The sequence below is a fragment of the Tenacibaculum geojense genome (assembly GCF_042676005.1).
In the GTDB taxonomy this organism is placed as follows: Bacteria; Bacteroidota; Bacteroidia; order Flavobacteriales; family Flavobacteriaceae; genus Polaribacter; species Polaribacter geojense.
Genome location: NZ_JBHTJR010000054.1, coordinates 1 through 57,671 on the forward strand (window position 1 = coordinate 1; position 57,671 = coordinate 57,671).

General features: G+C 29.7%; 54 protein-coding genes (1 of these 54 running past the window's edge). 20 read left to right on the forward strand and 34 right to left on the reverse strand.

The window, feature by feature from the left end; genetic code table 11:
* From ACFQ1U_RS12480 to rplS, 8 genes are all read right to left on the reverse strand, one after another.
* A partial coding sequence (locus tag ACFQ1U_RS12480; protein WP_386108881.1) for a hypothetical protein occupies positions 1 to 489 on the reverse strand: 489 nt, incomplete at its 3' end.
* 78 nt (positions 490 to 567) lie between these two features.
* Positions 568 to 1,254 carry a hypothetical protein gene (locus ACFQ1U_RS12485; RefSeq protein WP_386108883.1) on the reverse strand — a complete coding sequence of 229 codons (687 nt, stop codon included), beginning with the start codon at positions 1,252 to 1,254 and terminating at the stop codon, positions 568 to 570.
* Between the two features lie 66 nt (positions 1,255 to 1,320).
* The gene (locus tag ACFQ1U_RS12490) at positions 1,321 to 2,265 is read right to left on the reverse strand and encodes a hypothetical protein (RefSeq protein ID WP_386108885.1); all 945 of its coding nucleotides are present in this window, start codon (positions 2,263 to 2,265) and stop codon (positions 1,321 to 1,323) included.
* A gap of 135 nt (positions 2,266 to 2,400) precedes the next feature.
* Positions 2,401 to 3,456, reverse strand: coding sequence for a D-alanine--D-alanine ligase (locus tag ACFQ1U_RS12495; RefSeq protein WP_386108887.1), 1,056 nt, complete (start codon positions 3,454 to 3,456; stop codon positions 2,401 to 2,403).
* Positions 3,457 to 3,459: 3 nt separating this feature from the next.
* Positions 3,460 to 3,696 (reverse strand): DUF6095 family protein, encoded by a 237-nt coding sequence (locus ACFQ1U_RS12500; RefSeq protein WP_386108889.1) that lies wholly within the window; start codon positions 3,694 to 3,696, stop codon positions 3,460 to 3,462.
* Entirely contained in the window at positions 3,696 to 4,508 is an 813-nt protein-coding gene (gene murQ / locus ACFQ1U_RS12505; RefSeq protein ID WP_386108891.1) for an N-acetylmuramic acid 6-phosphate etherase, read from the reverse strand. The genes ACFQ1U_RS12500 and murQ overlap by 1 nt, the downstream gene beginning before the upstream one ends.
* Positions 4,509 to 4,679: 171 nt before the next feature.
* Positions 4,680 to 6,896, reverse strand: coding sequence for an NADP-dependent isocitrate dehydrogenase (locus ACFQ1U_RS12510; RefSeq protein WP_386108893.1), 2,217 nt, complete (start codon positions 6,894 to 6,896; stop codon positions 4,680 to 4,682).
* 563 nt (positions 6,897 to 7,459) lie between these two features.
* A complete protein-coding gene (rplS, locus tag ACFQ1U_RS12515; RefSeq protein WP_386108896.1) occupies positions 7,460 to 7,807 on the reverse strand; it encodes a 50S ribosomal protein L19 in 348 nt (115 codons plus the stop codon).
* A gap of 267 nt (positions 7,808 to 8,074) precedes the next feature.
* On the opposite strand from rplS, the gene ACFQ1U_RS12520 reads away from it, so the two are divergent.
* Positions 8,075 to 8,767, forward strand: a complete 693-nt coding sequence (locus ACFQ1U_RS12520; protein WP_386108898.1) for a phosphatase PAP2 family protein — start codon at positions 8,075 to 8,077, stop codon at positions 8,765 to 8,767.
* A complete protein-coding gene (locus ACFQ1U_RS12525) occupies positions 8,767 to 10,248 on the forward strand; it encodes an ArnT family glycosyltransferase (RefSeq protein WP_386108900.1) in 1,482 nt (493 codons plus the stop codon). Before ACFQ1U_RS12520 ends, ACFQ1U_RS12525 begins: the two co-directional genes overlap by 1 nt.
* A gap of 2 nt (positions 10,249 to 10,250) precedes the next feature.
* On the opposite strand, the gene trmD is transcribed toward ACFQ1U_RS12525, so the two are convergent.
* From trmD to ACFQ1U_RS12575, 10 genes are all read right to left on the reverse strand, one after another.
* Positions 10,251 to 10,928 carry a tRNA (guanosine(37)-N1)-methyltransferase TrmD gene (trmD, locus tag ACFQ1U_RS12530; protein ID WP_386108902.1) on the reverse strand — a complete coding sequence of 226 codons (678 nt, stop codon included), beginning with the start codon at positions 10,926 to 10,928 and terminating at the stop codon, positions 10,251 to 10,253.
* A 34-nt stretch (positions 10,929 to 10,962) separates the two neighbouring features.
* Positions 10,963 to 11,481, reverse strand: coding sequence for a DinB family protein (locus ACFQ1U_RS12535; protein ID WP_386108904.1), 519 nt, complete (start codon positions 11,479 to 11,481; stop codon positions 10,963 to 10,965).
* 27 nt (positions 11,482 to 11,508) lie between these two features.
* The gene (locus ACFQ1U_RS12540) at positions 11,509 to 12,369 is read right to left on the reverse strand and encodes an RluA family pseudouridine synthase (RefSeq protein WP_386108906.1); all 861 of its coding nucleotides are present in this window, start codon (positions 12,367 to 12,369) and stop codon (positions 11,509 to 11,511) included.
* Between the two features lie 2 nt (positions 12,370 to 12,371).
* Positions 12,372 to 14,054, reverse strand: a complete 1,683-nt coding sequence (gene ggt / locus ACFQ1U_RS12545; protein ID WP_386108908.1) for a gamma-glutamyltransferase — start codon at positions 14,052 to 14,054, stop codon at positions 12,372 to 12,374.
* The gene (locus ACFQ1U_RS12550) at positions 14,051 to 14,647 is read right to left on the reverse strand and encodes an acyl carrier protein phosphodiesterase (protein ID WP_449343029.1); all 597 of its coding nucleotides are present in this window, start codon (positions 14,645 to 14,647) and stop codon (positions 14,051 to 14,053) included. Before ACFQ1U_RS12550 ends, ggt begins: the two co-directional genes overlap by 4 nt.
* 52 nt (positions 14,648 to 14,699) lie before the next feature.
* Positions 14,700 to 16,322 (reverse strand): hypothetical protein, encoded by a 1,623-nt coding sequence (locus tag ACFQ1U_RS12555; protein ID WP_386108912.1) that lies wholly within the window; start codon positions 16,320 to 16,322, stop codon positions 14,700 to 14,702.
* 12 nt (positions 16,323 to 16,334) lie between these two features.
* Positions 16,335 to 17,504 carry a DUF4249 domain-containing protein gene (locus tag ACFQ1U_RS12560; protein WP_386108914.1) on the reverse strand — a complete coding sequence of 390 codons (1,170 nt, stop codon included), beginning with the start codon at positions 17,502 to 17,504 and terminating at the stop codon, positions 16,335 to 16,337.
* A 3-nt stretch (positions 17,505 to 17,507) separates the two neighbouring features.
* On the reverse strand, positions 17,508 to 20,222 hold the full coding sequence (locus tag ACFQ1U_RS12565; protein WP_386108916.1) for a TonB-dependent receptor: 2,715 nt from the start codon (positions 20,220 to 20,222) through the stop codon (positions 17,508 to 17,510).
* Between the two features lie 9 nt (positions 20,223 to 20,231).
* Positions 20,232 to 20,921 carry a hypothetical protein gene (locus ACFQ1U_RS12570; protein ID WP_386108918.1) on the reverse strand — a complete coding sequence of 230 codons (690 nt, stop codon included), beginning with the start codon at positions 20,919 to 20,921 and terminating at the stop codon, positions 20,232 to 20,234.
* Positions 20,922 to 21,036: 115 nt separating this feature from the next.
* On the reverse strand, positions 21,037 to 22,500 hold the full coding sequence (locus tag ACFQ1U_RS12575) for an aminoacyl-histidine dipeptidase (RefSeq protein WP_386108920.1): 1,464 nt from the start codon (positions 22,498 to 22,500) through the stop codon (positions 21,037 to 21,039).
* Positions 22,501 to 22,636: 136 nt separating this feature from the next.
* On the opposite strand from ACFQ1U_RS12575, the gene recR reads away from it, so the two are divergent.
* Entirely contained in the window at positions 22,637 to 23,254 is a 618-nt protein-coding gene (gene recR, locus ACFQ1U_RS12580) for a recombination mediator RecR (RefSeq protein WP_386108922.1), read from the forward strand.
* A gap of 33 nt (positions 23,255 to 23,287) precedes the next feature.
* On the opposite strand, the gene ACFQ1U_RS12585 is transcribed toward recR, so the two are convergent.
* The 6 genes from ACFQ1U_RS12585 to ACFQ1U_RS12610 form a co-directional block, all read right to left on the reverse strand.
* Positions 23,288 to 23,686, reverse strand: coding sequence for a lipocalin family protein (locus ACFQ1U_RS12585; protein ID WP_386108924.1), 399 nt, complete (start codon positions 23,684 to 23,686; stop codon positions 23,288 to 23,290).
* A 49-nt stretch (positions 23,687 to 23,735) separates the two neighbouring features.
* Entirely contained in the window at positions 23,736 to 24,953 is a 1,218-nt protein-coding gene (locus ACFQ1U_RS12590; protein WP_386108926.1) for a TCR/Tet family MFS transporter, read from the reverse strand.
* Between the two features lie 42 nt (positions 24,954 to 24,995).
* Positions 24,996 to 25,571 carry a CopD family protein gene (locus ACFQ1U_RS12595; protein WP_386108928.1) on the reverse strand — a complete coding sequence of 192 codons (576 nt, stop codon included), beginning with the start codon at positions 25,569 to 25,571 and terminating at the stop codon, positions 24,996 to 24,998.
* A 133-nt stretch (positions 25,572 to 25,704) separates the two neighbouring features.
* Positions 25,705 to 26,721, reverse strand: a complete 1,017-nt coding sequence (gene hemH / locus ACFQ1U_RS12600; protein WP_386108930.1) for a ferrochelatase — start codon at positions 26,719 to 26,721, stop codon at positions 25,705 to 25,707.
* A gap of 16 nt (positions 26,722 to 26,737) precedes the next feature.
* A complete protein-coding gene (locus ACFQ1U_RS12605; protein ID WP_386108932.1) occupies positions 26,738 to 27,244 on the reverse strand; it encodes a TrmH family RNA methyltransferase in 507 nt (168 codons plus the stop codon).
* Positions 27,245 to 28,129: a helix-turn-helix transcriptional regulator gene (locus tag ACFQ1U_RS12610; protein WP_386108934.1), complete on the reverse strand. Its 885-nt coding sequence runs from the start codon at positions 28,127 to 28,129 to the stop codon at positions 27,245 to 27,247.
* Positions 28,130 to 28,338: 209 nt separating this feature from the next.
* Here ACFQ1U_RS12610 and hemA point away from each other — a divergent pair, with 209 nt between their 5' ends.
* From hemA to hemF, 8 genes are all read left to right on the forward strand, one after another.
* Positions 28,339 to 29,607 (forward strand): glutamyl-tRNA reductase, encoded by a 1,269-nt coding sequence (gene hemA / locus ACFQ1U_RS12615; protein ID WP_386108936.1) that lies wholly within the window; start codon positions 28,339 to 28,341, stop codon positions 29,605 to 29,607.
* Positions 29,591 to 31,180 (forward strand): hydroxymethylbilane synthase, encoded by a 1,590-nt coding sequence (gene hemC / locus ACFQ1U_RS12620; RefSeq protein WP_386108938.1) that lies wholly within the window; start codon positions 29,591 to 29,593, stop codon positions 31,178 to 31,180. Before hemA ends, hemC begins: the two co-directional genes overlap by 17 nt.
* A 72-nt stretch (positions 31,181 to 31,252) precedes the next feature.
* Positions 31,253 to 32,215 (forward strand): porphobilinogen synthase, encoded by a 963-nt coding sequence (hemB, locus tag ACFQ1U_RS12625; RefSeq protein WP_386108940.1) that lies wholly within the window; start codon positions 31,253 to 31,255, stop codon positions 32,213 to 32,215.
* Positions 32,216 to 32,265: 50 nt separating this feature from the next.
* Positions 32,266 to 33,558 carry a glutamate-1-semialdehyde 2,1-aminomutase gene (hemL, locus tag ACFQ1U_RS12630; RefSeq protein ID WP_386108942.1) on the forward strand — a complete coding sequence of 431 codons (1,293 nt, stop codon included), beginning with the start codon at positions 32,266 to 32,268 and terminating at the stop codon, positions 33,556 to 33,558.
* 55 nt (positions 33,559 to 33,613) lie between these two features.
* Complete coding sequence (gene hemE / locus ACFQ1U_RS12635; protein WP_386108944.1) at positions 33,614 to 34,639, forward strand: uroporphyrinogen decarboxylase; 1,026 nt, start codon at positions 33,614 to 33,616, stop codon at positions 34,637 to 34,639.
* Between the two features lie 16 nt (positions 34,640 to 34,655).
* Positions 34,656 to 35,258, forward strand: a complete 603-nt coding sequence (locus ACFQ1U_RS12640) for a TlpA family protein disulfide reductase (RefSeq protein WP_386108946.1) — start codon at positions 34,656 to 34,658, stop codon at positions 35,256 to 35,258.
* A gap of 77 nt (positions 35,259 to 35,335) precedes the next feature.
* Positions 35,336 to 36,085: an EI24 domain-containing protein gene (locus tag ACFQ1U_RS12645; protein ID WP_386108948.1), complete on the forward strand. Its 750-nt coding sequence runs from the start codon at positions 35,336 to 35,338 to the stop codon at positions 36,083 to 36,085.
* Between the two features lie 26 nt (positions 36,086 to 36,111).
* Entirely contained in the window at positions 36,112 to 37,014 is a 903-nt protein-coding gene (gene hemF, locus ACFQ1U_RS12650; RefSeq protein WP_386108950.1) for an oxygen-dependent coproporphyrinogen oxidase, read from the forward strand.
* Here hemF and ACFQ1U_RS12655 read toward each other — a convergent pair whose 3' ends face one another.
* A complete protein-coding gene (locus ACFQ1U_RS12655; protein ID WP_386108952.1) occupies positions 37,015 to 39,669 on the reverse strand; it encodes a DEAD/DEAH box helicase family protein in 2,655 nt (884 codons plus the stop codon).
* Between the two features lie 234 nt (positions 39,670 to 39,903).
* Between ACFQ1U_RS12655 and ACFQ1U_RS12660 the strand changes: the two genes are divergently transcribed.
* Both ACFQ1U_RS12660 and ACFQ1U_RS12665 read left to right on the forward strand, forming a co-directional pair.
* Entirely contained in the window at positions 39,904 to 41,214 is a 1,311-nt protein-coding gene (locus ACFQ1U_RS12660) for a dihydrolipoamide acetyltransferase family protein (protein WP_386108954.1), read from the forward strand.
* A gap of 97 nt (positions 41,215 to 41,311) precedes the next feature.
* On the forward strand, positions 41,312 to 42,043 hold the full coding sequence (locus ACFQ1U_RS12665; protein ID WP_386108956.1) for a DUF6263 family protein: 732 nt from the start codon (positions 41,312 to 41,314) through the stop codon (positions 42,041 to 42,043).
* 51 nt (positions 42,044 to 42,094) lie between these two features.
* Here ACFQ1U_RS12665 and ACFQ1U_RS12670 read toward each other — a convergent pair whose 3' ends face one another.
* Both ACFQ1U_RS12670 and ACFQ1U_RS12675 read right to left on the reverse strand, forming a co-directional pair.
* Positions 42,095 to 42,775, reverse strand: a complete 681-nt coding sequence (locus ACFQ1U_RS12670) for a GNAT family N-acetyltransferase (protein ID WP_386108958.1) — start codon at positions 42,773 to 42,775, stop codon at positions 42,095 to 42,097.
* The gene (locus ACFQ1U_RS12675) at positions 42,775 to 43,662 is read right to left on the reverse strand and encodes a TIGR01777 family oxidoreductase (protein ID WP_386108960.1); all 888 of its coding nucleotides are present in this window, start codon (positions 43,660 to 43,662) and stop codon (positions 42,775 to 42,777) included. The genes ACFQ1U_RS12670 and ACFQ1U_RS12675 overlap by 1 nt, the downstream gene beginning before the upstream one ends.
* Positions 43,663 to 43,833: 171 nt before the next feature.
* Between ACFQ1U_RS12675 and ACFQ1U_RS12680 the strand changes: the two genes are divergently transcribed.
* The 4 genes from ACFQ1U_RS12680 (at position 43,834) to ACFQ1U_RS12695 (ending at position 48,668) form a co-directional block, all read left to right on the forward strand.
* Positions 43,834 to 44,484, forward strand: a complete 651-nt coding sequence (locus tag ACFQ1U_RS12680; RefSeq protein ID WP_386108962.1) for a DUF4331 family protein — start codon at positions 43,834 to 43,836, stop codon at positions 44,482 to 44,484.
* Positions 44,485 to 44,506: 22 nt separating this feature from the next.
* Positions 44,507 to 45,070, forward strand: coding sequence for a DUF4331 family protein (locus ACFQ1U_RS12685; RefSeq protein WP_386108964.1), 564 nt, complete (start codon positions 44,507 to 44,509; stop codon positions 45,068 to 45,070).
* Positions 45,071 to 45,142: 72 nt separating this feature from the next.
* Positions 45,143 to 46,438, forward strand: a complete 1,296-nt coding sequence (locus ACFQ1U_RS12690; protein WP_386108966.1) for a tetratricopeptide repeat protein — start codon at positions 45,143 to 45,145, stop codon at positions 46,436 to 46,438.
* Between the two features lies 1 nt (position 46,439).
* Complete coding sequence (locus ACFQ1U_RS12695) at positions 46,440 to 48,668, forward strand: TonB-dependent receptor (protein ID WP_386108968.1); 2,229 nt, start codon at positions 46,440 to 46,442, stop codon at positions 48,666 to 48,668.
* 96 nt (positions 48,669 to 48,764) lie between these two features.
* On the opposite strand, the gene ACFQ1U_RS12700 is transcribed toward ACFQ1U_RS12695, so the two are convergent.
* The 4 genes from ACFQ1U_RS12700 to ACFQ1U_RS12715 form a co-directional block, all read right to left on the reverse strand.
* The gene (locus ACFQ1U_RS12700) at positions 48,765 to 49,562 is read right to left on the reverse strand and encodes an anti-sigma factor (protein WP_386108970.1); all 798 of its coding nucleotides are present in this window, start codon (positions 49,560 to 49,562) and stop codon (positions 48,765 to 48,767) included.
* On the reverse strand, positions 49,562 to 50,089 hold the full coding sequence (locus ACFQ1U_RS12705) for an RNA polymerase sigma factor (RefSeq protein WP_386108972.1): 528 nt from the start codon (positions 50,087 to 50,089) through the stop codon (positions 49,562 to 49,564). The genes ACFQ1U_RS12700 and ACFQ1U_RS12705 overlap by 1 nt, the downstream gene beginning before the upstream one ends.
* A gap of 62 nt (positions 50,090 to 50,151) precedes the next feature.
* Positions 50,152 to 51,483 carry a M28 family peptidase gene (locus tag ACFQ1U_RS12710; protein WP_386108974.1) on the reverse strand — a complete coding sequence of 444 codons (1,332 nt, stop codon included), beginning with the start codon at positions 51,481 to 51,483 and terminating at the stop codon, positions 50,152 to 50,154.
* Positions 51,484 to 51,575: 92 nt separating this feature from the next.
* The gene (locus ACFQ1U_RS12715; RefSeq protein ID WP_386108976.1) at positions 51,576 to 51,926 is read right to left on the reverse strand and encodes a DUF6249 domain-containing protein; all 351 of its coding nucleotides are present in this window, start codon (positions 51,924 to 51,926) and stop codon (positions 51,576 to 51,578) included.
* A 129-nt stretch (positions 51,927 to 52,055) separates the two neighbouring features.
* Between ACFQ1U_RS12715 and ACFQ1U_RS12720 the strand changes: the two genes are divergently transcribed.
* From ACFQ1U_RS12720 to ACFQ1U_RS12730, 3 genes are all read left to right on the forward strand, one after another.
* A complete protein-coding gene (locus ACFQ1U_RS12720) occupies positions 52,056 to 52,640 on the forward strand; it encodes an RNA polymerase sigma factor (protein WP_386108978.1) in 585 nt (194 codons plus the stop codon).
* A complete protein-coding gene (locus ACFQ1U_RS12725; protein ID WP_386108980.1) occupies positions 52,627 to 53,043 on the forward strand; it encodes a hypothetical protein in 417 nt (138 codons plus the stop codon). The genes ACFQ1U_RS12720 and ACFQ1U_RS12725 overlap by 14 nt, the downstream gene beginning before the upstream one ends.
* An 80-nt stretch (positions 53,044 to 53,123) precedes the next feature.
* A complete protein-coding gene (locus ACFQ1U_RS12730; protein WP_386108982.1) occupies positions 53,124 to 54,056 on the forward strand; it encodes a glycerophosphodiester phosphodiesterase family protein in 933 nt (310 codons plus the stop codon).
* 22 nt (positions 54,057 to 54,078) lie between these two features.
* Here the strand turns inward: ACFQ1U_RS12730 and ACFQ1U_RS12735 are convergent, their stop codons facing one another.
* The 3 genes from ACFQ1U_RS12735 to ACFQ1U_RS12745 form a co-directional block, all read right to left on the reverse strand.
* The gene (locus tag ACFQ1U_RS12735) at positions 54,079 to 55,491 is read right to left on the reverse strand and encodes a T9SS type A sorting domain-containing protein (RefSeq protein ID WP_386108984.1); all 1,413 of its coding nucleotides are present in this window, start codon (positions 55,489 to 55,491) and stop codon (positions 54,079 to 54,081) included.
* Positions 55,492 to 55,603: 112 nt separating this feature from the next.
* Positions 55,604 to 57,391 carry a DUF885 domain-containing protein gene (locus ACFQ1U_RS12740; RefSeq protein WP_386108986.1) on the reverse strand — a complete coding sequence of 596 codons (1,788 nt, stop codon included), beginning with the start codon at positions 57,389 to 57,391 and terminating at the stop codon, positions 55,604 to 55,606.
* Positions 57,392 to 57,405: 14 nt separating this feature from the next.
* A protein-coding gene (locus ACFQ1U_RS12745; RefSeq protein WP_386108988.1) for a hypothetical protein crosses the window boundary here: on the reverse strand, positions 57,406 to 57,671 show its final stretch. 1,060 nt of this gene lie beyond the right edge of the window; only the last 266 of its 1,326 coding nucleotides appear in the window; its start codon lies off the right edge, out of view — the gene reads right to left on this strand; it ends in the stop codon at positions 57,406 to 57,408.

Consider the following 57,671-nt stretch of genomic DNA (forward strand, 5'->3'; position numbering starts at 1 on the left):
GTTATTAGGCACATCAATAGTGAAATTAGGATATGTTCCCCCTACAGTTACATTACCATTACCACCATCAACAATAGTTACAGTTTGATCAGGAGCTGAGTTTGTAACTTGAAAATCTTGCCCAGTTTGTGTTACGGAAATTCCTGTACCAGCGGATACTGTTTCTGAAAGTTCAGAAAGGTTTACAGTTTGGGTATTACCATTTTCAATTGAAATGGTTAATGTATTAGAAGAATCATCATAATTAAATGATGTTATGTTTTGTGAGTCTGTGTTGTCTAAATAGTCTGATAAGTTTAACCAATTAGTTCCATCCCAAAAATTTACAATACTTGGTGTTGTACTAGTGTTAAACCATACATCGCCTTCAACCGGATTGGTTGGAGCTATGTTTGCCTCTGTGACAGAATTATTGTTAACAATACGAAGTGTTCCTTTGTTATCAATAACTCTTACTTCTTGAGCATTGATCTCATTTAATGAGATCAATGCAGAAGTAATTAAGATTACTCTTAAAAGATTTTGTTTGTAAAACTTTCTACTTAACAATTTACTTTAAATAATTTTTTATTTAACGTATTGAACTTCAATAACATCTCCAGCATATACAGACCAGTCATTAGGAACTGTAGTACTTGGAATTAATGTTACGTCTGAACCTGAAACAGTATAATCTAAATTTGCAATAAGCTTAGCTCCGTTTCTGTAAACCCAAACTTTTTCAAAAGTTGGTAATACTATAGGCCCTGTTAAAGTGTAGGTAGTTTGTCCTGCTGTAGCAGTAAAAACTTGATGTCCACTTTGTAACAAGTCAGTAGCTAATAATTTCTTAGTAGCACCTGTAGCTTCATCTCTTACTAATACGGTCCACCCTGTACCTGTACCTGCATCAGATCCTGTTGTTGCATCTGTAGAAGCATTACCTGTTTCTAATTCTATTCCGTTCAAACCAAAAATGTTACCATCAACGTCAATAAAAGTGTCATCTGTTAAAGCTCCACCCAATTGCCAAGTTGTTGTTGTTACATCATTAGTAGTGTTTGATAATAAAGTCAATCCGTTTTTAACTTGTAAATACTTGATTGTACCTTTGTTATCTATAACTCTAATAGCACCACCTGTAGTTGTAGTTCCAGGAAGAGCATCTGCTTCCTTAGTTACGTCTCCAGCTGTTTGTTGTGCGCTTACAGTACCAGCTACTAACATTGCTGCCGTAAAAGCAGCGATCTTTAATCTTTTTGTAATTGAATTCATAATTGATAATTGTGTTAAATGTGATTTAGGGTTGTAATTATTAGTTAATTTTAAATATTGTTATACCTAGTAAAATTGTACTATTCTAATTTGATCTCCGTCAAAACAAATTGCACCAGCTTCAACTTCTATAGTGGTAGTGTTTACAATGGTAAAATCCACCCTGACACCGTTTCTGTAAACATTAACTTTTCTACCATCTGTAATAGGTAGAGGAGCTGTAAATTGAGTTTGACCATTAATTGCTGTAATTTCAGCAACTTCTTCTCTCATTAATGAAGATAAGTTAACCCTTCTTAATTCACCCGTAGTTTGGTTAACAGTTACTATATCATCTTGAGTTACATCACCGTCTTGTAATCCTTGAATTGCAAGTGTGTTAGTTGCATCTGTTGTAATTGTTGTAGGTCGAATTAACACACCACCAAGTTGAATTGTATTATTAGCAGCAACAAAAACACCATTATTTGCATTTACGCTAGTGCTCGAATTCACCCATGAGCTACCGTTGTAAGCATAAATGATACCCGTTGTTTGATCAACATATAAATCACCAGCAATTGGATTTGGTGCGTTTGATGAATCTGGAGCACCATTACCTCGTCTAGGATTTGTATCTATAGGAATCCATTGGCTACCGTCCCAAATACTAACATAATTATTATTAGCATCGTTTATCCAAAAATCACCCATTGAATTGTTGGTTGGAGCCGAACCTGATGTTGTTACAGTAATATTATTGGAAGTTGAATTGCTACATAAACTTACCCAAGTAGTCCCATTGTAAGTATACACACAATCACTATCAGTATTGTATACTAATGCACCACGTAAAGGTTGGATGCTATTCATTTCAGCATCTGTAAGCCTTGTAATTACTAGTACTTTGTCAGAGCTTTCTAATTCAAGGATTGAATTACTATCAATTATTGAAGGGTTATCCCCAATTTTAACTTGAGAATAAATATTAAATGTGGCAAAGTATAGTATAAAGAATAAAAACCTTTTCATTTATTGGGGATAAAATGTTTTGTTTTAGTACTTTATATATTTAGAAACATAAACATTGTTTCAGGTCACAAATATACAATGATTTTTTCTAAATTATTTTAAAGATAATAAAAAATACCTATTTTTCAATTAGTTTTAACTATTTTTCAAAGATTTTAGTTTTTTGGTGTATTCTTTTAACCATAAAATTTCATTAACAAATGTTAATGTTTTTATGTAAGGAACATTTGCTGATTTGTTATTATATACTGCTATGTCATATAACGATTTCCAGTGAGATCTTATTGCCTTTAACGCTTTAAAATAGGTGTAATTATTAGTATCATATATATGTGTAGGTTCTGCAATAATTCCATTTATTTCTAAAATCTTGAAGTTTTTTCCTTTTTCTAATTCCTTAAATGAGTTATACTTTAAGTCGATTCGACCATAATACCAACCATCAATATTATTGCTTAACTTATCAAATGTATATGTTAATTCTTTAGAGATTAAGTGATTACCATTAATAAATTGAGTGCCTTTTGAGTGGTTTCCTATAACGGTTAGCCTAATCTCTTTGTTTTTTGGAGGTATTTCTAAAAGATTATCCTGATGAATTTCTCTGAAAAGATCTATATATAGCTTCGCTCTGTTATCAGCTAATATTAATTCTTGAAGATTATGTATACCGTTTCCGGTAACAGAAATGAATTTTTTTAAGGTAACAGAACTTATGTAGCCTTTAGATTGATTAGGTTTTCTATGATAGAAAACACCACATTCGTTTTTATAATCTAAAAACTCTTGTAAAATAAAGTTTATTGGATAGTTCTGTAAATAGCTTTCTAATTCTGTATCTGAATTTATTTTTTTTACCAATAACCCTCTAAATCCAACATCCGGTTTTGCTATAATAGGGTAGTAGATGTTATTTTTTTCTAAAAGGTCTTTTACTTTTAAAAAATTAGTATTGGGTTTAATTAATACAGATTTAGGTCTAAATTCTTCAGGAACTAATAGTATTGTTTCATATTTACTTTCTGTTCCATTTCCTGAACTTTTAATTCCTGGGTTGGCAGCTGTAAAAAACACACTACTACGAGCTTTTATAGCTAAATAAAAAGCATATGGTAAATTAGGAACATAAAACATTGATGATGGCCAATACTCCCAATTAGTAAGTTTTTCTATGTTGAATTTTTTTTTCAAAATTTATTCATTGAAAAGTACATCTAAAAAAGATTTAAATGTTTTAAATCCAAAATATACAGTAAATAACACTAATGATGCACCAATAAATAATAATAAATAAGCAATATAAATACCAGGACTTGTGTTATAAGCTCTTAAAGCTTTGAAGGCTACACTTAAAACTAACGGCGATAATATTAGTAAACCTAAAAGAGCCATGAGTTTTTTTAAAGGTTTTTCGTAGGCAGATATATCCATTATAAATTATAGTTTTGAATAGCATTTCTTACACTACCATATTTTTGTAGTAGTTCTTTAGCTTTATCTTGGTCGATATTTAATTCAGAAACTAACATGTTTTCACCTCTTTCTAAAAGTTTTTTATTAGAGAGTTGCATATCTACCATCTTATTACCTTTTACTTTTCCAAGCTGAATCATGGTTGCGGTTGATAACATGTTTAATACTAATTTTTGTGCTGTTCCTGCTTTCATTCTTGAGCTTCCAGTAACAAATTCAGGTCCAACAACAACTTCTACAGGGAATTTAGCTGTTTTTGCCAATGGACTACCAGCATTACATGTAATACATCCTGTTAAAATGTTATTTTGATTGCATTTTTCTAAAGCAGCAATTACATACGGAGTTGTTCCAGATGCAGCTATTCCTACAACCACATCTTTATTTGAAATATTATAAGTTAGTAAATCTTCCCATCCTTGAGTAATAGAATCCTCAGCAAACTCTACAGCTTTTCTAATAGCTGTATCTCCTCCAGCAATTAAACCAATTACAGTATTGAAATCAACTCCAAAAGTAGGAGGGCATTCAGAAGCATCAACAACACCTAATCTTCCACTTGTGCCTGCACCTAAATAAAAAAGACGTCCACCAATTTTTAACTTTTCTACAATTTCTTGTGTCAATTTTTCTATTTGTGGTATGGCCTTTTCAACAGCGTATGGTACTGTTTTATCCTCGTTATTAATTTTGATTAACAGGTTGTTAATACTCATTTTTTCGAGGTCGTTGTATTTTGATGCTTTTTCTGTGGTTTTTATAAATGTCATGTTTCAAAAGTAAGTATATTTTTTTTGAAGATGTATTGTGACTAATTAAAAAATAGTGTGTCTTTAAAATACAATACTTCGATGAGGGAAAAAGAAGTAAGAAAAGAGAAGGAAAGAAAAAAGCGAGTTACATTAGTAACTCGCTTTTCTTATTAATATAAGTTTTAAAAACTATAAAATATTGTTTAAAATACTACATGGTCTCATTGCAGCATCTGCTAATTCATCATTTGGTTCATAATAACCACCAATGTTAACTGCTTTACCTTGAATTTCATTTAATTCATTAACAATATTAGTTTCATTAGCTTCCATTTTTTCAGCTAATGCAGCAAACTCTTCTTTTAAGTCTGCATTTTTATCCTGACTAGCTAATTCTTGAGCCCAGTACATTGCTAAATAAAAATGACTTCCTCTGTTGTCTAATTCTCCAGCTTTACGTGAAGGAGACTTCTTGTTATCTAATAACCTTTCAATAGCATTATCTAAAGCTTCTGCTAATACTAATGCTTTTGGGTTGTTAGTAGTTTCTCCTAAATGTTCTAATGATACAGCTAAAGCTAAAAACTCTCCTAAAGAATCCCAGCGTAAGTGGTTTTCTTCAACAAATTGTTGTACGTGCTTTGGAGCAGATCCACCAGCACCAGTTTCAAATAGTCCACCACCATTCATTAACGGAACAATTGATAACATTTTAGCAGAAGTACCTAATTCTAAAATAGGGAATAAATCTGTTAAATAGTCACGTAAAACATTTCCAGTAACAGAAATTGTATCTTCACCAGCTTTGGTTCTTTTTAATGTATATTGAGTTGCTTCTGCAACAGACATGATGTGGATTTCTAATCCGTTGGTATCATGGTTTGGTAAGTATTTTTCTACCTTTTTAATTAATTCAGCATCGTGTGCTCTATTTTTGTCTAACCAAAAAACTGCAGGTGTTTGAGTTGCTTTAGCACGTGTAACAGCTAATTTAACCCAGTCTTGAATTGGAGCATCTTTAGTTTGACACATTCTCCAGATGTCACCTTCTTCCACGTTGTGTTCAATTAAAGTATTTCCAGCAGCATCTACTACAGATACTTTACCATTGGCAGAGATTTCAAAAGTTTTATCGTGAGAACCATATTCTTCTGCTTTTTTAGCCATTAACCCTACATTAGGTACAGTTCCCATTGTAGTAGGATCAAATGCTCCGTTTTCTTTACAAAAATCGATTGTTGCTTGGTATAATGAAGCGTAAGAACTATCAGGAATAACAGCTTTAGTATCTTGTGTTTTTCCTTCTTTATTCCACATTTGGCCAGAAGTACGAATCATTGCTGGCATAGATGCATCAATAATAACGTCAGATGGTACATGTAAATTGGTAATTCCTTTATCAGAATTTACCATGGCTACATCTGGGTTTTTAGCATAAATAGCATCTATATCAGCTAAAATCTCCGCTTTTTTCTCAGCAGAAACTTCATCTAAATTACTTAATAAGTTTCCGAAACCGTTGTTTACATCAACACCAATTTTTTCAAAAGTTTCTCCGTGTTTTTCAAATAAATCTTTGAAGAAAGTTTTTACTGCATGCCCAAAAATGATAGGATCAGAAACTTTCATCATAGTTGCTTTCATGTGTAATGAGAACAACACACCTTTATCTTTAGCATCTTTAACTTGTTCGTCTAAGAAAGTTAATAATGCTTTTTTGTTCATAACTGAAGCGTCAATAACCTCACCTTCTAATAATGAAACCTTGTCTTTTAAAACAGTTTGATTTCCATTAGCATCTGTGTGTACAATTTTTACGTCTGTAGCAGCGGGTAATGTTACCGATTTTTCGTTATGAGCAAAATCATTTTCGCTCATAGTTGCTACGTGAGTTTTAGAGTCAGAACTCCAAGCTCCCATAGAATGAGGGTTTTTCTTTGCGTAATTTTTTACAGCTTTCGGAGCACGACGATCAGAGTTTCCTTCACGTAAAACTGGGTTTACGGCAGATCCTTTAACTTTATTATAACGTGCTAATATCTCTTTTTCTTCAGCTGTTTCTGCTTCTTCTGGATAATCTGGCAAAGCATATCCTAAAGCTTGTAATTCTTTAACAGCGGCCTTTAATTGTGGTACTGAAGCACTAATATTTGGTAATTTTATAATATTAGCTTCTGGTTTAGTAGCTAATTCACCTAAAAATGCCAATGCATCTTCTACACGTTGTTCTTCAGTTAAGTAATCAGAAAAGTTTGCTAAAATTCTTCCTGCTAAAGAAATATCTTTAGTTACAATTTCTATATTAGATGATTTTGTAAAAGCCTTTACAATTGGTAAAAACGAGCGGGTAGCCAAAGCTGGAGCCTCATCCGTTTTTGTATACATGATCTTAGCTGTTGTACTCATATATCTGTTTGTTTGTTTAAGTTTGAAGTGCAGCAAATTTACACATTACAATTCATTTTTTTAATGATAAATTGTTAGAAATAAGGATGTTTTTTTATTAATATGTTAAAAGGAGAAGTTTTTTAGCGTATTGAAACGTTAAAATTAAAAAGCCATACTGCATTTTAAAAATGTAAGTATGGCTTTTCCTGAAACATTTTAAAAGAAACTCACTGTATTTAATTAAACTACTTAACTAAATCTTTACCAATGTTTCAGCTGCTTGTGTAAAGTGGAAACTTTAAAAACAAGTGGTGTTTTTCAAAATTGATTTTAATTTTTTAAAATCTGTAAAAAACCGAATATAAACTTGTATTTTGAAAAACAATTAAATAAATAAAAGAACGTAACTTTTAATTTTTTGTGTGATATTTATATTTCAAAAATACAAATTTAAATACTGATTATCAATGCTTTAATTAAAATTAAGTTAACAAATTTATTTTATTGATTTGTTAACAATTGTCAATAAAAAAAACGATGCATTTGCATCGTTTTTAATAAGATAAAAAGTGGTGAAACTCTTAGTTTCTTCTTTCTTTAATTCTTGCTTTTTTACCAGTAAGACCTCTAAAGTAGAAGATACGTGCTCTACGAACTTTACCTCTTTTGTTAATTTCAATTTTTTGAATTGTTGGTAAGTTTACAGGGAAGATACGCTCTACACCTACAGTACCAGACATTTTTCTAATTGTAAAAGTCTCTGAGGATCCAGATCCTCTTCTTTGGATAACAACTCCTTTAAAAAACTGAGTACGAGTTTTGTTACCCTCTTTAATTTCGTAATAAACTGTAATTGTATCACCAGCAGCAAACTCTGGTAATTCATTTTTTGTTACAAATTCGTCTTGTACAAATTTAACTAAATCCATTTTTATAAATATATGATGGTTGAAACAAAGCAACATTCACGATTTTCGTCAGAGGTTGATTTTGCGAGTGCAAATTTATAATTATTTTTTGTTTTTCTAGTGTTTTTTCAAAATTAAATTTATATCAAAAAAAAGATGTTCTGTTTTAATAAATGGTTGTTTTATAGTTTAATGGCCTGGTTAAAGATTACATTATTTTAAATATTAAGTAAAATGTAGTTTAGTTTGTAAATGTAATTTTCGAGTGCTTAAAAATACTTGAAATTTATGATTGTTTTAGTGCATAAACCAGTAGCCCAAAAAACTAAAAATAATTTATTAACTATCTTTTTTCTAAAATTAATAGCAACAATTAAAGCTATTAAAAAACAAACAACAACGGCTTACCTATTATTTTTTATAATTTCAGCATGTTTACTTGTAATCTATAATAAAGAAACGTTGCATTTATTAACTAATAAGTTTCATACAAGGTTTTTAGATCTGTTTTTTAAATATGCTACTTATTTGGGAGATGGTGTTATGTTTGGTGTTTTAGCTGTCTTATTCTTTTTTATTAAAAGAAAAATGACTTTAGTTTTTGCTATTAGTGGTTTTTTAACTTTGTTGATAACGTTTGTGTTTAAAAAACTTATTTTTAAAGGTGTTCCAAGACCTGCATCGATTTTTGGTGTTGATAATCTTCATTTAATTGATGGTGTTAAAATGGCTTTTTGGAACTCTTTTCCTTCGGGACACACTACAACTGCTTTTGCAATTTTTACCATATTATGTTTATATTTTAATAAATGTGCTTCTCAATATTTATGGCTTTCATTGGCTATAATTGCTGGATTATCACGAGTGTATTTATCTCAACATTTTTTAATGGATGTTTTTGTAGGATCCGGAATTGGTGTTTTGATAGGATTAGTAAGTATGTCTTTATTTCAAGATGCTGTTATTAGAAAGATTCATTAATGCTGTCTGTTTATAAAAGATATACATTAATCTTCATTATTATCAGTACTGTATTAAGAATTTTTTTAGCTTCTAGTTTAGAGTTTGGTAATGATGAAGTATACTATTGGTTATACGCTAAATATCCTGCAATTAGCCATTTTGATCATCCACCCATGGTTGGTTTTTTTATCCAGTTTTTTACTTTTAATTTATTTTTTGATAATGAACTAGTTATTAGGTTAGCCGCTATTATTCCTATAAGTATAGCAATGTATATCATTTTTTTAATAGCGAGTACTATTAAAAATGATAAAGTTGGTTTTATAGCAGTTTTACTTTGCAATCTTAACATTTATGCATTAGTAATTTCGGGTACATTTATATTACCAGATGCTCCTATGATTTTATTTTGGTTGTTAGGTTTTTATTTTTTTATTCAAAGTATAACAGAAGATGTTATAACAGAGTCAAAAACTAAACTTCTATTAGGATTTTTATTTACAGCTTTAGCAATTTACAGTAAATACCAAGCAATATATTTATTATTTGGAGTTGTTTTATATATAGTTAGTTTTAGAATACAGTGGCTAAAAACTAGAACCTTTTATTTAGGTTTTATTTTTCCTCTTATTGCTATTGGATTGATTTTTTATTGGAATTATACAAATGACTTTATTAGTTACAAATTTCACGGAAATCGGGTTTCTTTTTTTAGTGGGTCTTTTAATAGTACTGCCTTTTTAAGAGAAATATTAGGTCAAATTATTTATAATAATCCATACCTTTTTTATTTAAGTGTTTTGTTTCTTTTAGCTATTTATAAGAAGAAATTAACAGACCCAAAACTATATTTTATTCTGTTTTGTAGCTTACCTTTATTATTAACTACTATCTATTTATCAATATATAGAAATACGTTACCTCATTGGTCAGGTATTGCATATATTACTTTAATACCTGGTTTGGCTTTATTAATTGAAAAAATACCTATTAAAAGGTTGGTTTTTGGTTTTGCTTTTATGCTTATTATGTTAATAACTGCTTTGTTTTCTGTTGATAAAGGTTTGTTTATTCCTGTTGATAACTTTGCAAAGAAAGAACGATTAGGAAAAAATGATGTGACGTTAGATATGTTTGGATGGAAACAGGCGTCGGATAAAATTTCATCAAATTTAATTAAAAAACAGCTAACTCAACTTCCTATAGTATCTAACAATTGGTATCCTGCAGCGCATATAGATTATTATATTGCTAGGCCTAATAAGATGAAGGTTTACGGACTGGGAAACTTAGCAAACATTCATAAATATTATTGGATTAATAATAAGTATAGACCTTTAGAAAAAGAAGTTTTATATATAACCGACAGTAGAAATTATAAAAATCCGTCTATTTTTCAATCAAATGGTTATCAAACAAGTGAATTAATACAAAAAACTCCGATTCTGAGAAACGGAGTTGTAGTTAAATATGTGTTTGTATATAAATTATTTAAGTAGTATTAGTCTTCTAACAAATCAGGTCTAATCTCTTGCGTTCTTTTATAGGCTTGTTCATTACGCCATTCTTCAATTTTAGGGAAATTTCCAGATAATAATACATCAGGAACTTTCATGCCTTCATATTCAGATGGACGTGTGTATACTGGAGGAGATAACAAATTGTCTTGAAAAGAATCGGTTAGGGCAGAGGTTTCATCACCTAAAACACCAGGGATTAACCTTATTACTGCATCACACAATACGGCTGCAGCTAATTCTCCACCTGTTAATACATAATCACCAATAGAAATTTCTTTAGTAATAAATTTATCTCTAACACGCTGGTCAACTCCTTTATAGTGACCAGTTAAAATGATAATATTTTCTTTTAAAGATAATTGATTAGCAGTTGCCTGATTTAAAGTAGGTGCATCTGGAGTCATGTAAATAATTTCATCATAAGTACGCTCCGATTGAAGTTTTTCAATACATTTAGCAATTGGCGCTATCATTAAAACCATACCAGCACCACCACCAAATTGGTAATCGTCAATTTGACGATAATTACCAAAACCATACTCTCTTAAATTATGAAAATGTACTTCTGCCAATTCTTTTTCAATGGCACGTTTCATCATAGAGTGGTTAAAAGGACTTTGAAGTAAATCAGGTTCTACCGTTATAATATCTATTCGCATGCCGCAAATGTAGTGGTTTTAACTAAAGTAATTGTTATAAATATCGCTCTTTAATAATGTTATTATGCCATTTACTATGTCCAATTATTAAAAAAGCACATGCTCTAGCAGATATCTTTTGATCACTTGCAATTCCAATATTTTTTAGATTTTCTTCGGAAATACTACTAACTAAATTGATACTGTATTCTCTAGTAACCTTAAATTCTTCAAGTAACGAGTTCATACTTTTTTTTGAGGCTTCTGAGGGAAGTATGTATATATTTTGGTCAAAACCAACTAAAGGAGCCATATCATTTCTAGCTATTCTTAAAAAACGATACATAAAAATACGTTCTGTATCAATTATATGTTGTAATACCTCTTTAATAGACCATTTGTTAGATTCATATTTGTAATCATGTTTTTGTTCAGGTATAGCTTTATAAAAAGCTATTATTTCATCTTTATTTAGGGTAAGTCCGTTAATAAGTTCTGTATTGTCATCAACTAAGTAAATATAATTGGCAAAATAACCGTTGTATTCTGTTTCTTGTAAACTAGATTTTAGCATTGATATTTTTTGATTAAAGATACTATTTTATTGAGAAAATATTTTTTTAAACTTAGAAGGTAGTTCTTTTGTTATTGATATATTTTCATTTGTAAATGGATGTGTAAAATTTAAACTAGAAGCATGTAAAAAAAGACCTTTTCCCTTATGGTAGAATTCAGGTAAATAATACAATTGATCTCCTAAAATGGGATTTTTTAAGAATAAAAGATGCTTTCTTAATTGATGCTTTCTGCCTGTTTTTGGATATAATTCAACTAAATTTAATTTATTAAACTTTACAGAAGAAGATGATTGTAATACTTTGTAATGTGTTAATGCTTTTTTTTCATCAATATCAACATCAATAACTCCTTCTTCATTCATATTTCCAACACAAACAGCATGGTATGTTTTTTGAATTTTTTTATGTTCAAATAGTTGGTTTAATTTTGTAATGCTGCTTACGGTTTTTCCTATTAAAAGTAATCCGCTGGTAGCATAATCAAGTCTATGAACAGGTTGTGGAGTAGTAGCATCTAGTTGTAAACTATTCTGTAAATTAGTTGGCAATGCATTTTTAATAGTATAAAAAGAGTTTCCGCTAACTAAAATGCCGGCTGGTTTATATATAGCAGCTAAATAATCATCTTCAAAAATTATGGATAGCTTTAAATTTATTTTTGTTGATTTGTAATCAGTTATACTTTCAAATAATTCAATTGTATCCTTATTATTAATAAAAAGCGCAGTGGTAGCTTTTTTTCCATTTACAAGTACTAATTCTTTTTTAATGGCTTTTTTTATGGATGATTTTGTAGGTGCTGACTTAAAAATTCCTACAGCGTAGTCTTGTAAACGAATAGGTTGGTTTAGTTTTTTGACTATATGTTGCTCTAATAATTTCATAATTAAAAACCAATGGCAGTATCATCACCTCTAGGATCAGCTCCTCCTTCTAATTTTCCGTTAGGAAGAACCAGTATTGCATCAACTTTACCAATAACAGGAGCATTATTTTCGTCCAAAGTATAACCAAGTTTAATGAGTTGATTTTTCACTTGTTCTGAAAAGCTTTTAGGTTCCATTTTTATAACATCAGGTAGCCATTGATGGTGAAATCTTGGTTGATTTACAGCTTCTTGCATCCCCATTTTATATTCATGTACATTGAGTATTGTTTGTAGTACCGAAGTGATAATGGTAGACCCACCTGGTGTACCTACAACCATAAATAATTTATTATTTTTTTCAACAATAGTTGGTGTCATTGAGCTTAGCATTCTTTTTTCTGGAACAATTTTATTTGCTTCAGCACCAATAAGCCCAAACATATTTGGTTCTCCGGGTTTACTGCTAAAATCATCCATTTCATTATTTAAGAAAAAACCAAGTTCAGAACAATATAGCTTTGAGCCATAAGCACCATTTAATGTTGTAGTTACAGAAACAGCATTCCCAAATTGGTCAACAATAGAGTAGTGGGTAGTTTCATCACTTTCTGAGATGTAAAGATTACCATGAGTTATATCTTTAGAGGCAGTTGCCTTATTGAAAGAAAAAGTACTCATTCTTTTATTCACATAATTAGGGCTAATTAATGTATCTATAGGAATGATAACAAAATCAGGATCTCCTAAAAAGAAACTTCTATCTGCATAAGCTCTTCTTTCTGCTTCTGTAATAACTTGAATGCTTTTTACAGAGTTGTGTTTATATTCATCTAACTCATAAGGTTCAATAGCTTTCATTATTTGTGCTAAACATACACCTCCGCTAGATGGTGGAGACATTGAAATAATTTTAAGGTCATCGTATTTGAAAACAACAGGTGTTCTCCATTTAGCTTGATATTTTTGTAGATCTTCTTTAGTTATAATGCCTCCATTCTCTTGAATAAAAGTAACCAGTTTATCAGCAGTTTCTCCGTTATAAAACTCATTTCTGCCATTTTGCTGAATACGAAGTAGGGTTTTAGCTAAACTATTGTATTTTATTGTATCATTTTGTTTCCAAATACTATCGAATATAATAGGCGATTTGTTTACTTTTTTAAAGTTAGGACGATGTTTTTTAAGTCTGTCTTCTTGTTTTTTAGTTACTATAATGCCTTTTTTAGCAAGTTGGATAACAGGTGATAAAATACCTTCAATAGGTAATGTTCCAAATTTTTCATGAGCTTTAAATACACCTGCAATGGTACCTGGAACACCAATAGCCATTGCCCCTAAAGTGCTTTTACCTTTAATAACATTGCCCAAACTATCTAAGTACATGTTTTCTGAGGCAGCCAGTGGAGCTTTTTCTCTATAATCTAAAGCACCGATTTCTCCGTTATTTAATCTGTAAACCATAAAACCACCTCCACCTAAATTTCCAGCATATGGGTAAGCTACTGCTAAAGCAAGTTCAGTAGCTACCATAGCATCAAAAGCATTTCCACCTTTTTTTAATATTGAAATTCCTATAGCAGAAGCTTCTTCTCTTGCAGAAACTACCATCCCTTTTTCAGAAATAACTCCTAAGTTTTTAGTGTTTTTCTTACATGATATTATTACAAAGATTAAGAGAAATAATGTTATATTTTTTTTCATAATGATTTTTTAAGAGTAGCTAATTCATTGGATGTGTAATTTTTTAAATCTTTAAAAAAAGTTAAAAAATCATTTTCAAGTTCGGTATTTAGTAATTGTAAATCTTCAATAGCTAAATGCATTTGAGATTTTCCTTTTGTTCTTCTGTTCATACCTTGAAGTACTTGATCTATACCTTTCTCAAATTGATAATTGTATAACCAATCATATTGAATCATATAAGGTAAAAGTTCTTGAGTTTTTTTTGGAAGTATACTAAAGTGTTTCTGAAGTAATTGATATACATTTTTTACAAAAACAGCTAGTGGGATTTGAGAATATGAACTCCAATTTTTAGCTAAAAAATGATCATAAAAAATATCGATAATTACACCATCATAATGGCCATAGCGTTCATGAAGCCTTCGTTTACTAATTCTAACTATTTCATGATTATCGGTAAATGTATCGATTTTTCGATGTAATAATATTCCTTGTTGTATAGCTTCAGGGAAATGTTGAAACCGATTTCCTCTTACATGATCTGCAAAAAAATTACCCATCATAATTTGAGTATTATTGCCCGATAAATATAGATGCGCGAGGAAATTCATAAGTTAAAAGTAAATAAAAACCACAAACAAAATGTGTTTGTGTTTTTTATATTTAATTAACAGTGATTTGTTTTTGTATAAAAATAGGTTTGTTTTTTTTATCTATTCCTTGTATTTCTATCGTGTATTCCCCTTTGATATCTGAAGTGTAAAAGGTTATATTTTTAGAGGAATCTAAATTAGGATTCCAGTATAACTGTGTTCTGTAATCTGGAATTCTATTGTTTTTAGAATTTGAATAGTCCTCTTTATAATATATTTTTTTTGGTTCTGGATTAATCAAACTAAAATTATAAGAGTTTGGAACATCAGGAATAAAATTTTCATCAAAAAGGTTAATTTCCATAATTCCTTGATATGTGATTGCGCCAAAAATATATTTTTCTTTCAATAAACTGATGGACTTTATTTTATAGGCAGAGAAGTTAATATAATCATCATGACTATATATTATTTGACCGTTAATTATTAATAAAGTAGGTAAAGATTTATCAGTTTCGTTGATGATATCTCTTACATGAAATTTATACCTTCCATTTTCTTGGGAATAAAATACATCATCTAAAACTTCAACAGTAGTTTCTTTTAGAGTTTTAAATCTTTTATAGTCATCTAAATATATAGTTTTAATTCTTGAATCATATGTTTTTTTTATTTCCTTGTTTTTAAAGATGCTGTCTTTTTTTAGCTTAATAAATGATCTATTAATTTGCGTATAAATAGCTCTTTTTTTTATTTCATTAATAATTTCATTACCTATTTTAAGATAATTACTTTTCTTAGGTATGAAAGATAATTTTTCTTCATCATCAAGATTAATTTTATATGCGTGTGCATTATCATCTAATATTTGTAAATTTAATTTATTATCATTTAAATTTTTTATATAGAATGAGAAATCACCATTTTTATTTGTAGAGCCTATTAAATTTATTTTTTGACGAGGAACACTTAGTCCAATAGGTTTATAGGTCATTCCTTTTTTGTCTTTTCTAGTAACAGTTCCGGATAATGTATATCCTCTCGTTTCAACTGTTATATTTTTATTTTTTAAAGGATTAATTTTACTGTTTTTATAATTAGTTATTTTAGGTGTATTAGGAATAGTATTTGTTTTTTTATAAACAGAGATTGAATATTTACCATTAATTAAGGTGCTATCTAGTTTTATTTCAACTAAGTCTCTTTGAGAAAATTTTTGTTTGTTAAGTGATATTAGATCATTATTAAATGAGTTTTTAATATTTTTATTATAAAGAAATTCTAATGAGTCTATTTTTTTTATAAAAGGGTTAATAATTACTATTTCATTAATAAAAACATTATCGTTAAGGAGTATTAAGTTAGTGTAACTTATAAGTTTATAAGTTCCAGATTTTAATTCGTTATCTATAAAAAAATCTCCATAAGCTTCACCATTAGTTAAATTAAATTTTTGCTTATAGATTACCTCATTTTTGCTGTTAAGTAAAAGTATATTACCAATTTTACTTTGCTTTGACAATTTTTTAGTAATAGGGTTTAGACAATAAATTTTATAATAAAGCTTTTCTCCAGTAACAAGAAAATTATTGTTAATTTGAGTGTAAATCTCTTCTTTTAATGTATTGTCATCAGTTTTTCCAAAAGATATAAAACTTAAAAAGAAGATTGTTAGTGCAATTTTAAAATTCATTTTTTAAATAATTTAATCAATCCAAAAGCTTGGACGTTCAGTTGTACCAAGAGCTCTGCAATCCCCACATACTTCAGGAACTAATATAAATGGACCGTTATCCCAAGTCGAAGTTGTTTCTTCATAAAATAAATATCCTCTTTCTATTGCTAGCGCTACTTCATACTCCCTAGAGTAAGGATCGTATATAAGAGGAGAGATAGTGGCACAATCATATATAAAGGGTATATCGTACTCATTTATATCTTCTTTGTTAAAAAATATACGTTTTTCGGTTACACTAGATGCTTCAAAAAAGCCAATAACTTTTTCATTATTATCTATGTTTTTTATGTTACCATTAATAAAACCAACTTGATTTTCTGTAAATACACTTTCAGACTCTGAAAAAATGTTCAGTTTTTCGAAAAATAAATAAGCTCTTTCATTCCTTACAAATTGTTTAACTAATATGGAATATCTATTAGTAAGAATGAAATCATTTATTGATATAGACCTTATAATAAAATTTGATACTTGATCATTTGAAAGAGATTTTGTTTCTATTTGAATGATTGAGTTAGATTTTTGGGTTTTATAGCATATTTGGTCATCATAGTCTTTAAGAATAATTTGTGGAGAAGCAGGATTAGTAACGTCTAGTTTGTAAGGGGACCAAAATGGAGGAATTATTTTATAAGTCTCTTCATATTCATATGAATAGAAATAAGCATTATTGTTAGGGTTGTTTGAATTGGCATATATATTTACTACTTGTTCATCAAAGTTATTAGTACTTACATCGTAATTTATATTGTTTAAAGTTACAGTAGGAGGGAGGTTTTGGAAATCAGATTTATAAGTTTTATTATTATCTGTGATAATTACTAATTGATATGATAAATCGGGTTCAGCGCTAAATTGATTAACAGATCTATAATTTCCATCTGTTATTTCTTCAAAAATATAGTCATTATCATTAGTGTCTCTAATATAAATGATTGCATCTGTTTCTGGGTTAGTTTTAACAGTGTCTATTTGATATGTTCTTGATAGTTTTATTTCATGATGCTTGTTTTCATTTGTTAGCCTTGCTTCAACTACTAATAGATCTTCAAAAGTAGAGCTTTCAGGTTCAAAAGGTTCTATACATTTAACAAATGTAATAGCTGTAATTATTAATAATATCTTTGAAATTTTCATTTATTAAAATTTAAAGTTATAAGTAATTGTAGGAATAGGACTAGAGAAAACAGAACTTTTATATCCTGAAACGTTTCCATTTTGAGTCTCAAAATATATTGAGTAAGGGTTATTTCTACCTAATACATTATAAATTGAAAAATTCCAGAAGCTGTGTGCAAACTTTTTAATTTTATAGCTTCCCTCGATATTTACTCCAATATCCAATCTAAAATAATCTGGAATTCTGAACTGGTTTCTGTTACTGTAAGTAAGATATTCAGTGTTATTATATGTATACTTACCAGTAGGGTATGTAACAGGTCTACCGCTTTGATAACTAAAATTACTTGAAATACTATAGCGATTTGTTATTTTATAATTTAAAACAATGTCTAAACTATGGGGCTTGTCATAATTTGTTGGAAAATATTCACCATTATTAACAGTTTCTTCCTCAAAGTCACTATCTAGTTTAATTAATGATTTTGAGTAACTATAACTAAACCAGCCATTAAACTGACCGGTTGATTTTTTTAATAAAAACTCTACACCATATGATTTTCCAGGACCTTGTAAAACTTCTGTTTCTATTGTTTTATTTAATAGTAAATTAGCACCTATTTTGTAATCTATTAAGTTTTTATAGCTTTTATAATAGCTTTCAAGGTTAATTTCATATGTTTTGTTTTCAAAAAACTTAAGTAGTCCCAATGAAAACTGTATACCTTCTTGGGGTTTTATATTTTTATCTGAAAGTCTCCATGTGTCTAAAGGTGATGCAGTAGTGTTATTGCTAAGTCTATGAATAAACTGAAACGATTTATTAATACTTCCTTTTAATATTAAATCATTTTTAAAACTATAGTTACTACCTATTCTGTAGCTAACTCCATTATAAGATTGATGAATTTGATTATTTTTAAAATTTTTAGTTGCTATTAGATTGGAAGAATTTTTTGGTTTATTGGATTCATATATCCTTTGTTCATGATTACCTAATCCAAGATAGTTGGTAAATCTAATTCCAACATTGTAAGATAGTTTTTTTGAAAAGGAAATATTGTCTGATAAATATATTGAATTTTCTAAGGCTTTTTCTTTAGGAATATCAATTTTAGTTACTGTAGAATCATCATTTTTTGGAGTAATATTTCCAGGGTCTATGTTATAAAGTTTAGATTGAATACCATACGTTATGTTATGTTTTTTAGAATATTTATAATTAAATTTATATTTTAAATTAGTTTCATTAAGGTTGTAGTTTAAATCAAAGCTTCTATTGTTGTCAGCAGAATAATCTATATTAAAATTGTAGTTACTATTACTAATAGTTAGTTTAGATTTAGTCTTATCATTAATTGTATTAATCCAATTAAAGCTTATCATTTTATTACTGTAATTATTTATAGAATCAGAAGCTATTTGAAATTTATCATTGCTATAATAAGCTGTTGTACTTATTTGATTTTTATTATTCAGCTTATGATTGTACTTAATTATGAAATCATTAAAATTTACATTACTATTTTTTAATTTTTTGTCATCCAATACTTTAAGGATCCACTTAGAATAAGTGCTTCTTGCGCCTATAATTAAACCAGACTTATCTTTGATAATAGGGTGTTCAATCATTAAATTTGCAGTAACGGGACCTACAGATGCTTCACCTTTAAATTTTGTTGTACTAGCATTGTTAGTTGATATTTCAAATACAGATGAGAGCCTGCCTCCATGTTCTATTGGAATATTTCCTTTAAATATATTTAAGTCATTAGTTGTGAAAGGATTTATAGCAGAAAACAGACCCAAAAAATGAGTAGGGTTATATAATATGCCTCCATCAAGTAAAAATAAATTTTGATCAACCTTACCACCTCTAACATTTACACCATCTGCTCCTTCACCAGCACTGTTAATTCCAGGTAAAGTTAGTGCGGCTCTAATAAGATCTCTTTCTCCTAAGACTTGAGGAATGGTTTTTATATCTTTTGCTTTTAGATAAGATACACCAGTTGTTTTTTGTTTTATTTTATTGTTTTTATTGCTTAAAACAATTACTTCGTCTAGCTCTTCTAATTTTTCAAATAAATAAAAATTTATTTTACCGTTATTTAATAAAATAATTGTTTTTGTTTCATTAGAAAACCCAGTCATTATCACCTCTAATTTATTAATTCCATATGGAAGCTGAATTGAAAATTCTCCTAGTGAATTTGTTGTAGCATAAATATTTTTATTTCTCTCAATAATTGTAGCTCCTCTTATTACTTTGTTATTTTTATAGTTAAAAACTTGACCTTTAAGTGTGTATTTATCTTTAAAAATATTAGTTTCTTTTCCTATTATAGAGTCGTAATTCTCATTTTTTGAAATAATAGCAGGAGGTGTTTGATTATTATTGTCATTCACTTTGTAAAGTGGCTCCCTAATTAAAATTCCTCTAGTTAAAATTATTTTCAAGTTGTAATTATCTACATAAAAATTAATTTTTGTGTTTTTTAAAATATCAGTAACAATATAATTTAGAGACTTTTTATAATAAGTTTTATTAATTATAATGTTTTTATCTATATCATCATTATTAAAAAGAAATTGATAGTCAGTTTTTCTTTCTAAAGAATCTATAACTTCTATAAGGTTTAGGTTTTTTATATCTATAGTTAAGTTGGAAGTGTCTTCTTGAGAGTGTATTCTAACAACTGATAATAATAAAAGTATAGTAATTAACTCTTTCATAATGTGTAATTAATTTATCAGTTTTATTAGATTCGAAGTTAATTTTTTATAAAATAAATCTGTAGAACTTATTTTTAGCTTTCTATGTTGTTTAAAAAACTTTTTTATAAATTTATTGTGTTCAGGAAATAGTTTGATAAAAGTATTTTTATTTCTAATGTCAGTATTTTGACTCTTATAATTGATGTAATAAATTTGTTCCTCTGTAAATGTGTAGTTTATAAACTTTTTGTTTAGTTTTTTTATAGGTTTTTTCTTATATTTTTTTAAAATAGAAAGCTTATCACTTTCAAAAATATGTTCTACTAATCCAAGTTTTTTATTGTTTACAAGTTTTTTCTTGTTAATAGTTACTTCCGTAATTAATTTTTGCTCTAGAATAATTATCAAAGGTTTATTATTAATAGTAGAGTTTATTTTAATAATAATATCATCATTTGTTAAGTCATATTTTGTATCAATATTCTCAAAAAGTTCACCTCTATAAAATATATCTGCTTTTAAATAATCTCTCGACTTAAAGTAATTATGACTTTTCGTTATTTTGGCATATCTTTCAATAAATAAGTTTCCATAACATAACGATGAGTTTTGTAAATCTTTAATTTGTTCAAACTTTTTATTATTGTCTTTTTGTGATAAAGTTTTATTGTTAAAAAAAAACAATAATAAGTATATGGGAAATAGAGAAAGTTTCATAGCATTTTTTCATTAACAAGCCTTTAAATTTATATTATTTATCTTTAAATAATTAGGAATCAGCTAAAAAAAACAGCTTTAAAAGCTGTTTTTAACATTGGTTAATTATTTATGTTTAGTTTTTACTAGGTATATTCTTTAAGATTTCTAATAAAAAGCTCCAAAATTTTTGAGTAGATGATATTTGAGCTCTTTCATCTGGAGAGTGTGCTCCTTTAATATTAGGACCAAATGAAATCATATCCATTTTAGGGTAATTTTGTCCTAAAATTCCACATTCTAATCCAGCATGACATGCTGCTACATTTGGCTCACTATTATTAATTTCTTTGTATAGTTTTGTTAAAACTTTAAGAATATCTGAATTTACATTAGGTAACCAACCAGGGTATGAACCCGAAAATTCAACATCAAAACCTGCTAATTCGAATACTGAACGTAATGAGTTAGCTAAATCCCATTTATTAGTTTCTGAAGAAGATCTTGTTAAGCATCCTATTTTTATAGCCCCATCTTTAACAATAACTCGTGCAATATTGTTTGATGTTTCTACTAAATCTTCAATATCTGGACTCATCCTGTAAACACCATTTAAAGCGCCGTATATTGCTTTAGTAAGGCCAAGTTGAACCCCAAGATCCATAACAAAATCAGGAGTTGCTGTTTCGTTTAGTTCAATTGTTAAGTTTGGTTCTAATGAAGCAAACTCATGCTTAATATTTTTAATTAATTCATTAGTTTCAAATAAAAAAGGTTTTTCAGAAACTGAATCTATCACTACTGTAGCAAAACTTTCTCTGGGTATAGCGTTACGTAAACTACCTCCATTAATTTCAGAAACTCTTAAGCCAAAGTTGGTAAATCCATCAAACAAAACTCTATTCATTATTTTATTTGCATTTCCTAATCCTTTATAGATATCCATTCCAGAGTGTCCTCCATTTAAGCCTGTAACAGAAATAGTGTAGGCTTTTGTATTGTTAGGTACTTCTTCTTGTGTATAGGTTCTAGTGGCAGTTATATCAACTCCGCCTGCACATCCTATTCCAATTTCATCATCTTCTTCAGTATCTAAATTTAAAAGAATTTCACCAGTTAAAATACCACCTTCAAGACCCATAGCTCCCGTCATTCCTGTTTCTTCATCAATAGTAAATAAAGCTTCTATTGCTGGATGAGAAATATCTGTTGAAGATAAAATAGCCATAATAGCGGCAACACCAAGACCATTGTCTGCACCTAATGTTGTTCCTTCTGCTTTAACCCAGTCACCATCAACAAACATTTTAATTCCTTCAGTGTCAAAATCAAAATTAGTATCAGCGTTTTTTTGATGAACCATATCTAAATGACTCTGCATTACAACTGTTTTTTTATCTTCCATACCTTTTGTAGCTGGTTTACGTATAATTACATTACCAACTTTATCAACCATAGTATCAAGATTTAAACTTTTTCCGAAGTCGACCATGAATTGTATTACGCGTTCTTCTTTTTTAGAAGGTCTTGGTACAGCATTCAGGTCTGCAAAATGATTCCAAACAGCTTTAGGTTCAAGGTTTCTTATATCAGTATTCATCTTTTTATGTTTTATTTTGATGAATCAAAGGTACGGTTTTTAGCCTTTTAGTACGGGGTATGTTAAACAAAGAAAACGATGTGTTTTCTTATTTTATTTTGATTTGCTTTCTCTTTTAATGTTGTAATTTTGCAAAATGGATTTTTCATCAAAACTTTTAGAAAACGCCGTTAATGAAGTTAGTAGATTACCAGGTATTGGTAAACGAACAGCGCTGAGATTAGTACTTCATTTACTTAAGCAGCCTAAAGAAAACACAAAATATTTAACAGAGGCTTTATCTTTGGTTAGAAACGAAGTTAAGTCGTGTGTAAAGTGTCATAATATTTCAGATACAACTCTTTGTGATATTTGTACAAACCCAAATAGAAATGCAGAATTGGTTTGTGTTGTTGAAGATATTAGAGATGTTATGGCTATAGAAAATACAGGCCAGTTTAGAGGTGTTTATCATGTTTTAGGCGGGAAAATATCACCTATTGAAGGTGTAGGGCCACAAAACTTGCAAATTGAGAGTTTGGTATCTAAGGTTAAAAATGGAGAAGTTAAAGAGTTGATATTTGCATTAAGCTCTACCATGGAAGGAGATACCACAAACTTTTATATTTTTAAACAAATAGAAAGTTATCATATAACAACTTCTACTATTGCACGAGGAATATCTGTTGGAGATGAGTTAGAATATGCCGATGAGGTAACCCTAGGAAGAAGTATTGTAAATAGAATACCTTTTGAGCAATCATTAAAAGGATAAAATAAAAAAAGCGAAGTTTTTACTTCGCTTTTTTTAGTTTTTAACGTAACTATATCTATTTTCAATAATCATAGTTGAGTTGTGATTCTCAAAGGTAATTGACAAGTTTGTGCCAGATGTATAACCATGTTTATGTCTATAATATGTACCATCATCATTTTTTTGCCATGTACCATAAAAAGACTGATCGGTGTTTTCCACACAATTATTAGAGTTGTCTAAATTGTATTGTGTATACGTATAAGTTCCGTCAGCATTAAATACATAAGTGGTTTGTTTTAAACAATCAGAAACATCTACAGTGTTGTTTTTATCAAAATTCCAAGTTCCAATTATAGGATCTTGAGTTGCTTGATTTTGTTCATTTCCATCATCAGAAGAACAAGATAATAGAGAAGTAATAGCAACTAAAAATAAAACTATTTTTTTCATGTTAAGAGTTTTGGGGGTTATAAAATTGTAAAACGTAAAAACGAAATTTTTATTTTCTGATATATTTTTTTAAAGATTGATATGCTACTAAAGCACTAATTAACATTAATATGGCGCCTAATAAAAAGGGGGCTCCAGGAAAAGTAAACGGAGCGTTATCGTGAGTGAAATAGTAAAATATACCTGTCATAATTGGAGGTCCAACAATGGCAGTTGCACTAACTAAGCTAGTTAACATACCTTGTATTTCTCCTTGTTCTGACGCAGGAACTTGTAAAGATATTATTGCTTGTAGTGCTGGTCCAGCAATACCACCTAAACAGTACGGAATTAGGAATGCAAACATCATCCATCCTTCTGTAGCAAAAGCAAACAAAAACATTCCTAAACTATATAGAAAAAAACCTACATAAATACTTTTTTCATTACCTAATTTAGGATTTACCCATCGTATTAATCCGCCTTGAACAATTGCTACCATCAAACCTATCATTCCCAATGATAAGCCTACCATTTTTTCATCCCAATTAAAACGATACATAGTGTAATAGCTCCAGTTAGTTTGAATAGCATGTGAGGCAGTATACAAAATAAACATTGAGATAACCAAACCTATTAATGTAGTATATGTTTTTAAACGCATAAAGCTTCCAATAGGATTTGCACGTTTAATATTAAAGTCTCTTCTATTTTCTTTTGGTAGTGATTCTGGTAATATAAAATAACCATAGAGGAAATTCACAAAACATAGTATTGCTGTAGCGTAAAATGGAATTCGAGGACCAAATTGTCCCAATAAACCACCAATTACAGGACCAATAATAAACCCTAATCCAAAAGCAGCGCCTATCATACCAAAGTTTTTTGCTCTATTTTCTGGTGTGCTAATATCAGCAATGTAACCAGAGGCTGTAGTAATACTAGCACCTGTTATTCCAGCAATTATGCGTCCAATAAATAACCAAGTGATAGTAGGGGCAAAGGCTAGTAAAATGTAGTCTAAAGTAAAAGCTAATAAAGAGATTAATAAAATAGGTTTTCTACCGTATTTGTCACTCAAATTACCAACTATAGGAGCAAAAATAAATTGAGTGATGGCATATGCAAAGGTAAGCCATCCTCCAATTTTAGCAGCTTCAGAAATATCTCCATTTATTAATTCTTCAATTAAACCAGGAATAACTGGTATAATAATTCCCCAGCCAATAACATCTATTAGCATGGTAATGAATATAAAGCCTAATGCTGCTTTTTTATTGTTTTTCATGAGAGAAATTTGCGCAAAAGTAACAGAAAAAAGCTAGTCTGGTCAATCTTCTTCTGTTAATTTCTTTTCTAATTTATCCCAGCTTTTTTTGGTTCTTATTTTTTTATAAAGTCTAACGCTTAGCATTAGTAATACAGATACAATTATAATTCCTACAACACCCCAAATCCAGTTAATTGCATTTTTTAAAACCACTAAAAATACAACAGCAAAGAGAATGATTGTAGCAACTTCATTCCATATTCTTAATTGTAATGAGTTATATTTTACAGTATTTTTTTGAAGTTGTTTAAAAATAACATGGCAAGCACCATGATAAAAGTATAAAGCTAGTACAAAAGTTAGTTTAACATGCATCCAAGGCATTGATAAGAACATAGGCTGATCATACAACATCCAAAAAGCAAAAATACTAGCTAAAATAGCAGAAGGCCATGTAATAATATACCAAAGACGTTTTTCCATTAATCTATATTGCTCTTGTAGAATAGATTTTGCTGGTTCTTCTTTTTTTTCTGCTTCAGCATGGTAAATGAATAATCTTACTATGTAAAATAAACCAGCAAACCAGGTTACAATAAAAATAATATGTAAAGCTTTAATGTATAGGAAATCCATTTTTTATTCAATAAAAAAACCTTGAAACAAAGGTTTGGTTCAAGGTTCAAATTTATAAATTATTTACGGAGTCTATTTATGAAGTTTAGTGTTTAATTTTTTATTTAAAATAATATTACAGATTCAAAAAACACTATTTGTTAAAATCATTAATCCAACCAGCTAATACATTTACCCATTCCTCATTATCGTTAATACAAGGAACTGTGTGAAAAGATTCTCCACCTGCCTCTAAAAACTCTTCTTTACCTTCCATGGCAATTTCTTCTAAAGTTTCTAAACAGTCAGAAACAAATGCAGGAGTAACTATTGCTAATTTTTTAACGCCCTCTTTTTCGGCTTTTTTAACTAAAGTTCTGTCTGTGTACGGTTGTAACCAAGGATCTACTCCTAAACGAGACTGAAAAGTGGTAGTTACATTATTTTCATCTAAACCTAATTCCTCAACAACATTTTTAGTAGTTTGAAAACACTGATGTCTATAGCAAAATTCATGTGCTTTTGATGGGGTGTTACAACAACTTCCATCTATTTTACAATGAGATTTTGTTACATCTGATTTATAAATATGTCTTTCTGGAACCCCGTGATACGAAAACATTATGTGATCATAATCTTTATCAGCTAAATACTCTTTAATGCTATTGGATAAAGCTTTAACATACTCAGGTTTGTTATAAAATGCTGGAATATGAGTTATTTTCATATCAGCAAAATGTTTTTTTCTAAGTTCTTCGGCTAGTACAAGAATAGTTTCTGTGGTTGCCATAGCAAATTGTGGGTATAAAGGAATTAATAAAACTTCTTTTACACCTTGATTATATAATTTTTGCAAGCCGGTTTCTATAGATGGAGATCCGTAACGCATTGCAAGTTCTACTGGTATGTTTGTTTTTTGCTGAACTTTTTCTTGTAGTCTTTCAGAAAGAACTATTAAAGGAGATCCTTCTTCCCACCATATTTTTTTGTAGGCCGCTGCAGATTTTTTAGGTCTGGTATTTAAAATAATTCCTTTTACTAAAAAAGATCGAAACCAATACGGAACATCGATAACGCGTTCATCCATTAAAAATTCACCTAAATATTTTTTTACGTCTTTAGGATCTGTACTGTCTGGTGAACCTAAGTTTACTAATAATACGCCTTTCATAGTGCTAAAAATATTGTTATAAGTTTTTTATTTGATTTGTAACTTCATACAAAGAAATTGCAAGACTATGAATAACGTTCATGCTTGAGTTCCTTCCGTACATAGGTATAGAAACTGTAGCGTCTAGTAAGCTAACATCTTCAATACCTCTTCTTTCACTACCCAAAAGTAATACCAATTTTTCATGATTTTTAAATTCAAAATCTTGAATATTTATACTTTTATCGGTAATTTCTATGCCAATTATTGTGTTGCCTTCTTTTTTTAGAGTACTTATGAGTTTAGCAAAATCTTCGTAACGTTCATTTGTTATTTGGTTAATAGTATTTCTCGCTGTTTTTTTTACAATCCGATTTTCTAAAAGAGGTGAATTTTGATGTAGGTATATTTTTTGGACACCAAAACTTTCGGCAATTCTAAAACACATACCTATGTTTTCAGGAGTTCTAATTGCATCACAAACAATAGTAATTGGAAATTGTTTTTGAGTGTTTGTTATTTCTTCGTGTTGTAATTGTTTCATTTAGCTGTTTAATGATAAAACATATTGTTTTGGTGTAGTGCCATATTTCTTTTTAAAGGCAGCTATAAAATGGCTAGCAGTACTATACCCAATTTTTAGTCCAACTTCATTTACATTCATTTGATTACTCTCTAATAATTTTCTTGCGTGTTCCATTTTGTAGTCAAAAAGAAAACTATATACAGTATCGCCATAAATTTGTTTAAAACCTTCTTTTAGTTTCTTTAAATTTAAACCTACTTCATTTGCTAATTCTTGTAAAGTTGGTGGTTCAGACATTTTATTGATAATAATATCTTTTGCCTTTCTGATTTTAGCAACATCTCTTTCGTCTACTAAAAAAGGGCAGTATTCACCAGTAGTGGCTTCATCTTTTTGAAAATGTAAGCTTAACAGTTCGTATATTTTTCCTTTAACATATAAGTTTCTTATAGAACTGTTTATATCTGCGTTTAATAATTGTTGTAAAACAATTAAAACGGTTGGCTTGATTATGGAATCATCATAGTATTTTCTATTGATGTTATCTTCACTTAAAAAAGGAATATAACCAGCTTCTTTAGAAAATAATGAATGAAACTTTTTAATAGAAACTAATAATGAAATTAATGTTGTTTTTGGTCTAATTTCTAAATTAATAGGAAGTTTTTGTTGCGGATTGTATAGTAATATAGAATGTTCATCTAATACATCAAAAGAATAATTACCATTGTTAAAATAAAATTTAGCATTCCCTCTGACACAAAAATGTAATTGTATAAAAGTATGGTCAATATCTCTTTCAAACCGCTGAGAATCATTACTGTTATTGGTAAATTCAAGTAGTAAAAAACCGTTCTCTAGATTGGTTTCGTTAAAAGTACTTTCTTCGATATTTTTCAACATATGCAACAATGGATTTGAAGTGTTTTTTATTTAGAATAGTTCTATATAAAACAATCTTCGCTAGTTGATTTTGCTACAAAAATACACAAAATCAACGTTTTTTAGCTTAAAATCTTAAAAAAACCGTTGAGCGATATTAAAAGTTCTTTTAGCGATATTTTTATCTAAGCTAAGTTTATATTTTTGTCGGGTATTTTACGAGAATTTGAATGCAGACGGAAAATAAAAATTCAACATTTTATTGTATAGGAGTTAGTTACATTAAAGCCGATGCTCATACGCGTGGTAAATTTTCTATCTCTAAAGACAATCAACAATTGTTGTTGCAAGAGGCAAGAGACACTGGTTTTGAAGGTGTTTTTGTGCTTTCTACCTGTAATAGAACTGAAATTATTGGTTTTGCAGCACATCCTTTTCAGTTAATCAGTATGATTTGTAAATATTCTGGCGGATCGGTAGAAGAGTTTGCAAAAATATCCTACGTTAAGAAAAATCAAGAAGCAATTCAGCATTTGTTTAGGACAGGTACTGGTTTAGATAGCCAAATTTTAGGTGATTACGAAATTGTTGGTCAGTTAAGGGAGTCTTTTAAAATAGCCAAAAATATAGGAACAACCAATGCTTACCTAGAGCGTTTGCTGAACAGTGTTATGCAAGCAAGTAAACGAGTTAAAAATGAAACTAAATTAAGCTCGGGTACTACTTCTGTTTCTTATGCAGCAGTTCAATATATAATTAGTAACGTAGTAAATTACAATACAAAAAATATATTGGTGTTTGGTTTAGGTAAAATGGGGAAGCATACTTGTAAAAATCTAGCAGAGTATACACAAAATAAACAAGTTTCTTTAGTTAATAGAACAGAAGATAAAGTATCTGAATTTGTAAAAGAACACCCATCTATTCGTAAAGCGAATTATTCAGATTTAACTCAAGAAATTGAAAAAGCTGATATTTTAATTGTTTCTACAGGTGCTAATTTACCAACTGTTAGAAAGGAACACATAAGCACTAATAAACCATTATTGATTTTAGATTTATCTATGCCAGAAAACGTGGCTGAAGATGTTCAGAATATGGAGTCGATATCTTTGGTTAATGTTGATGAGTTATCTAAAGTTACTGATGAAACCTTAGCTGTAAGAAAACAAGAAGTTCCAGCAGCAGAAGCCATTATAGAAACTCATAAAGAAGAATTTAATGAATGGTTAAATCATAGAAGATTTACGCCTGCCATTACTGCACTTAAACAATCGTTACAAGCTATTCAGCAAGACGAAATTAACTTTCATAAAAAGAAGATAAATAATTTTGATGTAAATCAAGCAGAAGCAATTACATCTCGATTTATACAAAAAATAACCACACAATTTGTGAAACACTTAAAAGAAGAGGAAACCTCAGTTAACCAAAGTATTCAGGTTATGGCAAAAGTGTTTGGAGCAAACTTAGAAACAATCAATGCAGAAGATAATTAAAATAGGAACACGTGATAGTCAGCTAGCTTTATGGCAGGCTAAAAAAGTTAAAAATTTACTTGAAGAACAAGGATACGAAACAGAAATTGTTCCTATTAAATCTGCAGGTGATATTGTTTTAGATAAACCTTTATATGAGTTAGGTATTACGGGTATTTTTACTAAAAACCTTGATATCGCAATGTTAAATAAAGAAATTGACATTGCAGTACATTCAATGAAAGATGTGCCTACCGTTTTACCCAATGATATTGTTCAAGCAGCGGTATTAAAAAGAGCCAACTTTAATGATATTTTAGTGTTGAAAGATACGGAAGAGTTTACAGCACAGCCTAATGGAATTGTAGCTACAAGTAGCCTACGAAGAAAGGCTATGTGGTTAAATAGATATCCTACACACAAAGTTGTTGACTTACGAGGTAATGTTAATACTCGATTGCAAAAATTAAGTGATAATGATTGGAATGGTGCTATTTTCGCTGCTGCTGGGTTAGAAAGAATTGGTAAAAGACCTAAAGGAGCTGTAAATTTATCATGGATGATTCCTGCACCTGCTCAAGGAGCAATTATGGTAACTGCATTAAAAGATGATGCATATGTGTTAGAGGCTTGTAAAGAGCTTAACCATCCAGATACCGAATTATGTACAAAAATAGAAAGAGATTTTTTAAATAGACTAGAAGGTGGTTGTACAGCACCAATAGGAGCCTTGGCTATTATAGATGAGGTAAATAAAGAAGTCTCTTTTAAAGGAGTACTTTTATCGAGAGATGGAGTAAAGAAAATAGAGGTAGCTAAAAAAGTGCCAATTGGTAAAACTCAATATTTAGCTAAAGATTGTGCTAACTATATTATAGATAAGGGCGGCAAAATAATGATGTTAGAGGACCAAGGTATTGAAAAAGAATTTTCAATATACTCTACAAAAAAATTATCGGAAGCTCAAAAGAATTTATTACCAACTCATGTCGAGATAGCAGATAGTGATTTTATTAAAATCAGGTTTAATAGAATTCCAGTTAAAACATTAAAATCTAAACATACCAATGTTATAATAACTAGTAAAAATGGAGTAGAAGCATTGCTTCATAATACTACAGCAGATGATTTACAGTTTGAAAATATTTATTGTGTTGGTAGAAGAACTAAAAAGTTAATAGAGCAAAAAATAGGTAAAGTAGCTCATTCAGAAAGAAATGCCGCTAAATTGGCAGATTATCTAATAAAAAATATTGATACTAAAGAAGTAACTTATTTCTGTAGTGATTTACGTTTAGATGTATTACCAAATATTCTTTCAGAAAATAGCATAACTGTAAACGAGGTAGAAGCTTATAAAACAATGCTTAGTCCAGCAAAAGTTGATGATAAAGTAAATGGAGTATTATTTTACAGTCCTTCAACAGTAGAGAGTTATCTTCAGCAAAATACAGCAGATAAAATAGCTTTTTGTATTGGAGAAAGTACAGCTAAAGAAGCAAAAAAGCATTTTGAAAATGTTCAAGTTGCAAAAATGCCTACAGTAGAAAGTGTAATAGAGTTGGTAAACTTACACTTTGTAAAAAATAAATAACATTCTAATGAAATGCAGCTAAGATTTTCTAAAATTTTAGCTGCGTTTAACATGTAAAAAGTATACTAAACTATGTTTAGAACCAGAAGACTTAGAAAAACAGAAAATGTTCGTCGGTTAGTAAGAGAAAATAAATTGTCTGTTGATGATTTTATTTACCCTTTATTTATTGAAGAAGGACAAGGTATTGAAAAAGAAATACCTTCTATGCCAGGAATTAAGCGTTTTTCTTTAGATACCATTTCAAAAGAATTAGATGAGGTTGTTGAGTTAAATATACCAGCTGTATTATTATTTGGTATACCCGCTAATAAAGACGAAGTAGGTACAGAAACTTGGAATGATAACGGTATTATGCAACAAGCCATTCGTTTTATAAAAAAGAATTACCCAAGCTTGTACGTAATTACAGATGTATGTTTTTGTGAATACACATCACACGGTCATTGTGGTGTTTTATGTGATCATGATGTAGATAATGATGCGACGTTAGTTAATATAGCTAAACAAGTAATCTCTCATGCTAAAGCAGGAGTGGATATGGTTGCACCATCTGGAATGATGGATGGAACAATTTCAATGATTCGTGAAAGTTTAGATAATTCAGGCTATCCTAATTTACCAATTATGGGGTATTCTGTAAAATACGCTTCAGCTTTTTATGGACCGTTTAGAGATGCTGCAGATTCTTCACCTTCATTTGGAGATAGAAGAACGTATCAAATGGATCCTTCTAATAGAGATGAAGGAATGCGTGAGGCAACTTTTGATGATGAGGAAGGAGCGGATATTTTAATGGTAAAACCAGCTTTATCTTATTTAGATATCATAAGAGATTTAAAGAATAATTTTGACAGACCTATAGCATGTTATAACGTAAGTGGAGAATATGCTATGGTTAAAGCAGCAGCAGAAAAAGGATGGATTGATGGTGAAAAAGTTATGATGGAAAGCTTACTTTCTATGAAGCGTGCAGGAGCTGACATAATTATTACATACTTTGCAAAAGAAGCAGCAAGAATTTTAAATAAATAAACGATTTGCTTGTAGTTATTCTCGAAAATTATAAGCCTAAAGATTGAATAATGAATTTCAAAAAATCAGAAAAATTATATAAAAAAGGATTAATAAATCTAGTAGGATCTGTAAATTCTCCTGTTAGAGCATTTGCTTCTGTGGGAGGAAATCCTTTATTCATAAAAAAAGCAAAAGGAAGTACTATAACTGATGTGGATGGAAACAAGTATGTAGATTTTGTATTATCATACGGACCAATGATTTTAGGTCATCGTCACAAAAAAGTGCAAAAAGCAATTACTAAGGCTTTAAAAAATGGCTATTCATTTGGAGCATCTACAGAAGCAGAAATAAAATTAGCTAAAATTGTATGTGATGCATTTCCAGGAATGGATAAAGTACGATTTGTAAACTCGGGTACAGAAGCTGTACTTAGTGGAATTCGATTAGCACGTGCTTTTACAGGTAAAGATAAAATTATAAAATTTTCAGGATGTTACCATGGCCATCAAGATGCATTGTTAGTTGCTGCGGGATCAGGGTTAGCTACTTTAAGTTTACCAGGTAGCAAAGGTGTGCCAGAAGGAGCAGTTAAAAATACCCTGATAGCAAATTATAATGATCTAGAAAGTGTTAAAGCACATTTTGATGCTCATGATGATATAGCAGGTGTAATTTTAGAACCTGTAGCTGGTAATATGGGAGTGGTTACTCCTCAAAATAACTTTTTAAAAGAATTAAAAGAGTTTTTAGTATCAAAAGGAGCTTTGTTAATTGTTGATGAAGTTATGACTGGTTTCCGTTCAAAATTTGGAGGAGCTCAAGAACTTTTTGAAGTAGAGGCAGATATAACTTGTTTAGGTAAGGTTATTGGTGGTGGATTTCCTGTTGGAGCTTACGGTGCTCGTAATGAAATAATGGAAATGGTTGCGCCTTTAGGTGGGATGTATCAGGCTGGAACTTTAAGTGGTAATCCAATAGCAATGGCAGCAGGTATTGCAACTTTATCAGAATTAAAAAAACAAAATCCATATGATAAGTTTAACGAAGTAGCAGCCATTCTAGAAGTTATTTTATTAGAAAAAGCAAAAAAATACGGAGTGGATCTAGTTGTGAATAGATTTGGCTCTATGATTAATCCATTTTTTACTAATAAAGAAATCACTAACTTTGCTGATGCTCAAACATCTGATACCAAGAAGTTTTCAGTATTCTTTTGGGAAATGATTAAAAACGGAGTATTTATTCCACCTTCTCAATTTGAAGCATGGTTTTTATCTTCTGCATTAACTGATAAAGACATAGAAAAAACAACCAAAGCTATAGATTTAGCTATGGAAAAAGTATCACAGATTAGTTAAAAATATTAAGGATTAAAATTGAAAAAATATATTTTTCAATTTATAGTAATGATTTATGATTAAAAACGACTTATTTTTAAGAGCTTTAAAAGGAGAAACTGTAGATCGTCCTCCAGTATGGATGATGAGGCAAGCAGGAAGGTATTTACCAGAATTTATGGAAATACGTAAAAAATATGATTTTTTTACACGTTGTAGAACTCCTGAGTTAGCTTCAGAAATCACAGTTCAACCAATTAGAAGATATGGTATGGATGCTGCTATTTTATTTTCAGATATTTTGGTAGTGCCACAAGCAATGAATGTGGAGGTTGAAATGAAACCAAATTTTGGTCCCTATTTACCAAATCCAATTCGTGATAAAAAAACATTAGATCAAGTAATTGTTCCAGATGTACACGAAGAATTGGGTTATGTAATGGATGCTATTAAAGCAACCAAAGAAAAGTTAAATGATGAAATACCTTTAATTGGTTTTGCTGGCTCTCCATGGACAATTTTATGTTACATGGTACAAGGACAAGGAAGTAAAAACTTTGATAAAGCAAAAGAGTTTTGTTTTTCGCAGCCAGTTTTGGCACATGATTTGTTACAGAAGATAACAGATACCACAATTGCTTACCTTAAAGCAAAGGTTCAAGCAGGAGTGAATGCTGTACAAGTATTTGATTCTTGGGGAGGAATGTTGTCTCCTACAGATTATCAAGAATTTTCATGGCAGTATATCAATCAAATTATTGAAGCATTAAAAGATGATGCTCCTGTAATTGCCTTTGGAAAAGGTTGTTGGTTTGCTCTAAATGAAATGTCTAAATCAAATGCATCAGCATTAGGTGTAGATTGGACGTGTTCAGCAAGAAATGCAAGATATTTAACAGGTGGTAATATTACATTACAAGGTAATTTTGATCCGTCAAGATTATTATCGCCACCTGCAGAAATAAAGAAAATGGTTACCCAAATGATTAATGATTTTGGTAAAGACAAATATATTGTTAATTTGGGCCATGGAATATTACCAAATATTCCTCTAGATAATGCAAAGGCGTTTATAGATGCCGTTAAAGAATATAAAAGTTAAAATAATGATTATCCCCATGAAAAAAGTATTTTTACTAGTAGCTTTAATAAGCTCAACAGTTTTTTATAGTCAAAAAGTATATTACAATCAGGCGGTTAATGGATGTGGATCTACCAATGACGATGATTTAATTAATAATTGTATTAAAAATAGTTATCTATTAAATTATGATTTTACTACGTTAGATAACCAAACTCTGAGCACTAGTAAAATTAAAAAACCTATTATGGTTATAGCAACAGCTACATGGTCTGCTCCGTGTTGGGGAGAACTGCCAGCTTTAAATGCTATGGTAGAAAAGTATGCTGATAAAGTTGAATTTATAATGATTTTTTGGGATAAAGAACTCCCTAAGGTTGAAAAAATGGCAGCTAAGCTAGATAAAAGAATTAAGTTAGTACCAGCTAGAGAAGGAGATAAAGTAGCAACAGGAAATCTAGATATTAGCGGTTTTGTTCATAAATTAGATTATCCAACAAACTATTTAATTGATGTAAACAAAAAGTTTGTAAACGTAAAAAGAGGTGCTGCTACACCATCAAAAACCATGGGATGGGATAAAGTAAACGAAATTAATACCAAAGATTTAGAAGCTTTTTTAGCACCAGTATTAAAATAACATACATAGTATTTACCTATTATTTAAACCTCTTTCTTATTTTTGAAAGAGGTTTTTTTATTAAATAAATAATTGTTATGATTAATAATATTTTTAAAGCACTTGGTTATTATTCACAGTCTTTGGCTATAATTTCTAAATTGAAATTATGGAAATATTTTTTCATTCCTATTACCATAAGCGTACTGGTGGGAGTATTAATATTTGGTTTGTCATACACATTTTCTAATGATTTAGGACACTTTATAGCTGCTGTTTGGAAATGGGATTGGGGAAAGAAAACATTTGAAGTTATTAGTACTTTTATTAGCGGTATACTCATCATAGCAATAGGATTGGTATTATACAAGCACATAGTAATGGCATTTTCAGCACCATTTATGAGTCCTGTTTCAGAGAAAATAGAAGCGTACTTAACAGGAACTGAAAATCATCAGTATAGAAAAACAACTTTCACAGAGCAATTAGTAAGAGGTATTCGAATAAACATAAGAAATCTAGGCAAAGAATTACTTTACACTATACCTATTATATTATTTAGTTTTATTCCTGTTATTGGAATATTTTCATCGATTCTTCTTTTTTTAATGCAAGCTTTTTATGCAGGGTTTGGTAACATGGATTATACGTTAGAAAGGCATTTTAATTATAAAGAGAGTATTAATTTTGTAAAACAAAGCAAGGGATTAGCTATTGGTAATGGAATTGGTTTTTTATTAATAGTATTAATTCCCGTAGTAGGCTTTATTTTAGTACTTCCTTTATCTGTAACAGCTGCAAGTATTCAAACAACTCAACAAATTAGAACAAAGTTACCAGTTAAATAGTTATTTTTGCTGTCTAAATTACCAAGATGAAAGACCAATTTTATAATTACATTCTACAATTACAAGATACTATTACCCAAAAATTAGAAGAAATAGACGGTAAAGCTTCTTTTAAAGAAGATTTATGGAAAAGAAATGAAGGTGGTGGTGGTAGAACACGTGTAATAGAAAATGGAAATGTTTTTGAAAAAGGAGGTGTAAATATTTCTGCAGTTCATGGAGAGTTGCCTGAGGTATTACGAAAACAATTTGGAGTAACATCTGGTGATTTTTTTGCTTGTGGATTAAGTTTAGTACTACACCCTACAAATCCATTTATTCCTACAGTTCATGCTAATTGGCGTTATTTTGAAATGTATAATGAAACAGGTGAGATTGTTACTCAATGGTTTGGAGGTGGACAGGATTTAACTCCGTATTATTTATTTGATGAAGATGCAATTCATTTTCATAAAATATGTAAAGAAGCTTGTGATAAACATAATGCTGATTTTTATCCAAAATTTAAAGATACTTGTGATAAATATTTTTGGAATACTCATAGAAATGAAGCTAGAGGTGTAGGAGGTTTGTTTTTTGATTATTTAAAAGAAACCGAAGAGTTTTCTATGCAAAATAGATATGACTTTGTTACTGAAGTAGGAAACAGTTTCTTAAATAGTTATGTACCAATTGTTGAAAAAAGAAAAGATATAAAATACACGCAAGAACATAAAGATTGGCAAGAAGTTAGAAGAGGTCGTTATGTTGAGTTTAATTTGGTACATGACAGAGGTACGTTATTTGGATTAAAAACTAATGGACGTATAGAAAGCATATTAATGAGTTTACCACCAACAGTACAATGGAAATACAACCATCAACCTGAAGAAGGCTCTGAAGAAGCTAAGTTATTAGAAGTATTAGCTTCTCCAAGGCAATGGATTTAGTTATTTCCAAACTACATTTTTCTCAGTAATCTTTTCAGTGTTATTCTCTACATGAAGTAATCTTGCTTGTAGTAGTTTTTTTCTACCTTTAAGATTTCTAGTGAAAATTAAATCTGATTTTCCTAAATAACGTTTCCAATTACTTTGGAATTGGATTGCATTTTTTTTCTGACTTCCAAAAATATCAGGAACACTAAAGTAGTTTATAATTTCAAGCTTTTTTTTAAACCAATTAGTATTAGTTAATAAATATTTAGGATTGTTAACTGGCGCTAAAATCTCATCTAAAGCATTTACAAATAAAGTACTTTCATAACGTGAAGCATTTTTAATAATACAGTTTACGCTTCCGTTGTCTAAATTTTCTATTATAATCTCAATTTCGGTTCTAGGAGTACTCATAAAATCTAAATCATAAAGTGTATCTATTACAGCATATCCCATTTTTTTAAGTTTTTTATGAATAAACCCATATCTAAAGTATAATTGAGAAGTTTTTACAATTTTATATCCAAAAACAAAAGCTAATCCTGTAAATAAACTGTATAGAAAGGTTAAAACTCCTTTACTAATTAATACATGAATGTTTTTTATAAAGTAATTAGGAAAAAAGATTGTTAAACCAATTATAATTTCAGATGTGGAGTACTTAACTAAATCTTTATAGTATAGCTTATGTTGTTTACTGTATTTTTTATCTTTAAAATGATTTAGTTTAAACTCTTTAGCTATACTTTTTCCAGTATGAATAGCTCTTTGCCAAGAAACTACTATCTCTTTTCTATTTTCTGAAGCATGTAAAGTTTTTGTATTGAAATCAGAAATAGACTCTGTAGTTATTTTATCTGGTAAATGTAATCTATCAATACCATTAGTAATTGTATTATTAGATCCAATACCTAAAAATGCAGTAAACCTTCTTGATAAAATTTCAACATCTTTACCACCTTGTTCATCTGTTGGATCGATGCATGCTAAATGCCAAATCAAACCAACTTTATTTGGATTATTTGGTGTAACTCTAATAGCTCTTCCACGCATTTGATTTGACGTAACAAATGAACCAACCACAGACGCTAAAATAAGGCTGTTAATAGCCGGTGCGTCCCAACCTTCACCTAATAAAGATTTTGTTCCAATTAATACCTTAATAACTCCTTGCTCAAACAGTTTAGTTATGGTGTACACTAAGCTTTTATTGTTTTTTGAGGTTGGAGTTAAGGTTACATAGGCAGTATCTGAAACTAAAGGTGTAATAATAAAGTTATCTAAAGGTTCTAATAACTCTAGTTTAGCTATACAATTACTATGTATTATTACTAAACTCCCCGTTAAAACTCCAATATGTTGTTTATGATGATATTGTTTTCGTAGTTTTTGAAAAATAGGAACTACACCAAGTTTATTTATATCTTGAATAGCATTATCTTTTATTTGTAAAAATTCTTTTCTGATATAATCAGAGAGTATTACACATCTTAAATCGTCTTTTAAGTTGTTATATTCTTTATTAGCTATTGTTGTAATACTTTTTAATTTACTAGGGTTGCTGCTTAAAGATTTGTACAGTGTATCATTTCCTAAAAAGCAAACCTTATTTTTACTAAAGCCACCAATGGTTCGTAATTTTTTTTCAAGATGAAGCAAATATTTCTCTTCCGAAATTAAAACTTCTCTATCAGTAACTAACAGATGTTGAAGTAGTAATTCAATCCAATAATGATTTGCTTGAGGAAAATCAATTTCAGTTTTCTTTTCAAACCCTAAAATTAAAAGTTTATCCTTACAAATTTTAACTCCAGTATTGTGTAAAAAGATTAAAATAGACGAAAAATAAGAAGTGTTTTTATAAATTTCTTCTAAGTGTTGTTCAGTATTTTTATAAAATCTGTGATTTTGTAAAAATGAAATGAATATTTCATCTTTCAATAGCTGATTGATAAAATCAGCAATTGAAAGCCTAAATTTTACAATGGCATCAATTTCAATTTCATTAGGTTTTGAAAAAAATACTAAATCTTGATGCGGACATAAATTATGTTCTTTAACTAAATCAGGAACAGCAATTTCGTCATCAATTTCACCACACAACTTAAAATATTTTTGTAATTCAGTGCCACTACTATCATAGGGTGGAGTAGCGGTTAATGCTATAATTGTTTGGTTTTGTTGCTCTTTTAAATTGTATAAACATTTCCACCATTCATTTTTTAAATGATGGGCTTCATCTAATAATAAAACATCAATATTATGTTTTTTAAAATGATTAAAATATTCAACATCATTATCAAACTGTTTATAAAAAGCATGTAAACCCTGATAGGTAGTAAACGTAATATCACTAGGCTTTTTAATATTAAAAGAGTAGTTTATAAAATCACAATTTTCTGTAAAAAAGTTTTGAAGCCTATCTTCCCATTGATTCCTTATGGTAAGAGTTGGAGCAAGTATTATTGTTTTTTTACCAATTCTTCTTATAAGTTCTATACCTAAAATGGTTTTTCCAGAACCAGGTGGAGCAACTATATGAAAGTGATTATCATGAATATGGCTCGAAAAGTTTGCCAATACTTTAGCTTGGTATGGCCTCCAATTAAATATAAAATGCAATTTTTTTAAAGAAGAAATCAAGTTTTTATGTTTTAAATCGTTCAAAAATAGGATATTGAGTTGATAAGTTTGTGTAATTCAGTTGAAAAATATTAGATTAAGTTATTCGTAATTTTACTTCAAAAAACACTTGTTTAAAAAATGATAATACATTGTTTTGTTGTTTAAATTATGAATATTGTAATCTTATAAAGAATATTTGTCAAATTTTTAACCCTAAAAATTTAATAGAACCATCGTTTTTTAGTAATTTCGCGAACATTAAAATCAAACACTATTATGGCAAGATTTGAGTTAAAACTCCCAAAAATGGGTGAAAGTGTTGCAGAAGCAACAATTACTTCTTGGTTAAAAGAAGTAGGAGAGACTGTTGAATTAGACGATGCAATTGTAGAAGTTGCTACAGATAAAGTAGATAGTGAAGTACCTAGTGAAGTTGAGGGAACTCTTGTTGAGATTTTGTTTGAAAAAGATGAGGTGGTACAAGTTGGACAAACTATTGCTATCATAGAAACAGAGGGAGCAGACGCTCCTGAAAGTTCATCTAGCAAAGAAACAGTTAAAGAAGATGAACCTGCAGCGGTTGCAGAAGTAGCTAAAACTTTTGAGATGGCTAAAGAAACGGTTTCAGGAACTATTGATACTTCATCAAGTGATCGTTTTTATTCACCATTAGTTAAGAGTATTGCACAAACAGAAGGAATTTCGGTTTCTGAGTTAGATACAATTGCAGGTACTGGTAAAGACGGAAGAGTTACTAAAACTGATATTTTATCATATATTGAAAATAGAGGTAGTGCTCCTAAGCAAACTACTCCTCCTGCTAGCACTCCAAAGGCAGCAGCAGCTAAAGTTGCTGCAACTCCAGTAACTATGAGTGGTGCAGATGAAGTTATAGAAATGAGCCGTATGGGTAAATTAATTTCTAAACACATGACAGATTCTTTACAAACCTCTGCTCATGTACAATCATTTATTGAAATTGATGTTACTAATATTGTAAATTGGAGAAATAAAGTTAAAAAAGCATATCAACAAAGAGAAGGTGAAAAATTAACTTTCACACCAATCTTTATGCAAGCAGTTGCTCAAACTATTAAAAAGCATCCTTTAATTAATATATCGGTAGATGGTGATAAAATCATTAAAAGAGGTAATATTAATTTAGGTATGGCAGCAGCATTACCAGATGGTAATTTAATTGTTCCTGTAATTAAAAATGCAGATCAATTAAGTTTAGTTGGTATGACTAAGCAAGTAAACGGCCTGGCAACTAGAGCAAGAGCAAATAAGTTAAAACCAGACGAAATTCAAGGTGGAACATACACGGTAACTAACGTTGGTAGTTTTGGTAGTATTACAGGAACACCAATTATCAACCAGCCACAAGTTGCTATTTTAGCATTAGGAGCTATTGTTAAAAAGCCAGCTGTAATAGAAACACCTGAAGGAGATTTAATAGGTATTCGTCATAAAATGATAGTTTCTCATTCATACGATCACCGTGTAGTTAATGGTGCTTTAGGAGGTATGTTTATTAAAACTTTTAAAGAAATATTAGAAGCTTGGGATCCAAACCAAGATTTTTAATCATAGCATAAATGAAACAATTATTTAAAAGAGCTCAGGAATACTGAGCTCTTTTTTTATATCTTTCAACCCGAATAAAAAAATGAAATTTAACTAAATGAAAAAAGTATTATTAGGCTTACTATTGGTAACTACCATGGTAAGTTATGCACAAGAAAAAGTATTATTACGTTTAAAATATAACAAAGGTGATAAATACGCTATGAAAATGAATATGAAGCAAGATATGGGAATGATGTTGATGAACATGAACATGGATTTTCAGGTAGATGTTAAAGATGTTGTAAAAGATGTGTTTACTACTCATATGACTATAAATCACGTAAAAACAGATATGAACCAAGCTGGAATGGAAATTTCTTATGATTCTTCTCAAAAAGAAGAAGAAATGTCTGCAATGGCAAAAGGAATACATGCTAGAATGAAACCTTTATTATCTTTATTAATTGCTGTAGAAACTAATAACTTAGGAAAAGTAGTTTCAACTAAGGTTTTAGAAGGTCAAGGCGATGCAAGTAGTATGACTCAAAATTCATCATCAGTTGTATATCCTGAAGAAAAGGTTGGAGTAGGATCTAGCTGGACAAATACTACTTCTAGAGAAGGAATGAAGATTGTTTATACGTATACCGTTAAATCAATTGACGCTAAAAATGTAGTTTTAGATTTAAAAGGAAAGGTTTCTGAGTTAGGTGAAGGTAATGTTAGTGGTGCTATTACTATTGATAGAGCAACAGGTATTCCATCAGAAAGTAACATAAATATGAATGTTAGTATATCAGGTCAAACTATTAAATCTGACGTTGCTGTTATCACAACAAAAATATAGGTATAGAACAAGAACATTTAATATATTAAAAGCTCCAATTTATTGGAGCTTTTATTTTTTACGAAAAAGCCACCAGTTCATATCACGTGTCAATTTGTAGCCAAGTTTTTCATATAAACCAATTGCAGGATTTCCTTTATTAGTATGTAAAATAGGAAGCTTGTTTACCTTAATAATTTCATTTGTAACAAAATGAACTAATTGCTTGGCATAACCTCTTTTTGTATAATCAGGATGTGTAACTACAGCACTTACTTCAATAAAATCAGTTGTTTGCATTCTTTGTCCTGTTATAGAAACTAATTTACCATTTTTAAAAATACCATAATAATCGCCCATATCATAAGTTCTTTTTCTATAATAACCAGGCATTACTAACCATATTAAATCATAAATTTCATCAACGTGATCTTCTGTTAACTTTATAATTTCTTCAGTGTAAAAAATAGGTTGTAGTTGGTTAAGAACCATTTGACATCCGTTAATTTTTTTCTCTAACTCAACATAGTCTTCATCAAAAATAGGAATATCTTTTTCTGATACTAAAAAGAAGCTATCGGTAAGTTTTGCATATTCATTTAATGCATTTTTAGTATGTTTAACTTCTTCAAAAGCACCAAACGGACAAATAGTAGGGTTGTAAAAATGAACACCTTCAAAAGATGTAATAAATTTATGATGAGTTTCTTGCAAAGAAAACCAAACAGGATTTTTTAATTTATTTTCTATCATTATAAATCTAAACTCTTTAAAGCTTCCAGTAAATTTGGTTGTGTAAACTTATATTCTTTTGCTGTTTTATCAAATGAAATTCGACTACCTTCTAAAATTATTGCAGACATTTCTCCAAATATCAACTTTAATACAAAAGAAGGAGCGTTTATAGGTAATATAGGTTTTTTAGTTGCTTTTCCCAGAGTTTTGGTAAATTCTTTATTAGTAACAAAATCTGGTGCAACTGCATTGTATATACCAGAAAAAGTATCTTCTTCTACTGCTTTAACATATAAATTACAAATATCATTAATATGAATCCAAGATACAATCTGTTTACCATTTCCGATAGCTGATAGCGCTATGGGTGTATTCATTTTTTCTAAGGCGCCACCTGTTTTAGAAAGTACTACTCCCGTTCTTAAAACAGTAGTAGTTATTCCAAGTTGTTTAAATTGTTTTGCAGCATTTTCCCAAGCAACACAAATTTTAGCTACAAAATCATTACCAGGAGTATCTTTTTCTGTATAAATAGTTTCATTGGTGTTAGCACCATAATAACCAATTCCAGAAGCAGAAATAAATTTTTTAACAGGTATATTTAACGCTGCTATTTTTGAAAATAACAAATTGGCTGTGTTTACTCTGCTATCTATTAATATCTTTTTTCGATCATCGCTCCAGTTTTTATCTGCAATACCAGCACCAGCTAGATGAATAATATGAGTAGTATTTTTTAATGCTTCTTCATCTATATATTCATTAGGTATATCCCATTTGTATTCATTTTTCTCAGAAGGATTTCTTGATAGAATAGCTACTTCATAGCCTTTATTGTTAAGTATTCTTGTTAATTGTTGTCCAATTAAGCCTGTACCACCTGTAATTAATATTTTTTTAGCCATATTCAAAAATACGCATATCTCATTAGAGTTAAAATAGATTTCAACCTTTTTAATTGGTTGATTATAGGTGGTTTGAGGATTTTTATAAAAAAAGTTTAAAAAAATAAAACCATACATACGATTATCTCGTAAGTAAGGGTGAATTAATATTAAAACTAAAAATTTTACACAATGAAAAAATTAAAACTAATCATAGGTGCATGTGCTTTAAGCGTACTTGGATTAATGTTGTACTCAGCAGATCACATTGATGCACCAGATGTACAAGGAGGGACAAGTGATCTTACAGATTTTTATGCATTTCAGGGAGAAAACACTAACAACTTAGTTTTTGTAGCAAACCTTCAAGGTTTATTAAGTCCTTCAGCAACTGCAGATGCATCTTTTGATGAAAACGTATTAATTGAGTTTAACATTGATAACAATGATGATAAGGTTGAAGATTTAGTAATTCAAGCTATTCCTAGAGATGGAATGATGTATTTCTTTGGTCCTTATGCGCCATCACAAACAGGTTTATCAAGTAATTTACCTCAAGACGGATCTGAATATGGAGTTGCTATAAGTGCTTACGGATCATCGCCTGTAATAGGTACCAAAGGTGAAATGAAATTTTTCGCAGGTCCTAGAGATGACTCATTTTTTATGGATTTTGCCAGATATGGTGAGATTATAGCGGGTAATGCGTCTGGATTCAACAATCCTGGAGCAGATACATTTGCAGGGACTAATGTGTTATCTGTAGTAGTAGAGGTGCCAAAAGCTATGTTAGGAAGTTCAGCAAGCATTAATACTTGGGTAGAAACTAAAGTTAAGCAATAATTAACCATTAAAAACTAAAAACATGAAATTCAATACAATATTAAAATCAGTATTTATTATGGCTTCGCTTATTGTTTTAGCAAGCTGTAGCGATGATAACGATTCGAATCCAACACCAGTATATACAGTTGATTTTTCTGGATCATATATGCAAAAAGATCAAATGGGTAGACCAGCTATTAACACAGTATTTGTTAATAGTGATATGAAAGATGCATTTAATGTAACTATTCCTTCTGAGCAAGGAGCAAGTTTTGCAAGTATGTTTGAAGCTAATTTAAAAGCTTTGAGTCCAGCTTATGCAAATGATGGAGACACCAATGCACTAGGTTTAGATGCCGCTACTTTTGCGAGTGTATTAGCAACAGATGTATTAACAGTTTCATTAGACGGACCTACCACTTTTTATGATGGAACTAATGTTTTAACAGGAAGAAATTTGTCAGACGATGTAATTACAGTTGAATTATTATTAATATTTGGAGGAGAAGATTTTTCTGAAAATCCTAATTTATCTGATGACAATGTGAGTGCTAATGACAAGGAATTTTTGTCTTCATTCCCTTACCTAGCATCTCCTTGGTAATATAAATTATCAATTACCCCTCAAGTTGGTCGCTCGTCATGAGCGGCTGACTTTAACTAAAAAACTAACACCATGAAAAATACATTCACCTCCCTAATTACAGTAACTCTTTTTGGTTTGTTTAGTTGTACTACAAATAACAACAAAACAATAGCCAATAAAGCTCATTACGATAAATACTTACACACAGAAATTAAAAAATCAATTGCAAAATCACATCAAGAGCTCAACTTTTGGGATGATAAATTAAATAATAATCCTACCCAATATGTGTATTTGTATCAAATTGCAGCAGCTTCTTCAAGCTTATTTACAGAAAGCGGAAATATATTTTACTTAAAAGAAGCAGAAAAAAAGTTAGTAGCTTTAAATAAGAAAACAAATTATTCACAAGTTGGTGCTTTGCGCGGTTTAGCCAGAAATTACATTTCACAGCATAGGTTTAAAGAATCATTAGAATTATTAAAGCAAGCTGAACTAATAGGAGAAGATTTAAATAGTACACAAAAAATGTTATTTGATGTACATTTAGAGCTAGGTAATGTAGATGAAGCACAGTCTTACCTTATTAAAATTAAAGATTTTTCAGATTTCCATTATTTGTTAAGAGTATCTAAGTGGCATGACTATAAAGGTGATTTAGCGAGTGCTATTAAATACATGGAAAAAGCAACAGATAAAGCTATAGAAAGCAATAATAAACAATTAAAAATATGGAGTTTTACCAATTTAGCAGATTTCTATGGGCATAATGGTCAAATTAAAGAAGCATATGACTTGTATTTAGAAACATTAGCCTTGGATCCAGCAAATGCTTATGCAAAAAAACAAATAGCTTGGATTGTATATTCTCATGATAAAAAACCAGCAGAAGCATTACGTATTTTAGAACAACTAAGTACACAGCATAAATCTCCAGATTATGAATTGTTAAAAGCAGAAATTGCTATGTTTATTAATAACGATTCATTAAAAGAAAAAGCATTAAAAAAATATTTGTCAAAAGTAGCAGCTCCTGCTTATGGAGAAATGTATAATCAACATTTGGCGAAATTATATTTAGAAGAGTTTAATGACTCAGAAAACTCATTAAAATACATTAACAAAGAATTAAGAAATAGGCCAACACCTGCCTCTTACAATTTGCTATCTTGGTATTACTATAAAAATAAAGAGTACAAAAAGGCGCTAGAAATTGTTACTAAACATGTGTTAAATAAAACATTTGAACCCGAAGCTCAATATCATATGGCTGAGATATTTAAAGCCAACGGTTTACACAAAGAAGCTAACCAATTAAAAAAAGAATTATTAGAAAGTTCTTTTGAATTAGGCCCCGTAATGACCTCTGAAATTTTAAAAATTTAACATGTTAAAATTCGTATTTACATCACTGTTTTTAACAACAGTATCGGCAAGTTTGTTAGGGCAAACATTTAAAGGAAAGGTGGTTAATCAAAATAATGTACCATTAGAAAATGTGTATGTTATTAACGCAACACAAAATGAGCATACGCACACAGATGCGAAGGGAAATTTTATACTAGAAAAGAATAAAGAAAATGATACAATATCTATAAGTATTCTTGGTTTTGAAAAAAAAGTTATTCGTATTACTCAAAATCAATTAACAAACTTTAATACTATTCAACTTCAACCAAAATCATATTTGTTAGATGAATTGGTATTAACTGCCAAAAAAGACCCTTTGGTAAGTATGGTTGCTATTGATGTTCAAAAAAATCCTGTGAGTTCTTCACAAGAAATATTACAAACAGTACCAGGTCTTATCATCGGACAGCATGCCGGGGGCGGGAAAGCTGAACAAATCTTTTTAAGAGGTTTTGATATAGACCATGGTACTGATATTGCCTTATCGGTTGACGGTTTACCTATTAATATGGTTTCTCACGCTCATGGTCAAGGGTATAGCGATTTACATTTTATTATTCCAGAAACTATTAATAAAATTAATTTTGGAAAAGGACCGTATGAGGCTTCAAAAGGTGATTTTGCTACGGCTGGTTTTGTAGATTTTAGCACAAAAACACGTATAAATAAAAGTAGTATTAGTTTAGATGTAGGTCAGTTTAATTCTTTTAGAACGTTGGCTATGTTAAACTTATTAGATAATAGTTCTACTAATTCTGCATACGCTGCAATTGAGTATCAAGAAACTGATGGCTTTTTTGAATCTTCTCAAAATTTTAGTCGTCTAAATATTTTTGGTAAATATCAATCTGTATTAGAAGACAATAGTAAGTTAACTTTATCAGCATCCTATTTTACTAGTACTTGGGATGCATCCGGACAAATTCCACAAAGAGCAGTGGATAGTGGATTAATTTCAAGATTTGGAGCTATAGATGATACAGAGGGCGGGACTACCTCACGCACAAATATAAATCTTCAGCATTCAAAGTTTTTAAAGAACGATGTTGAAATTACTTCAAATATTTTTTACTCTAATTACAAGTTCAACTTATTTTCAAATTTCACTTTTTTCTTAGATGATCCAGATAACGGAGATCAAATTAAACAAACAGAGAATAGAGATATTTTTGGATTTAATACACAATTAAAAAAGCAAGTAACATTTGCTTCAATACCAACATCGGTTAGAGGAGGAGCTGGTTTCCGTTTTGACAATATTAACGATTTAGAATTGTCGCATACCTTACAAAGAAAAGAGGTTTTAGACTATATTCAGTTAGGAAGTGTTCAACAAACTAACATTTATGGTTTTGCAGCAGCTGATTTAGATTTAGGCAAAGTAAGTATTCAACCTAGTGTTAGGTTAGATTATTTCAGATTTTTATATAACGATGATTTAGCGCCTACTTATGCAACAAATAGCAATAGTGAAGTTGTAGTAAACCCTAAACTTTCTGTTGTATACACACCTAATGAAAAATATCAGTGGTTTGTAAAATCAGGAATTGGTTTTCACTCTAATGATGCTAGGGTAGTAGCTACTAATCCAAATAGTAAAACATTACCTAAAGCTTATGGAGTAGATGTTGGAGGTACGGCAAAACTAACCAATAATTTAGTAGTTAATGCAGCTTTATGGTATTTACATTCTGAAGATGAATTAGTATATGTAGGAGATGCAGGAATTGTAGAGCCTTCTGGGAAATCTGAAAGAAAAGGAATCGATTTCGGTGTACGTTATCAACTTACTAAAGAGTTATATTTAAATAATGATATAACATTAACAGATGCTAAATTATTAGAAGTACCAGTTGCAGAAAACAACATTCCTTTAGCTCCTGAATTTACAACTACAGGAGGTATATTTTATGATAATACTAAGTTTTTTGGTGGAATAAAATATAGACACTTAAAAGATAGAGCTGCAAATGAAGATTATTCATTAACTGCAGAAGGTTATACTGTTGTAGATGCTAACTTAGGGTACAGATTAAAAGATTTTACATTTAACGTAAGTGCTTTAAATTTATTTGACGTTGCTTGGAATGAAACTCAATTTGCTACAGAATCTAGATTGCAAAATGAACCAAATTCTGTAGAAGAAATACATTTTACACCAGGTACTCCATTTAATTTAAAATTTACCATTACATATACATTTTAAGGTTTTTAGGGGAGAGTGTATTTTCACTCAGTTGTTATTTAACAACAAAAAAATAGCCGCAATTGCGGCTATTTTTGATTTTAAATATATTTTCTATTAAGAAATAGTACCTAATGTATACAATTGTTCAAGTGTTGGAGTTTTACTTCCTCCTGCAGGTTCTAAAGTAATCCCAAAAGCTTCTGAATTGTTGAGGTTTTCAATAGTGAAAATTTTAGTATCACTATCGGCAAATTTGTCTAAAGTTCCTAAACTTGTTGGTGTTAATGGGTTTAATGTTAAAGACCAAACTTGATATACTTTTCCTTCAGGTGGAGTAGGTAAACCACTAACATCCAAATAAACATTGTTCGTTTTTTTATTCCAGAAAGCTTTTGCATATGCATTCGGAGCAACTTGCTGTCCTTGTAAAGGGACTGTTATAACATTTTTATTAGTTATAGATGCTAAAAGAGTTTTATTTTTAGCTAAATCATTGGTTGTTTTTTCTAATTGTTGCTCGTATTGTTTTTGAGCTTCATTAATACTATTTAATTGGCCTTGTAAATTATTATTTTTGTTAATAGATAATAGTAAGGTACTTCCAACAACTATAGCAGCAGCCCAACCTGAATAGGTTTTCCAGTTACTCTTATTTTTATTAATAGAAATTACATTATCTGTACTTTCCTTTTCTTGTAATAATTTAATTAAAACCTCCTTAAATTGATTGTTTTGATTAGGTGCAACGTTAGCTGTTAAAGCACCAATAGATTTTTCTATTTGTTGTATTTCGTCTAAAACTTCAGGGTGTTTTTGTAAAAGCTTGTAAATTCTTTCGTTTTCTTCATCAGAAAGAACACCAGCAATATACAATTCTAAAGTACCTGAATCTATAATATCTTGATAAGCCATTATTTAAGCAAAATTCTTAATTCGTTAATACAGTTTCTGTTTCTTGTTTTTACTGTACCTAAGGGTATATCTAAACTTTCAGAAACTTCTTTTTGAGTAAAACCTTTAAAATATAATAATTCAATCACCTTTACACATTTGTCTTTTAGTTTGTTTACAAACTTCTTGATTCCAATAGCATTGGTTTTTGAATCTAAATTGTCATAGGTTTGTATAATATCTACGAAATTTTCTGCTTCAAGGTTTTTAGATTTGTTTTTAAAATCTTTAGATCTTACTTTATCAATAGCAGCATTTCGTGCAATGTTGATAATCCAGGTAAAAAAACGTCCTTTTTTTTCAGAATATTGCTCGGCATTATTCCAAGCTTTTACAAATACATCTTGAGCTACTTCTTCAGCAATGGTTTCATCTCTAACAATATTAAAGATGATACCTTGAACGCTTTCAAAATACATTTGATATAATTTTTCAAAAGATTTTACGTCTTTATTAGTAAACTGTTTAACTAATTCTTCTAACTGCATAAAATGGATTAATTGACAGACAAAGTACTAAAATAAAATTACTTATTTAGGTTATAGTTAGTTTATCTAATAATTTTTGTAGGAAAACTAACCACACTTTCATGTCCGTTTTTACCTACTGCGCTTACTCCAAAGAAATAGTTATCTAAAACAATGCCTTTTAAAGTGTGTTCTGTGGTATTTTCAACATATATAAATTTGTTCCATGTTGGTGAAGTAGTATCTCTGAAATATATTTTATATCCTTTAGCATTAGGAACGGCATCCCATTTTAATTTTGCAGATGCTTCAACAATTCCACCAATACCTACATTTTCTGGAGCCAATGGTGCCCAAGCTATACTAGCTAAGTTTATAGCATTTACAGCAGTAAGTTTTTTAGCATAATTAAAATTTACAAACTTTACTCGGTCACCATATTCTATTCCGTTTTCAGTTCTAATATCTTGATGTTGTTGTGTATAGTTTTCATGAGCTTCCATAATTCGTAAACCTGCAAAACCAGCGTCATTAAAAGGCCTGTGATGACCGCCTCTACCAAATCTATCTAATCTATAAATTAGTTTAGGGTTCATTTCAGGCATGTAAGTTTTTGTAGTTTTATATACGTACCTAGCTAATTGTCTGGAAATACCATCTACCTCACCACCATAAAACCTTCTAGCATTTCTTTGTCTTTCTGTTTCCGTAGGAGGAACAGGTTCACTAAATATTCTAAAAGTTCGGTTATCAATAACACCGTCAACTCCTTTTATGTTTCCAATCATATCATTGTTAAAAACTCCAATAATATTCCATCCCTTTTTCTTGGCATAGTTCGCCAATCCTTTACCACCAAACAAGCCTTGTTCTTCACCAGAAAGCCCTACGTAAATAATACTATTATCAAAAGAGTATTTACTTAGTACTCTGGCAGCTTCTATGGTACCTGCCATTCCGGAGGCATTGTCGTTTGCTCCTGGTGCATCATCAGTATAGTTATTAGGATCAGATATTCTTGAGTCAATATCACCACTCATAATAATGAAGTTATTCGGATTTTTAGTTCCTTTTTGAATAGCTACCACATTAACAACCATTACATCTTTGGTGATACGTTGGTTAGTACCTTTTTTAACTAAATCTTTTTGATAAAATACCTCTAAGCAGTTATTACAATTAGCAGCAATATTGTCAAATTCTTTTTTTATCCACCTTCTGGCAGCACCTATTCCTCTTGTTGAAGAAACAGTATCACTTAGTGTATGTCTTGTTCCAAAATTAGCAAGCGTTTTAATATCATTTTCTATTCTGGTTGAAGATATATTATTGATGATATCATAAATTTTAGGATTGGTTTGTGCATTTAAACTAACACAAACACCTAAAAGTAAGGTTGTAATTGTTTTTTTCATTAAAATTAGTTTAGACAACTAATTTACAAACAAAAATAGAGAATGCATATTTACATTCTCTATTATCACAATTTAAGGATATATGTTATTTTTTATTCTTCATCTAACTTTTTAGTAAGCGTAAAACCAACAAATAATCCTATACCAGCCATTAAAAACATTAAAGCAGGGTATAAAGAGTCATTATCAATTTCTGTATACGTTGATAAAATTGAAGCAAGTAAAATTCCACTTCCTATTCCTATTAGCAACAAGGCAATATTTAAGATTAATACTTTCCAGAATGGTGCTGCCTTTCTGTTTTCTTTTTTAGAAAAGAAAATAGTGGCATCTGCACCTTTTTCTATTAATGCTAAACGTTCTTTGTTTCTTGTAGTAAAAAACAGGTAAAAAATTCCAAAAATAATTGCGAATAAAAACATGAATACAATTGCAGCTTCCATATAAATTTAAGTTTTATGTTATGTTGTTTGTATGACCATTTTATTTTTAAAAAGGTTACAGATTTATTTAAAAAATATTTTTTCAAATTTAGTGTAACCTTTTTTTCATAGATTCGGTCTTAGTATAAAATGACTACAAAAACTGACCAAATTTATATAAACCTTGTTATTCAGGGAAATACAAATGCTTTTGCTACCTTAGTAAATAAGTATAAGGTATTGGTTTATTCGGTAGCTTTTAAACTGTTAAATAATAAAGAAGAAGCAGAGGAGGTTGCACAAGACACTTTTGTAAAAGCATATAAAAATATAGCTTCTTTTGAAGGAAAATCTAAATTTTCTACTTGGTTATATAAAATTGCCTACAGAAACTGTTTAGATGTGTTAAAAAAGAGAGAGAATAAATATAAGTTTTCGGTTTTAGAAGATGTTACTATTACGCAAATTAAAGCTACTGAGGATACTTTTATTTCAATTGAAAGAAAAGAACGAAGTGAAATTTTAGCTAGTTGTTTAGAAAAATTACCTGATGATGAAAGAATAATATTGACGTTGTTTTATTATCAAGAACTAAGTTTAAAAGAAATAATTGAAGTTACTGGTTTTTCCGAAGCAAATGTGAAAGTAAAACTCCATAGAGCAAGAAAACATTTATTAATAATTGTAAAAAATACTGTTGAACCAGAATTAATAAAACATTATGGGAGAAAATAAGCATATAGATGAGTTAGATATTTTTACTAAAAAGGTTTTTAACAATATTGCAGAAAAAAGCCCTTCGTTAAATTTTACAGAAGACGTAATGAAGCAAATTAATGCCATAGAAAATTCCAAGATTGTAAACGCTTCTTCCTATAATTACAGGTTTAGTATTTATGGTATTGCAATTAGTTTTGTTATTGCATCTGTATTTTTGATATTTCAAGAAAATAAATCAGAGGCTAGTTTTTTTAATTTTAATATAAGTGATATAACTTTTGTAAAATTACCACAATTAACATGGTTACAAAGCTTAAACTTATCTGTAACAACTATGTATGCGTTATTCTTTTTTACTATTTTATTTATTGTGCAAACTATTGTTTTAAAGCAGTATTTTAATAGAAGAGTTCTGTAATTAATTTTACAATTAATTAACTTGTAAACAAAGTTTATTCATTTTTTATTCAACTATATTCGATTTTTAAAAATGAATAAATGATAAAAATTACACGTATTATAACTCTACTACTAGTTTCTTTTATTTTAATCAATTGTAAAAAGAGTAAAAATAATCCAAATGAACTTACCATTTTACAAAAAGCTCCTGAAGCTAAGCTAGCTTTAGTAACTTCTTTTAAAAATTGGAAGCAAAATCCAGTTCCTTTAATAAGTGCTCATAGAGGAGGACCCTATAAAGGATTTCCTGAAAACGCAATAGAAACTTTTGATAATGTTGTAAAGCATACACCTGTTGTTATAGAGTGTGATGTTGCCATGACAAAAGATAGTGTGTTAGTGCTAATGCATGATAAAAAATTAGATAGAACAACTACAGGATCTGGTAATGTAAATGATGTTTCATTTAATGAAATTAAAAATATTAAATTAAAAGATAACGAAGGTAATTTAACAAGCTATTCCATTCCTACATTAGATGCTATTTTAGCATGGGGAAAACACAAAGTATTATTTACCTTAGATGTTAAAAGAGGAGTGCCATTTGAAAAAGTTATTTCGGCAATAGAAAAACATAGTGCTACAGATTATGCAGCTGTAATTACCTATAGAATTCAAGATGCAATTTTGGTTCATGAATTAAATTCAAATATTACTATTTCGGTTTCAGCAGGAAGTGAAGGGGCTATCGAACAAATAATTAAATCAGAAATACCAACAAATAAGTTACTAGGTTTTGTGGGAACTAGAGAACCAGATACAAGTCATTATAATAAATTGGCATCTATGGGTATAAAAACAATTTTAGGAACACTAGGTAACTTAGATAGAAGTGCCATTGCAAAAGGTAATGATGAGGTTTATATGAAATATATTGAAAACGGAGCTAATATTATTGCTACAGACCGTCCTTTAGAGGTAGCTAAAGTTCTCACAGAAAAAACTAATCTAAAGCCCAATAAAAAAGACTGAGTATATACTCAGTCTTTTTTAATTATTTTTTTATAAACTTCTTTTTGTAAGTTTTTCCATCTTCATCTGAAAACTGAATAAAATAGGTTCCTTTTCTTAAAGACTTAACATCAATTACTGATGATGATATGTTTTTTATTTTAACTCCGTTTACATCAAACAAAACCCCTTGTGAAATCTCTTTAGATATCTGTATGTAGTTTGATGATGGGTTTGGATATAATACAACATCTGATTGTTTGTATCCACCTAAAGGAGATGGAGAAACTAATCCTCTTACTGGGTCAATAGGATCTGAAGTGTAATAACAATTATCACTGTAGTTAGCAGAACTGTCTTTTGACCAATTATTAGTAGGAGTATATCCAGCATCTTTTTGAATACATGTTAACTGTGGATTATTATTCGCCTGCATCATAGTAATATTAATATTATTACCATTTGCTAAATTTAACCTTCTTAAGTTATTATTGTAACAATATACAGTTTCTAATTTGGTATTGTGCTGTAGGTTTAGGTTTTCTATTTTGTTATATACACAATATAAAAACTCAAGGTTAGTTAAACTCGAAACGTTTAAACTTGTTAAGTTATTGCCAGCACAAGCAAGATAGGTAATACCTGTAAAAGCTTCTATACCTGTTAAATCTGAAATGTTATTATTTCCAACATTTAAATAATTAGTACTGTAAGAACTTGCTTCACTGTATTGTATTTCTCCATCTCCGTTAGTATCAATTACAGGAATGTTATTTAATAATGCATTTTTAAAATTAGCATCTGGTATGTGTACTATTGAGTTGTTAGCGTTTTTTAATCCTCCTAAAGGTTTTATTGGTACAAATACTTCTTTTATAGGGCCAACAGGGTCAACAGTATATAAACAATCATTGCTGTAATTTACACCAGAATCTGTACTCCAATTGCCTGGAGGTGTAAAGCCGTTATCTTTTTGAATACATCTTAAATTAGGATTATTAACAACATGAAAAATACTGATATCAATGTTGTTCCCATTATCAATGCGTAATCTTTTTAAATTATTGTTAGATGCATAAATTAAAGTAAGTTTAGGATTGTTTTGTAGGTATAAATTTTCAATTCGATTATACATGCAAAACAAACGTTCTAGGTTTACATTTTGGCTTAGGTTAATACGAGTTAAGTTGTTGTCACCACACGCTAAAATAGGAATGTTTACAAATGCTTCTATACCTGTTAAATCATTAATGTTTTGCGAACTCACATCAATAGGTTGGTTGTAAGCAAGTGCTTCACTATATTGGATTTCTCCATCACCATTTAAATCAATAGATACATTTGCACCAGTTAATAATGCGTTTTTAAAGTTAGCATCTGGTATATTCACTATTTGTGAATTAGTAATTCCAATACTTAATACAACTCCCATTATTGTTAATAATCTTTTTCTCATAATATTTAATTTTAGTTTTTGGCAAAGTTATCGCAGCACTAAAGTGTAATACCAAGGAAAAATGAGGGTTTTAAAAACTAAAAACCCCTCAAAAAAGAGGGGTTTTTCACGGTTACTTTTTAAGTTGAATCCATGAATTAATTTTATCTTCTAATAAAGCTAGTGGTATACAACCAGTTTCTAATATTTGATTATGAAACTCTTTAATATCAAATTTATCACCAAGTTCTTTAGTTGCTTTATCTCTTAAAGATCTTATTTTTAATTGACCAATTTTATAGGATAAAGCTTGTCCTGGGTTTGCCATATATCGTTCTATTTCAGAAATAATACTTGCTTCACTTTCAGCCTCATTATCTAAAGAATATTGAATAGCTTGCTCACGTGTCCATCCTTTGGCATGAAGTCCAGTATCTACAACTAAACGAATTGCTCGATGCATTTCCATACCCAACATGCCAAAATATTGATAAGGGTCTGTGTACAGGCCTAATTCTTTTCCTAAATTTTCAGTGTATAATGCCCAGCCTTCTCCATAAGCGCTGTACCATAAAGTTTTTCTGAAATCAGGAAGTTCTTCATTTTCTTGAGTTAACGAAATTTGATAATGATGCCCCGGAATGGCTTCATGTAAAAATAAAGCTTCATCAGAAAAAACATTATACTTGCTAGCATCAGGAATTGGGGTGTAAAAAACACCAGGGCGAGTACCATCTAAAGATCCTGGGTTATATTCTGCACTAGCAGAGGCTTCTCTAAATTTTTCTGTTTGCTTAACCACAAAAGGAGTTTTTGGTTTGTTACCAAATAATTTTTCTAACTGCGGTTTCATTTTATCATGAATAGCATTAAAATTAGCTATAATTTGTTGAGGTGTATCATATGGCATCAATTCTTTATTATTTCTAACATAATTGAAGAAGGATTTTAAATCTCCTTTAAAATTAACCTCTTGTTTTACTTTTTCCATTTCTGATAAAATTCGGGCTACTTCACTTAACCCTAATTCATGAATTTCATCTGCGGTCATATTAGTGGTTGTATAAAACTTTATGGCATGTTGATAATAAGCTTTTCCTTCTGGAATTGCATCAATTCCACTAGTTTCTAAACCTGCTACCAAATAATCAGTTCTTAAAAAATCATACAATGCTTTAAAAGTTGGTAATAACTGTTGGTTTAAAACTTTGGTATATTTTACTGTTAATTCTTTTTTATCTGTAGCTGAAAATGAATCAGGAAAATTTAAAACCGGACTGTAAAATAAGTGTTTAGTTAAAGCTGTTTCTGCCAAAGTTTTAAATTGAGGTATTACTTTACGAATTAAAGATTTTGGTAATACATATCCTTCTTTAATCCCTTGCTGCATACGTTGCTTTGCAGTTAATAACCATTGGTTAAATAGTCCTAATCGTTCTAACCAGTTTTCATAATCTTTAACCGTTTTAAAGGGTTGTGCACTACTTCCGCTAGCAAATTGTCCCATGGTTAAATTAATACTCCACATTTGATTAATAGGAAGTAAACGATCATTCTTAAAATTGTTTTGCGCAAGATTCATGTTACAATCCCAAGCTAAAACAGCTTTACTCATTTGTTGGCTTTCTGTTAATGATTCGTCAGGAAACTCATCTAATTTAGCTTTAAAGGTTGTATAAAAATCTTTGGTTTGTAAGATATATTCGTCAGATAAAGTATTTGGAAATTGGTTATTAAACCGATTATCACCAGCAAAAGTTGCATCTATTGGTTTTAAAGCTAATTTACCTTCATTATAGTCACTTAATAAAGCGTTAAAATCTTCATTAGCTTTTGATGTAACTAAATTTTTAGAGTTTTCTTCTCTTTTACAATTTATAAATAGTAAAATACTTAGTAATGCTATTAATGTTTTTTTCATGATTTTAAATGAAGTTAATTTTTGTAATACCAAAATGGAATATTAGCAATAGTTTTTGTTTTTTCTTCTTTTGATTTTTTATCAAAATATAAACTAGAAATATTTATAATATGTTTTCCTTCCTCCGACCTTTTAAGAGGAATTACTGTTTCAAAGCCCAATTGTTTGTTAATAGCTGTTATAATAAAATCTGATTTTTTAGTAATGCTATCAATTTTTATAGTATAAAGTTCATTCAGCTTTCTCAAATAAAGTTTATAAATACTGTCTCTTTTATGTA

What these genes read in the sequence shown, in the direction of transcription:
- ACFQ1U_RS12740 (WP_386108986.1), bottom strand. Translation starts at nt 57,391, where the DNA reads ATGAAAAAAACATTAATAGCATTACTAAGTATTTTACTATTTATAAAT.
- ACFQ1U_RS12660 (WP_386108954.1), top strand. Translation starts at nt 39,904, where the DNA reads ATGGCAAGATTTGAGTTAAAACTCCCAAAAATGGGTGAAAGTGTTGCA.
- murQ (WP_386108891.1), bottom strand. Translation starts at nt 4,508, where the DNA reads ATGACATTTATAAAAACCACAGAAAAAGCATCAAAATACAACGACCTC.
- ACFQ1U_RS12735 (WP_386108984.1), bottom strand. Translation starts at nt 55,491, where the DNA reads ATGAGAAAAAGATTATTAACAATAATGGGAGTTGTATTAAGTATTGGA.
- ACFQ1U_RS12585 (WP_386108924.1), bottom strand. Translation starts at nt 23,686, where the DNA reads ATGAAAAAAATAGTTTTATTTTTAGTTGCTATTACTTCTCTATTATCT.
- ACFQ1U_RS12590 (WP_386108926.1), bottom strand. Translation starts at nt 24,953, where the DNA reads ATGAAAAACAATAAAAAAGCAGCATTAGGCTTTATATTCATTACCATG.
- ACFQ1U_RS12700 (WP_386108970.1), bottom strand. Translation starts at nt 49,562, where the DNA reads ATGGCTTATCAAGATATTATAGATTCAGGTACTTTAGAATTGTATATT.
- ACFQ1U_RS12640 (WP_386108946.1), top strand. Translation starts at nt 34,656, where the DNA reads ATGAAAAAAGTATTTTTACTAGTAGCTTTAATAAGCTCAACAGTTTTT.
- ACFQ1U_RS12645 (WP_386108948.1), top strand. Translation starts at nt 35,336, where the DNA reads ATGATTAATAATATTTTTAAAGCACTTGGTTATTATTCACAGTCTTTG.
- ACFQ1U_RS12710 (WP_386108974.1), bottom strand. Translation starts at nt 51,483, where the DNA reads ATGAAAAAAACAATTACAACCTTACTTTTAGGTGTTTGTGTTAGTTTA.
- ACFQ1U_RS12725 (WP_386108980.1), top strand. Translation starts at nt 52,627, where the DNA reads ATGGGAGAAAATAAGCATATAGATGAGTTAGATATTTTTACTAAAAAG.
- ACFQ1U_RS12720 (WP_386108978.1), top strand. Translation starts at nt 52,056, where the DNA reads ATGACTACAAAAACTGACCAAATTTATATAAACCTTGTTATTCAGGGA.
- ACFQ1U_RS12520 (WP_386108898.1), top strand. Translation starts at nt 8,075, where the DNA reads ATGATTGTTTTAGTGCATAAACCAGTAGCCCAAAAAACTAAAAATAAT.
- ACFQ1U_RS12690 (WP_386108966.1), top strand. Translation starts at nt 45,143, where the DNA reads ATGAAAAATACATTCACCTCCCTAATTACAGTAACTCTTTTTGGTTTG.
- ACFQ1U_RS12670 (WP_386108958.1), bottom strand. Translation starts at nt 42,775, where the DNA reads ATGATAGAAAATAAATTAAAAAATCCTGTTTGGTTTTCTTTGCAAGAA.
- ACFQ1U_RS12730 (WP_386108982.1), top strand. Translation starts at nt 53,124, where the DNA reads ATGATAAAAATTACACGTATTATAACTCTACTACTAGTTTCTTTTATT.
- ACFQ1U_RS12705 (WP_386108972.1), bottom strand. Translation starts at nt 50,089, where the DNA reads ATGCAGTTAGAAGAATTAGTTAAACAGTTTACTAATAAAGACGTAAAA.
- ACFQ1U_RS12525 (WP_386108900.1), top strand. Translation starts at nt 8,767, where the DNA reads ATGCTGTCTGTTTATAAAAGATATACATTAATCTTCATTATTATCAGT.
- ACFQ1U_RS12560 (WP_386108914.1), bottom strand. Translation starts at nt 17,504, where the DNA reads ATGAAAATTTCAAAGATATTATTAATAATTACAGCTATTACATTTGTT.
- ACFQ1U_RS12535 (WP_386108904.1), bottom strand. Translation starts at nt 11,481, where the DNA reads ATGCTAAAATCTAGTTTACAAGAAACAGAATACAACGGTTATTTTGCC.
- recR (WP_386108922.1), top strand. Translation starts at nt 22,637, where the DNA reads ATGGATTTTTCATCAAAACTTTTAGAAAACGCCGTTAATGAAGTTAGT.
- ACFQ1U_RS12500 (WP_386108889.1), bottom strand. Translation starts at nt 3,696, where the DNA reads ATGGATATATCTGCCTACGAAAAACCTTTAAAAAAACTCATGGCTCTT.
- ACFQ1U_RS12680 (WP_386108962.1), top strand. Translation starts at nt 43,834, where the DNA reads ATGAAAAAATTAAAACTAATCATAGGTGCATGTGCTTTAAGCGTACTT.
- ACFQ1U_RS12555 (WP_386108912.1), bottom strand. Translation starts at nt 16,322, where the DNA reads ATGAATTTTAAAATTGCACTAACAATCTTCTTTTTAAGTTTTATATCT.
- hemE (WP_386108944.1), top strand. Translation starts at nt 33,614, where the DNA reads ATGATTAAAAACGACTTATTTTTAAGAGCTTTAAAAGGAGAAACTGTA.
- ACFQ1U_RS12715 (WP_386108976.1), bottom strand. Translation starts at nt 51,926, where the DNA reads ATGGAAGCTGCAATTGTATTCATGTTTTTATTCGCAATTATTTTTGGA.
- ACFQ1U_RS12685 (WP_386108964.1), top strand. Translation starts at nt 44,507, where the DNA reads ATGAAATTCAATACAATATTAAAATCAGTATTTATTATGGCTTCGCTT.
- hemL (WP_386108942.1), top strand. Translation starts at nt 32,266, where the DNA reads ATGAATTTCAAAAAATCAGAAAAATTATATAAAAAAGGATTAATAAAT.
- hemA (WP_386108936.1), top strand. Translation starts at nt 28,339, where the DNA reads ATGCAGACGGAAAATAAAAATTCAACATTTTATTGTATAGGAGTTAGT.
- hemH (WP_386108930.1), bottom strand. Translation starts at nt 26,721, where the DNA reads ATGAAAGGCGTATTATTAGTAAACTTAGGTTCACCAGACAGTACAGAT.
- hemB (WP_386108940.1), top strand. Translation starts at nt 31,253, where the DNA reads ATGTTTAGAACCAGAAGACTTAGAAAAACAGAAAATGTTCGTCGGTTA.
- trmD (WP_386108902.1), bottom strand. Translation starts at nt 10,928, where the DNA reads ATGCGAATAGATATTATAACGGTAGAACCTGATTTACTTCAAAGTCCT.
- ACFQ1U_RS12570 (WP_386108918.1), bottom strand. Translation starts at nt 20,921, where the DNA reads ATGAAACTTTCTCTATTTCCCATATACTTATTATTGTTTTTTTTTAAC.
- ACFQ1U_RS12695 (WP_386108968.1), top strand. Translation starts at nt 46,440, where the DNA reads ATGTTAAAATTCGTATTTACATCACTGTTTTTAACAACAGTATCGGCA.
- ACFQ1U_RS12595 (WP_386108928.1), bottom strand. Translation starts at nt 25,571, where the DNA reads ATGGATTTCCTATACATTAAAGCTTTACATATTATTTTTATTGTAACC.
- ACFQ1U_RS12485 (WP_386108883.1), bottom strand. Translation starts at nt 1,254, where the DNA reads ATGAATTCAATTACAAAAAGATTAAAGATCGCTGCTTTTACGGCAGCA.
- ACFQ1U_RS12550 (WP_449343029.1), bottom strand. Translation starts at nt 14,647, where the DNA reads ATGAATTTCCTCGCGCATCTATATTTATCGGGCAATAATACTCAAATT.
- ACFQ1U_RS12665 (WP_386108956.1), top strand. Translation starts at nt 41,312, where the DNA reads ATGAAAAAAGTATTATTAGGCTTACTATTGGTAACTACCATGGTAAGT.
- hemF (WP_386108950.1), top strand. Translation starts at nt 36,112, where the DNA reads ATGAAAGACCAATTTTATAATTACATTCTACAATTACAAGATACTATT.
- ACFQ1U_RS12565 (WP_386108916.1), bottom strand. Translation starts at nt 20,222, where the DNA reads ATGAAAGAGTTAATTACTATACTTTTATTATTATCAGTTGTTAGAATA.
- ACFQ1U_RS12490 (WP_386108885.1), bottom strand. Translation starts at nt 2,265, where the DNA reads ATGAAAAGGTTTTTATTCTTTATACTATACTTTGCCACATTTAATATT.
- ACFQ1U_RS12510 (WP_386108893.1), bottom strand. Translation starts at nt 6,896, where the DNA reads ATGAGTACAACAGCTAAGATCATGTATACAAAAACGGATGAGGCTCCA.
- ACFQ1U_RS12575 (WP_386108920.1), bottom strand. Translation starts at nt 22,500, where the DNA reads ATGAATACTGATATAAGAAACCTTGAACCTAAAGCTGTTTGGAATCAT.
- ACFQ1U_RS12605 (WP_386108932.1), bottom strand. Translation starts at nt 27,244, where the DNA reads ATGAAACAATTACAACACGAAGAAATAACAAACACTCAAAAACAATTT.
- hemC (WP_386108938.1), top strand. Translation starts at nt 29,591, where the DNA reads ATGCAGAAGATAATTAAAATAGGAACACGTGATAGTCAGCTAGCTTTA.
- ACFQ1U_RS12540 (WP_386108906.1), bottom strand. Translation starts at nt 12,369, where the DNA reads ATGAAATTATTAGAGCAACATATAGTCAAAAAACTAAACCAACCTATT.
- rplS (WP_386108896.1), bottom strand. Translation starts at nt 7,807, where the DNA reads ATGGATTTAGTTAAATTTGTACAAGACGAATTTGTAACAAAAAATGAA.
- ACFQ1U_RS12675 (WP_386108960.1), bottom strand. Translation starts at nt 43,662, where the DNA reads ATGGCTAAAAAAATATTAATTACAGGTGGTACAGGCTTAATTGGACAA.
- ggt (WP_386108908.1), bottom strand. Translation starts at nt 14,054, where the DNA reads ATGAAAAAAAATATAACATTATTTCTCTTAATCTTTGTAATAATATCA.
- ACFQ1U_RS12610 (WP_386108934.1), bottom strand. Translation starts at nt 28,129, where the DNA reads ATGTTGAAAAATATCGAAGAAAGTACTTTTAACGAAACCAATCTAGAG.